The sequence below is a fragment of the Marinobacter sp. X15-166B genome (assembly GCF_001752365.1).
Lineage (GTDB): Bacteria > Pseudomonadota > Gammaproteobacteria > Pseudomonadales > Oleiphilaceae > Marinobacter.
This window is the reverse complement of sequence record NZ_MEIY01000001.1, coordinates 2153816-2206983: the sequence shown is the minus strand read 5'-3', so window position 1 is coordinate 2206983 and position 53168 is coordinate 2153816. Positions and strand designations below refer to the sequence as shown.

69 protein-coding genes and 1 tRNA gene (2 of these 70 running past the window's edge) are annotated in these 53168 nt (G+C 59.8%); 41 read left to right on the top strand and 29 right to left on the bottom strand.

Annotated elements, in window-relative coordinates; genetic code table 11:
• The 7 genes in view from BG841_RS10425 to BG841_RS10400 are tightly spaced (at most 21 nt apart) and all read right to left on the bottom strand, a layout consistent with a single transcriptional unit that may run on beyond the window.
• On the bottom strand, positions 1-138 hold the 5' end (the start) of the coding sequence (locus BG841_RS10425; protein ID WP_070057599.1) for a hypothetical protein. The gene continues 456 nt to the left of window position 1, outside the view; only the first 138 of its 594 coding nucleotides appear in the window; it begins with the start codon at positions 136-138; its stop codon lies off the left edge, out of view.
• Positions 138-596 (bottom strand): hypothetical protein, encoded by a 459-nt coding sequence (locus BG841_RS10420; RefSeq protein WP_070057598.1) that lies wholly within the window; start codon positions 594-596, stop codon positions 138-140. The genes BG841_RS10425 and BG841_RS10420 overlap by 1 nt, the downstream gene beginning before the upstream one ends.
• On the bottom strand, positions 593-910 hold the full coding sequence (locus BG841_RS10415) for a carbon storage regulator (protein ID WP_070057597.1): 318 nt from the start codon (positions 908-910) through the stop codon (positions 593-595). Before BG841_RS10415 ends, BG841_RS10420 begins: the two co-directional genes overlap by 4 nt.
• Positions 891-1193, bottom strand: coding sequence for a hypothetical protein (locus tag BG841_RS10410; RefSeq protein WP_070057596.1), 303 nt, complete (start codon positions 1191-1193; stop codon positions 891-893). The genes BG841_RS10415 and BG841_RS10410 overlap by 20 nt, the downstream gene beginning before the upstream one ends.
• On the bottom strand, positions 1190-1378 hold the full coding sequence (locus BG841_RS10405; protein ID WP_070057595.1) for a hypothetical protein: 189 nt from the start codon (positions 1376-1378) through the stop codon (positions 1190-1192). The genes BG841_RS10410 and BG841_RS10405 overlap by 4 nt, the downstream gene beginning before the upstream one ends.
• Positions 1375-1545 carry a hypothetical protein gene (locus BG841_RS17065; protein WP_158007608.1) on the bottom strand — a complete coding sequence of 57 codons (171 nt, stop codon included), beginning with the start codon at positions 1543-1545 and terminating at the stop codon, positions 1375-1377. Before BG841_RS17065 ends, BG841_RS10405 begins: the two co-directional genes overlap by 4 nt.
• Positions 1546-1566: 21 nt before the next feature.
• Positions 1567-1956: a helix-turn-helix domain-containing protein gene (locus tag BG841_RS10400; protein WP_070057594.1), complete on the bottom strand. Its 390-nt coding sequence runs from the start codon at positions 1954-1956 to the stop codon at positions 1567-1569.
• A gap of 299 nt (positions 1957-2255) precedes the next feature.
• Here BG841_RS10400 and BG841_RS10395 point away from each other — a divergent pair, with 299 nt between their 5' ends.
• The gene (locus tag BG841_RS10395) at positions 2256-2513 is read left to right on the top strand and encodes a type II toxin-antitoxin system RelE family toxin (RefSeq protein ID WP_070057593.1); all 258 of its coding nucleotides are present in this window, start codon (positions 2256-2258) and stop codon (positions 2511-2513) included.
• On the top strand, positions 2510-2893 hold the full coding sequence (locus BG841_RS10390; RefSeq protein ID WP_070057592.1) for a helix-turn-helix domain-containing protein: 384 nt from the start codon (positions 2510-2512) through the stop codon (positions 2891-2893). The genes BG841_RS10395 and BG841_RS10390 overlap by 4 nt, the downstream gene beginning before the upstream one ends.
• 59 nt (positions 2894-2952) lie before the next feature.
• Here the strand turns inward: BG841_RS10390 and BG841_RS10385 are convergent, their stop codons facing one another.
• The 3 genes from BG841_RS10385 to BG841_RS17400 form a co-directional block, all read right to left on the bottom strand.
• A complete protein-coding gene (locus BG841_RS10385) occupies positions 2953-3354 on the bottom strand; it encodes a hypothetical protein (RefSeq protein ID WP_070057591.1) in 402 nt (133 codons plus the stop codon).
• 278 nt (positions 3355-3632) lie between these two features.
• Positions 3633-4487 (bottom strand): hypothetical protein, encoded by an 855-nt coding sequence (locus BG841_RS10380; protein WP_070057590.1) that lies wholly within the window; start codon positions 4485-4487, stop codon positions 3633-3635.
• A gap of 131 nt (positions 4488-4618) precedes the next feature.
• Entirely contained in the window at positions 4619-5500 is an 882-nt protein-coding gene (locus BG841_RS17400; RefSeq protein WP_070057589.1) for a LexA family transcriptional regulator, read from the bottom strand.
• Here BG841_RS17400 and BG841_RS17710 point away from each other — a divergent pair.
• The 32 genes from BG841_RS17710 (at position 5499) to BG841_RS10220 (ending at position 33601) form a co-directional block, all read left to right on the top strand.
• Positions 5499-5900, top strand: a complete 402-nt coding sequence (locus BG841_RS17710) for a YdaS family helix-turn-helix protein (RefSeq protein ID WP_083260243.1) — start codon at positions 5499-5501, stop codon at positions 5898-5900. The two genes, BG841_RS17400 and BG841_RS17710, sit on opposite strands and share 2 nt — an antisense overlap.
• A gap of 382 nt (positions 5901-6282) precedes the next feature.
• Positions 6283-6702, top strand: a complete 420-nt coding sequence (locus BG841_RS10370; protein ID WP_198929181.1) for a hypothetical protein — start codon at positions 6283-6285, stop codon at positions 6700-6702.
• A gap of 131 nt (positions 6703-6833) precedes the next feature.
• Positions 6834-7634: a conserved phage C-terminal domain-containing protein gene (locus tag BG841_RS10365; RefSeq protein ID WP_070057587.1), complete on the top strand. Its 801-nt coding sequence runs from the start codon at positions 6834-6836 to the stop codon at positions 7632-7634.
• Positions 7609-8064 carry a hypothetical protein gene (locus BG841_RS10360; protein ID WP_070057586.1) on the top strand — a complete coding sequence of 152 codons (456 nt, stop codon included), beginning with the start codon at positions 7609-7611 and terminating at the stop codon, positions 8062-8064. Before BG841_RS10365 ends, BG841_RS10360 begins: the two co-directional genes overlap by 26 nt.
• Before the next feature lie 201 nt (positions 8065-8265).
• Positions 8266-8562 carry a hypothetical protein gene (locus BG841_RS10355; protein ID WP_141737082.1) on the top strand — a complete coding sequence of 99 codons (297 nt, stop codon included), beginning with the start codon at positions 8266-8268 and terminating at the stop codon, positions 8560-8562.
• A 518-nt stretch (positions 8563-9080) separates the two neighbouring features.
• Positions 9081-9281: a hypothetical protein gene (locus BG841_RS16880; RefSeq protein WP_141737081.1), complete on the top strand. Its 201-nt coding sequence runs from the start codon at positions 9081-9083 to the stop codon at positions 9279-9281.
• 65 nt (positions 9282-9346) lie between these two features.
• On the top strand, positions 9347-9664 hold the full coding sequence (locus tag BG841_RS10345) for a nuclease domain-containing protein (protein ID WP_070058784.1): 318 nt from the start codon (positions 9347-9349) through the stop codon (positions 9662-9664).
• Between the two features lie 163 nt (positions 9665-9827).
• Positions 9828-10178, top strand: a complete 351-nt coding sequence (locus tag BG841_RS10340) for a dATP/dGTP diphosphohydrolase domain-containing protein (RefSeq protein WP_074454398.1) — start codon at positions 9828-9830, stop codon at positions 10176-10178.
• On the top strand, positions 10178-10450 hold the full coding sequence (locus tag BG841_RS10335) for a hypothetical protein (protein WP_070057582.1): 273 nt from the start codon (positions 10178-10180) through the stop codon (positions 10448-10450). Before BG841_RS10340 ends, BG841_RS10335 begins: the two co-directional genes overlap by 1 nt.
• Positions 10450-10701: a hypothetical protein gene (locus tag BG841_RS10330; protein WP_070057581.1), complete on the top strand. Its 252-nt coding sequence runs from the start codon at positions 10450-10452 to the stop codon at positions 10699-10701. The genes BG841_RS10335 and BG841_RS10330 overlap by 1 nt, the downstream gene beginning before the upstream one ends.
• Positions 10698-11099 carry a hypothetical protein gene (locus BG841_RS10325; RefSeq protein ID WP_158007607.1) on the top strand — a complete coding sequence of 134 codons (402 nt, stop codon included), beginning with the start codon at positions 10698-10700 and terminating at the stop codon, positions 11097-11099. Before BG841_RS10330 ends, BG841_RS10325 begins: the two co-directional genes overlap by 4 nt.
• Before the next feature lie 280 nt (positions 11100-11379).
• Entirely contained in the window at positions 11380-11904 is a 525-nt protein-coding gene (locus BG841_RS10320; protein ID WP_083260242.1) for a DUF1441 family protein, read from the top strand.
• On the top strand, positions 11905-13995 hold the full coding sequence (locus BG841_RS10315) for a phage terminase large subunit family protein (protein ID WP_083260241.1): 2091 nt from the start codon (positions 11905-11907) through the stop codon (positions 13993-13995).
• Positions 13992-14324 carry a Mor transcription activator family protein gene (locus BG841_RS10310; protein ID WP_070057578.1) on the top strand — a complete coding sequence of 111 codons (333 nt, stop codon included), beginning with the start codon at positions 13992-13994 and terminating at the stop codon, positions 14322-14324. Before BG841_RS10315 ends, BG841_RS10310 begins: the two co-directional genes overlap by 4 nt.
• Before the next feature lie 30 nt (positions 14325-14354).
• Positions 14355-14585 carry a hypothetical protein gene (locus tag BG841_RS10305; RefSeq protein WP_070057577.1) on the top strand — a complete coding sequence of 77 codons (231 nt, stop codon included), beginning with the start codon at positions 14355-14357 and terminating at the stop codon, positions 14583-14585.
• Positions 14585-16111 carry a phage portal protein gene (locus tag BG841_RS10300; protein ID WP_070057576.1) on the top strand — a complete coding sequence of 509 codons (1527 nt, stop codon included), beginning with the start codon at positions 14585-14587 and terminating at the stop codon, positions 16109-16111. Before BG841_RS10305 ends, BG841_RS10300 begins: the two co-directional genes overlap by 1 nt.
• 82 nt (positions 16112-16193) lie before the next feature.
• Positions 16194-18212, top strand: coding sequence for a ClpP-like prohead protease/major capsid protein fusion protein (locus BG841_RS10295; protein ID WP_070057575.1), 2019 nt, complete (start codon positions 16194-16196; stop codon positions 18210-18212).
• Positions 18213-18224: 12 nt separating this feature from the next.
• Entirely contained in the window at positions 18225-18548 is a 324-nt protein-coding gene (locus tag BG841_RS10290) for a DUF2190 family protein (RefSeq protein WP_070057574.1), read from the top strand.
• A gap of 71 nt (positions 18549-18619) precedes the next feature.
• Positions 18620-19039 (top strand): glycoside hydrolase family protein, encoded by a 420-nt coding sequence (locus tag BG841_RS10285; protein ID WP_070057573.1) that lies wholly within the window; start codon positions 18620-18622, stop codon positions 19037-19039.
• Positions 19036-19317 (top strand): hypothetical protein, encoded by a 282-nt coding sequence (locus BG841_RS10280; RefSeq protein WP_070057572.1) that lies wholly within the window; start codon positions 19036-19038, stop codon positions 19315-19317. Before BG841_RS10285 ends, BG841_RS10280 begins: the two co-directional genes overlap by 4 nt.
• Complete coding sequence (locus BG841_RS10275; RefSeq protein ID WP_070057571.1) at positions 19314-19601, top strand: hypothetical protein; 288 nt, start codon at positions 19314-19316, stop codon at positions 19599-19601. Before BG841_RS10280 ends, BG841_RS10275 begins: the two co-directional genes overlap by 4 nt.
• The gene (locus BG841_RS10270; RefSeq protein ID WP_070057570.1) at positions 19598-20209 is read left to right on the top strand and encodes a phage tail protein; all 612 of its coding nucleotides are present in this window, start codon (positions 19598-19600) and stop codon (positions 20207-20209) included. The genes BG841_RS10275 and BG841_RS10270 overlap by 4 nt, the downstream gene beginning before the upstream one ends.
• Complete coding sequence (locus tag BG841_RS10265; protein WP_083260239.1) at positions 20206-20664, top strand: hypothetical protein; 459 nt, start codon at positions 20206-20208, stop codon at positions 20662-20664. Before BG841_RS10270 ends, BG841_RS10265 begins: the two co-directional genes overlap by 4 nt.
• Before the next feature lie 12 nt (positions 20665-20676).
• Positions 20677-21447: a hypothetical protein gene (locus tag BG841_RS10260; protein ID WP_070057569.1), complete on the top strand. Its 771-nt coding sequence runs from the start codon at positions 20677-20679 to the stop codon at positions 21445-21447.
• A gap of 17 nt (positions 21448-21464) precedes the next feature.
• Positions 21465-24647 carry a hypothetical protein gene (locus tag BG841_RS10255; protein ID WP_070057568.1) on the top strand — a complete coding sequence of 1061 codons (3183 nt, stop codon included), beginning with the start codon at positions 21465-21467 and terminating at the stop codon, positions 24645-24647.
• On the top strand, positions 24647-25042 hold the full coding sequence (locus tag BG841_RS10250) for a hypothetical protein (protein WP_070057567.1): 396 nt from the start codon (positions 24647-24649) through the stop codon (positions 25040-25042). The genes BG841_RS10255 and BG841_RS10250 overlap by 1 nt, the downstream gene beginning before the upstream one ends.
• Complete coding sequence (locus BG841_RS10245; RefSeq protein WP_070057566.1) at positions 25039-26517, top strand: hypothetical protein; 1479 nt, start codon at positions 25039-25041, stop codon at positions 26515-26517. The genes BG841_RS10250 and BG841_RS10245 overlap by 4 nt, the downstream gene beginning before the upstream one ends.
• A gap of 11 nt (positions 26518-26528) precedes the next feature.
• Positions 26529-28625: a hypothetical protein gene (locus tag BG841_RS10240; protein ID WP_070057565.1), complete on the top strand. Its 2097-nt coding sequence runs from the start codon at positions 26529-26531 to the stop codon at positions 28623-28625.
• Positions 28625-31276, top strand: coding sequence for a LamG-like jellyroll fold domain-containing protein (locus tag BG841_RS10235; protein ID WP_070057564.1), 2652 nt, complete (start codon positions 28625-28627; stop codon positions 31274-31276). Before BG841_RS10240 ends, BG841_RS10235 begins: the two co-directional genes overlap by 1 nt.
• Positions 31277-31279: 3 nt before the next feature.
• A complete protein-coding gene (locus tag BG841_RS10230) occupies positions 31280-33181 on the top strand; it encodes a hypothetical protein (protein WP_070057563.1) in 1902 nt (633 codons plus the stop codon).
• Entirely contained in the window at positions 33178-33381 is a 204-nt protein-coding gene (locus BG841_RS10225; protein ID WP_070057562.1) for a hypothetical protein, read from the top strand. The genes BG841_RS10230 and BG841_RS10225 overlap by 4 nt, the downstream gene beginning before the upstream one ends.
• Complete coding sequence (locus BG841_RS10220; RefSeq protein WP_070057561.1) at positions 33368-33601, top strand: hypothetical protein; 234 nt, start codon at positions 33368-33370, stop codon at positions 33599-33601. The genes BG841_RS10225 and BG841_RS10220 overlap by 14 nt, the downstream gene beginning before the upstream one ends.
• Positions 33602-33721: 120 nt before the next feature.
• Here BG841_RS10220 and BG841_RS17160 read toward each other — a convergent pair whose 3' ends face one another.
• The 5 genes from BG841_RS17160 to BG841_RS10195 form a co-directional block, all read right to left on the bottom strand.
• Complete coding sequence (locus BG841_RS17160) at positions 33722-34129, bottom strand: PH domain-containing protein (RefSeq protein WP_070057560.1); 408 nt, start codon at positions 34127-34129, stop codon at positions 33722-33724.
• 26 nt (positions 34130-34155) lie between these two features.
• Positions 34156-34632, bottom strand: a complete 477-nt coding sequence (locus BG841_RS10210; protein ID WP_070057559.1) for a DUF4124 domain-containing protein — start codon at positions 34630-34632, stop codon at positions 34156-34158.
• A 269-nt stretch (positions 34633-34901) separates the two neighbouring features.
• Positions 34902-35090 (bottom strand): hypothetical protein, encoded by a 189-nt coding sequence (locus tag BG841_RS10205; protein ID WP_070057558.1) that lies wholly within the window; start codon positions 35088-35090, stop codon positions 34902-34904.
• A 55-nt stretch (positions 35091-35145) separates the two neighbouring features.
• Positions 35146-35346 carry a hypothetical protein gene (locus tag BG841_RS10200; RefSeq protein ID WP_070057557.1) on the bottom strand — a complete coding sequence of 67 codons (201 nt, stop codon included), beginning with the start codon at positions 35344-35346 and terminating at the stop codon, positions 35146-35148.
• A gap of 52 nt (positions 35347-35398) precedes the next feature.
• Positions 35399-35785, bottom strand: a complete 387-nt coding sequence (locus BG841_RS10195; protein WP_070057556.1) for a hypothetical protein — start codon at positions 35783-35785, stop codon at positions 35399-35401.
• 203 nt (positions 35786-35988) lie between these two features.
• On the opposite strand from BG841_RS10195, the gene BG841_RS10190 reads away from it, so the two are divergent.
• Both BG841_RS10190 and BG841_RS10185 read left to right on the top strand, forming a co-directional pair.
• Positions 35989-36090: transfer RNA gene (locus BG841_RS10190), tRNA-Met, on the top strand.
• A gap of 108 nt (positions 36091-36198) precedes the next feature.
• Complete coding sequence (locus BG841_RS10185; RefSeq protein WP_070057555.1) at positions 36199-36657, top strand: PACE efflux transporter; 459 nt, start codon at positions 36199-36201, stop codon at positions 36655-36657.
• Positions 36658-36731: 74 nt separating this feature from the next.
• Here the strand turns inward: BG841_RS10185 and BG841_RS10180 are convergent, their stop codons facing one another.
• Both BG841_RS10180 and chrA read right to left on the bottom strand, forming a co-directional pair.
• On the bottom strand, positions 36732-37283 hold the full coding sequence (locus BG841_RS10180) for a hypothetical protein (protein WP_070057554.1): 552 nt from the start codon (positions 37281-37283) through the stop codon (positions 36732-36734).
• Positions 37284-37413: 130 nt separating this feature from the next.
• Positions 37414-38676 (bottom strand): chromate efflux transporter, encoded by a 1263-nt coding sequence (gene chrA, locus BG841_RS10175; RefSeq protein WP_083260238.1) that lies wholly within the window; start codon positions 38674-38676, stop codon positions 37414-37416.
• A gap of 154 nt (positions 38677-38830) precedes the next feature.
• On the opposite strand from chrA, the gene hmpA reads away from it, so the two are divergent.
• Positions 38831-40027, top strand: coding sequence for an NO-inducible flavohemoprotein (gene hmpA, locus BG841_RS10170; RefSeq protein WP_070057553.1), 1197 nt, complete (start codon positions 38831-38833; stop codon positions 40025-40027).
• A 45-nt stretch (positions 40028-40072) separates the two neighbouring features.
• On the opposite strand, the gene BG841_RS10165 is transcribed toward hmpA, so the two are convergent.
• Together BG841_RS10165 and BG841_RS10160 are read right to left on the bottom strand one after the other, a co-directional pair.
• Positions 40073-40837, bottom strand: coding sequence for a metallophosphoesterase (locus tag BG841_RS10165; protein ID WP_228141639.1), 765 nt, complete (start codon positions 40835-40837; stop codon positions 40073-40075).
• A 35-nt stretch (positions 40838-40872) separates the two neighbouring features.
• Positions 40873-41256, bottom strand: a complete 384-nt coding sequence (locus tag BG841_RS10160) for a VOC family protein (protein ID WP_070057552.1) — start codon at positions 41254-41256, stop codon at positions 40873-40875.
• 98 nt (positions 41257-41354) lie between these two features.
• Between BG841_RS10160 and BG841_RS10155 the strand changes: the two genes are divergently transcribed.
• Together BG841_RS10155 and lipA are read left to right on the top strand one after the other, a co-directional pair.
• Entirely contained in the window at positions 41355-42632 is a 1278-nt protein-coding gene (locus BG841_RS10155; RefSeq protein ID WP_070057551.1) for an O-acetylhomoserine aminocarboxypropyltransferase/cysteine synthase family protein, read from the top strand.
• Between the two features lie 144 nt (positions 42633-42776).
• Positions 42777-43814, top strand: a complete 1038-nt coding sequence (lipA, locus tag BG841_RS10150; RefSeq protein ID WP_070057550.1) for a lipoyl synthase — start codon at positions 42777-42779, stop codon at positions 43812-43814.
• A gap of 82 nt (positions 43815-43896) precedes the next feature.
• Here lipA and BG841_RS10145 read toward each other — a convergent pair whose 3' ends face one another.
• The gene (locus tag BG841_RS10145; RefSeq protein WP_070057549.1) at positions 43897-44328 is read right to left on the bottom strand and encodes a Spy/CpxP family protein refolding chaperone; all 432 of its coding nucleotides are present in this window, start codon (positions 44326-44328) and stop codon (positions 43897-43899) included.
• 216 nt (positions 44329-44544) lie between these two features.
• On the opposite strand from BG841_RS10145, the gene ylqF reads away from it, so the two are divergent.
• Positions 44545-45453 carry a ribosome biogenesis GTPase YlqF gene (gene ylqF / locus BG841_RS10140; protein WP_070057548.1) on the top strand — a complete coding sequence of 303 codons (909 nt, stop codon included), beginning with the start codon at positions 44545-44547 and terminating at the stop codon, positions 45451-45453.
• A 21-nt stretch (positions 45454-45474) separates the two neighbouring features.
• Here the strand turns inward: ylqF and BG841_RS10135 are convergent, their stop codons facing one another.
• On the bottom strand, positions 45475-45975 hold the full coding sequence (locus BG841_RS10135) for a DUF962 domain-containing protein (RefSeq protein ID WP_070057547.1): 501 nt from the start codon (positions 45973-45975) through the stop codon (positions 45475-45477).
• Between the two features lie 151 nt (positions 45976-46126).
• Here BG841_RS10135 and fabB point away from each other — a divergent pair, with 151 nt between their 5' ends.
• Positions 46127-47338, top strand: a complete 1212-nt coding sequence (gene fabB / locus BG841_RS10130; protein ID WP_070057546.1) for a beta-ketoacyl-ACP synthase I — start codon at positions 46127-46129, stop codon at positions 47336-47338.
• Between the two features lie 41 nt (positions 47339-47379).
• Here fabB and BG841_RS10125 read toward each other — a convergent pair whose 3' ends face one another.
• The 8 genes from BG841_RS10125 to rlmB form a co-directional block, all read right to left on the bottom strand.
• Positions 47380-48234, bottom strand: a complete 855-nt coding sequence (locus BG841_RS10125) for a sugar nucleotide-binding protein (protein WP_070057545.1) — start codon at positions 48232-48234, stop codon at positions 47380-47382.
• Positions 48235-48274: 40 nt separating this feature from the next.
• Positions 48275-49372, bottom strand: a complete 1098-nt coding sequence (gene alr / locus BG841_RS10120) for an alanine racemase (RefSeq protein WP_070057544.1) — start codon at positions 49370-49372, stop codon at positions 48275-48277.
• A complete protein-coding gene (gene dnaB, locus BG841_RS10115) occupies positions 49372-50769 on the bottom strand; it encodes a replicative DNA helicase (protein ID WP_070057543.1) in 1398 nt (465 codons plus the stop codon). The genes alr and dnaB overlap by 1 nt, the downstream gene beginning before the upstream one ends.
• A 143-nt stretch (positions 50770-50912) precedes the next feature.
• Positions 50913-51359, bottom strand: a complete 447-nt coding sequence (gene rplI, locus BG841_RS10110; protein WP_070057542.1) for a 50S ribosomal protein L9 — start codon at positions 51357-51359, stop codon at positions 50913-50915.
• Between the two features lie 20 nt (positions 51360-51379).
• Complete coding sequence (locus BG841_RS10105; RefSeq protein WP_070057541.1) at positions 51380-52246, bottom strand: DUF2232 domain-containing protein; 867 nt, start codon at positions 52244-52246, stop codon at positions 51380-51382.
• A gap of 31 nt (positions 52247-52277) precedes the next feature.
• Positions 52278-52508, bottom strand: coding sequence for a 30S ribosomal protein S18 (rpsR, locus tag BG841_RS10100; RefSeq protein WP_007348899.1), 231 nt, complete (start codon positions 52506-52508; stop codon positions 52278-52280).
• Between the two features lie 29 nt (positions 52509-52537).
• On the bottom strand, positions 52538-52975 hold the full coding sequence (gene rpsF / locus BG841_RS10095; RefSeq protein ID WP_070057540.1) for a 30S ribosomal protein S6: 438 nt from the start codon (positions 52973-52975) through the stop codon (positions 52538-52540).
• A 167-nt stretch (positions 52976-53142) separates the two neighbouring features.
• Positions 53143-53168, bottom strand: partial view of a 23S rRNA (guanosine(2251)-2'-O)-methyltransferase RlmB gene (gene rlmB, locus BG841_RS10090; protein WP_070057539.1) — the end only. 712 nt of this gene lie beyond the right edge of the window; 26 of the gene's 738 nt are visible here — the last part of the coding sequence; its start codon lies beyond the right edge, outside the window; it ends in the stop codon at positions 53143-53145.

Genomic DNA, 53168 nt, shown 5'->3' with positions numbered 1-53168 from the left:
CTGCGCCGTGGTGTACTGGTAACCGTCAGCCGGGCTCAGCAGGCCCTCCCAGGTGAAAAGATGGCTGGATGAAAACAGCCGTTGATCTCGCGCCCAGTTGCTGTGCTTTTTCGTCCTGCGTTTTTTAGGCTTGGCCATCACGCCACCTCGCCAATCCACAAGCTGGCGGCATCCACCAGCGTTTGCAGATCGCGCTTGCTGCCCACGGCGAACCGCTGACGGGCAAACACAAAGAAGCATTCGCTCGCCTCAACCACCAGGGAGCTGTCATCGGGTAGCAGCTGCTGCAGCTGGCTCAGCAGATCGGTGGGTCTGGGTGTCTCTGCCTCCGGCACCGGTTCGAGCTTCGCCTCGGCTCTCGGGTGCAGGCTCTGGGCAATCGTCGGCACTGACTCCAGAAGATCCCGGCCCTTCCCGGTCATCGACCACAATCCCGGGTTGCTTTTTACGATCAGCCCTTCGTTTTTCATGTTCCCCAGGGTTGCGGACAGGTGCTTGCGGTTATCAAACTCATCCGCCAGCAGCCCCAGCAGCTGCTCCGCTTTCAGTTCTCCGTGGACTCTCAGCGCCCGAAGAATCACCAGAGTCTGTTTCACGCCTGCACCTCTTCCAGTTTCCTGCGGTAGATCTCTTCCCGATCGATGGCAATTTCCGGCGCTGCATCGAACCCGATGCGAACACTTCCGCTAATTTCCATAACCACCACTTCGATCACCTCTTGCCCCGGCACTCTGATCTCCATAACATCGCCCACCTGGTACCTGCCCCGCCTTGGAGCTACCACCTCTTCTGGTCCGCTCACGTCAATCCGGGCATCTTCGCCAATCCAGAGAACGGACAGGGTAATCAGCCCAACCCCGGGCGCTTTAATCATCACCGTTTCGCCCCGCTTACGGGTTAGCACAAGCATTCTTGCTCTCCATGTTGAGCTCCATTTCACTTCTGATCTGCGCGAGCCGATCCACCAGCTGAGAAAGCCTTGCCGGATATTGCGGGTCGTCCCAGAACACGCTTTCTTGCCAATACTGGCGCTGGTGGCAGTCGTAGCTGGACACGATCACGCCCTTGGGGTCGAGGCGCAGGGCCAGGGTGTCACCAGTGCCCAGTTCGTTTATCTCATCCACCAGGCCGACGATTGACTTCAGCCCGACTGACCGCCAGTGCGCCTGACTTAGTTTTGCTACGATGCTCATGCCGCCTCCTGCTTGCCCAGCTCAGCCGCTGCCTCTGTGGCCTTAACTTCGCTGAACCCTGCAAAGTAGACCGGCGCTCCGTGACTGATGATTACCGATACGCCGCCCTGCGATGCGATCAACACCGGCGACTTGCGCGCCCTATCTGTCAGCTCTTTCAACTGCCCCAAACCGCTAACGCTCATGCCGACTGCTCCATGTTGGTGCGCTTTGCAACGTAGTCCGCCAAGCGCTGGGCGTTGGTGCGGGTTTCTATACCTGCAAGTTCAACAGACACCAGCTGGCGGGATTTAGTCGCGCCGATGATTGGGCGCTTGTTTCCATTGAAGGTAAGACGTTCGATGGTGCTCATTGCCCCTGCTCCTTTATTCGATTAAGCGTAAAAGCTGGCAGAACCGTCTCTGCCAATGCGTACGGCGCTGGCGGTCGGTCTTGAAGGTATGCGTGAGCGAACGGTCGGCATCAGGGACGCCAGCGACATACTGAATACAGCGATCAACACTGCAGACCGGACCTGGAGAATGCCGTGCATCCAGCCCTGGCTAATCAGGTCCAGGCGGCTGCGAGCGTGAAACTGGTCTTTCAGTTCGTTGAGGTGCCACTCGACCGTGTCAGCAGAGATACCCATCACCCGGGCAATCTCTTTGGAGCTTTTGCCGCGTGCGGCCAGCTTGAGAACCAACCCTCTGCGGGCTGGCAGTGTTGACGTGTCCGCCAGCTCAACTTCCAGGCGGGGAAATGAAATTCTTGTTTTGCGTCCCATGATTTCGACTCCGTGTGCGTTAATCATGGCCAAACAATAGCAATGGCTATACTGCTAGTCAATAGCTTTTGCTATTGTTTGTTTAAACCTTTTTGCGGACCCACGCAAATTGGTCGGTACGGTGCCCTGCAGAGAGGAAACACCACCGGCTCTTGGATAGTCGTTGAGCCCGGCTCTTTGGGTGGCTGTCTATAGAGTTGTGCGGTGGAGGCTCCCCAAGGCCCTGGAGAGCGGAAACGCCATGAGAATGGCCTTGCTACAAGTTGACGATCAGTAAACCCAGCTAGTAAACTACACCCATGCATAAACTGACCTACAAGAAATCAGCCCTGAAGGCGATCCTGAAGATGCCCAAAGCGCAGGCGCAAAAGCTGCAGAGGGAGCTGGAAGCGATGGCCAGGAGCCCGTACACCTATCAAGGTGACTGGAAGCCTATGAAGGGCGAACCGTATTGGCGTTTGCGGCAAGGTAGCTACCGGGCCATTTGCAGCATTGATGATGGCGAGCTGGTGGTTTTGGTGCTGAAGGTTGGTTCAAGAGGAGATGTTTACAAATGAACGTACAAATTATTGAACGCGAGGGAAAGCCGGAGTATGCCGTGCTGCCCTACGACGAATACCTGAACCTATTGGCGCTGGCGGAAGATGTGCGGGACGCAGCGGATGCCAGCGCAGCCATGCAGGAACTGGTCAGCGGTGAGGATGAGGCGATACCAAGTGATGTGGCTGCCCGCCTTATAGCGGGAGACGATCACCCACTTAAAGTCTGGCGTGAATACCGTGGCCTGACTCAAGAGGCTCTGGGCAACTCCGCCAATGTTGGCAAGTCTTACATCAGTCAGATTGAAGCCGGCAGCAAGTCAGGCTCAGCCAAGGTGCTAAGAGCGCTGGCGGAAGCGCTGCAGGTGGATATGGATGATTTGATGGTGGAGGCGTGATGCTGGCGGATTGTTGCGAATAATAATAAAAAGCCTGTGAAGGCCAATAGCAAGCAAGGCTAAGCATTCGACTCGGGCGCAGCCTCAATAATTTTGGTTATTCTTGAGATCTCCGAGTCGCTACGAACCTCCTGAAGAACAACCAGCTTCTCATTGATTAACCTTCGCTCTTCCTCGGAAATATTTTGTTTATTTATTTGGCGTCTAAGCCTTTTTTCCATTTTGTCATACGCTCGATTCATTTTTATTAGAGGCCAGTCCTTAGCTAAGAAAAGGTAGCAAGCGTGGATCAGGTATCCTGAGAGAGCGGAAACAATCGGGACAGCAGAAATCGCCAGATCCCGATATGTGTGATCCCCAATCAGCTGGAGCGCCTGGATCAGGACAACCCCGAGCGCCCCGCCACCCGAGCCTTCAACAAACCTATTTCCGACCTGAACACTTTGAACTTGATTGCTCAATGCCCCTCAGCCTTTTTATTTTTCTTTGATTGAGATGCTATATCCGTCAGAAGCTTATCGAGTTCTTGGTCTCGCGAAACTCTAATTTGTCGACGATAGACACGACCATCAGATGCTGTGAATGTTATCTGAACACGGTCATCCATAACCGAATCCGTAATCAGGCGAGTTATAGCGCGAGAAACCACGAACAAAGCCGGGAGCATAGCCAAAAAAGCTAAGGTCACGATTAGATTTGTCTGCATACTTACTATCTCGCTTGGTGCAGCGCACCCGCCTCATTTGAGGGACTTATGATAGACCTTCTGGATTACATAGCTGGTTATTGGGTCTCGCCCTCGAGCCTCTTTAACCACCTTTTCTAGCTTCACCTTATACTTTTGCCCAAATAGAGTCGGGCTCTCTTGACTATGGATCAACTCCAAAAAAAGGTCATCCTTGATTTTAACATTATGGGCCTGTCCGAGGTATTCGATTCGCCACTGATTGGATTTATCAGCGTGAGCTGTCAGGAACTTAACTTGGGCCTCAACATCTTCACTGTTCTTCCTTTCTGCATACAACGCCCCTGGAGCTTTATAGTTGGAGGCTCCATTTTTTGACTCTTGAAGAAGCACTTTTCCATTCTTGTCCTTGATCTTGAAAGTTTCCGTCCCTTCTTTCCGAGTCGGGTTGTAAATTAGATCCTGCACAGCAGCCCTAACTGCTTTGGACGCAAGGAGCTGATCAACTTCTTTAGAGCACTCAACCTCTTCGCCATCAACATGTAGAACAACAGTCTCCGAACCTTCCAGCTCTTCAACAAGATCAATTTTCCGGCCCCGCAGCTTCTTTAAGATTTCAAGCAAGGATCCTGCGGCCACCGTCCCTCCAGCAAGCCCTATGTATGGAAGCACATCCTTATACTGCGCCGCAACTTGGGCAATTTCTACGAGGTATTCAAATGAGCCGGGCTCGAAACCTGTAACTTTAATCTCTATCGGAGAGTCAATTCCATTAATGAGCTTGTTGGACACCTGAACCAGTTCCCCAAGACCTTTGAGGCTTGTAGCCAGCTCTGAAATCTCTATCTCGTGCTGTTCATGCGCCTTTCCATCGTAACTAATGGAAAGATTTACCGTCCGCGCGGCCATTTACTACTCCTTTTTGTTGGATTTCCACTGTCTTATTGACCCGCACCCTGTTTCGTACCAATTTGAGAGAGCAGTACTGAAGTTTCGGCGCAAAATTGCCCGCAGCGATGCTATACGGCCGTTCCTACCACTTACCTCAACACCGACCACCAGAACACCCGCCCTATCACCCTCACTTGCTGCGCCATTTCCTCGGCGGTTAGCTCTTCAACGGGGTGCTCGCTGCTGTTCTGGCTGACGATCTTGATTCCGCCACCGGGTCTGCGGTGCAGGTACTTCACCCGCAGCATGCCTTCGTGGTCCATGGCGTAGATTTCGCCGTCTTTGATGCCCTTGTCAGCGGTGTTTACGCCAACACAGGTGCCGTCCGGCATGACTGGCTCCATGGAATTGCCCTTCACGAACGCGCAGGCGGCGTATTCCGGCAGAACCCCTGCCCTTGACAGGGTGGACTTGGCAAACCGCAGTTTGGGGCCGATACGCTCTTCTACCTGAGTCTGGCCCGCCCCCGCTGCCAGCTCGACTTCCATAAATAAGGGCACTTCCACCTCGTCTTCATCAAGCGGGGTTTTGCTGTCCCAGACGTCCATGTGCCCGGCAAACTGCAGCTCATGCGGGATATCGACAGGCGCACCTTCCATCTGCTCAGCAATTTTCCTTATGCGCGGATCGAGTCTCTCGTAGTCGGACGACCCTTTAACCCTGCTCACAAGGTCGAGAAGGTCCTTTGCCAACTTCTCGGGGTTATGATCAAGATATCCATCATGGAGCCTGAGCTTGCGCTCAATCTCGCGCGCGACCTTCTCCCCGATGTTCCTGTGCCCATTTAACCACTGCCAAACGGAAGCAGGAGATCGCCCTATCGCTCGCGCGAAATCAGCTTGATTCCCGCCATATTTTTCATCGATCAACGCCCTAAGGGCTTTAGCTCTATCCATAGCAGGAGTATAGCGCCTGCTAGTATCGCATTGGCTATTGACGTAATCGATAGCAAAAGCTACATTCTTGACCATGAAACTCACAACGTTCCTTAGTCAGCTGCCACCAGGTGGGCGATCCGACTTTGCAAAGCATATCGGCGCCTCTCCCGCATACCTCTACCAAATGGTAAGGGGGATTCGCCCTATTCCGCCAACGCGGGCTCTAGCTATCTGCGAGGCAACTAACTGGAAGGTCACCCCTCACGAACTACGCCCCGACATTTACCCGAACCCGTCTGATGGCCTCCCCACTGACCGGCTGGCTGACTTGATCGCCAGTGGTGTCATTAAGCCAAATCCGGCAGACGAGGGTACCCGGACTTCTGGTAGTGGTTATTTATACAGTGATGAGTGCAAAGAACGGCGCGAGAAAGAACGACGGGAGGCAGAAAGGCGCAAACAGGAGCGGCGCAAAGCTGAGAGGCGCAGCTGAAGTTAATTGAACGCCCGCCAGCCGCCGGCGGTAGTAGGCGGACACCTGTGCTGACTGAGGGTGAAGTATGCAGCTGGCGATGGGCGCCGGTCAGAGAATCAGCAGCAACACGGCCCGAAGCATCCACACGGTTTGATCGAACCGTACTCCTTGGCAGCCCTGGGTGACGTGGCGAGTGACTGGCGTAACCAGTCAGTACCTGAGATGAGCTTGGTACCCCGAAGGACTGCCCATGGTCACGCGGGGCTAAGCAGTGAGAAGCATGCAGCGGCCCTGAGCAACGGCCAGGCTCATCTCAGATGCTGGACAAGTCGGGATGGCGGAAAACTGGCCCGACACATTAAGCAGAATCGTGACATGTCACGGTTAGTGGTTTTGCAGAATGGAGCAGGAAATGCCGAAGCAGTGGGAGGTAATTCTTCCTTGGCCAGAAAAGGAGCTCAGCCCGAACTCTCGGGCTCACTGGGCTAAAAAATCCAGAGTCGCCAAGCGCTACCGCTACGCCTGCAGGATCAAAACGCTGCAGGCGATCCGTGCGGGCGGCTGGGATGTTCCGGCGTTGCGGGATCAAGTGGCCGATGGCGGACAGATTCACGTGTTTATCGACTTTTACCCACCCGACCGCCGCCATCGTGACGACGATAACACGACGGGCAGTTTCAAAAGCGGACGTGATGGGCTGGCGGATGCACTACAGATTGATGACAGACATTTTCGAACTCATCCGATCTTTCGACGTGATGAGCCAGTAAAGGGCGGAATGGTGAGAGTGGTAGTAACGACAAGCGGGCCAGAGGCCTAAAACGAAGAAACCCGCCTCAAGCGGTGCGGCAACACCATCGGCGGGTAACCAAACAACGAGGCAATTATGACCGAATTGAAGTTAAGCATCAACAACGTAAAGGGCCCGAGCACGGGCCCGGAGGCAGTGCAATGAGCATGATGCTGATGGCCCAGGCATTCGGTGTGCAGGTGGGAAACGCCGCACGCAAGCTGGTGCTGCTCAAGCTGGCGGACAATGCGAACGACCAGGGCGAGTGCTGGCCGTCTTACCAGTACATAGCTGACCAGTGCGAGATCAGCCGCCGCAGCGCCATGATGCACATCGATGCTCTGTGTGCTGCCGGGTTAGTCCAAAAACGCACCCGCAAGGGACCGAAGGGGAATTCAACGAATTTCTATGTCGTGACGCTGGGTGGTGAAACTAATGCACCCCCTGGTGAAAATTCTGCACTAGGTGGTGAAAAATCTGCACCAGCTGGTGAAACCGTTGCACCACCCCCTGGTGAAAATTCTGCACCCGGAATCAGTCACTCTTTTGAACCAGTCAGTGAATCAGTCAATGAACCTAACCCCTCTGTCGAGCTGGTGCCCGACGTTGCGGTTAAGGCGATTGAGTATCTGAACGAGAAAGCGGGCCGCAACTTCAAGCCCGTCCAAAGCAGCACCAGGCTGATCAACGGCAGGATCGCCGAGGGCCATACGCTGGACGACATCAAAGCGGTGGTTGATCGCAAGTGTGCGGAGTGGCTGGGCGACGCCAAGCGCGAGCAGTATCTACGCCCTGCCACCCTGTTCAATGCCGAAAAGTTTAACAACTACGTTGGCCAACTCAATACCCCCTTACCAACAATCAGTGGTGACAGAAATGACTCATATCGGACAGGTTCTCGAGCTGGTGGTGCCCTCGACAGGCAACTCACGGACTTTGAATACGCGCGGAGAAACTTCTGATGACTCTGGCTTCACTGACGAGCAGATCGAGAAGACTACTGCGTTCTTCGCTCGCATTGTCACGATCTACGGGCGCTCACGTGCAAAAACCTTGTGGGGCGACTCCGCTGACCAGTTCAGGCTCATGCGGCGAGAGTGGGCTGGCGTCATTGGCAGCATATCGCTCGATCAGGCTGAGGTTATCTTCGCCAGACTTAAAGATCGCCTGGCCACCGGTGACCCTGAATACAAGTGGCCCGACGTGCCCAAGATCATTGGCCTGGCCAAATCACCACAAACCAACCCGGCACACAAAGAGTTTGCCAAGGCCCTTCCAGAGCCCGAGTGGCGTAAAGAGCAGCGCCGGCAAGTCGGACTGCTTGCCAGCCAAACAGCAATGGCCGTCATGCGAGGCAAGGCCAGCTTCATTGAGGACCGGCGTGGACAATAAATATCAGCGCACTAGCTACTGCAAGCACTGCCTGAAGGGCGTCCCAAAGCAACTGGGAATCCACATGGGCGAGTTCGAGATGGTGCTCTGCAAGCGCCCTGCCCTTGCACTAGAGCCAATGGAGACGGAGCGCCCCCATCGCGACACCTGGTATCAACCAGCGGCCCGAAAGCCAGCCCCTTATACATTCGGGGGTGCGGCATGAGGGTACCACCGAATAACACCAATCTGGGCCGGGTACTGCGAGCCATGCAGGGCGGCCGGTGGATGACTGCGGGTGAGATTCGCAGGAAGGCAGGTATGCACCCCGACGCCGAGGTTACCGCTCGCGTCCGGGAGCTGCGCGACACCGAATCGCTGGGCTGCGTGGTTCCGCCAGCCCGGACATTTAAGAGTGCGTCCGGCAAGGTCGTGCATCGCTACCAGCTGGCGGATATTCCCAGCTGGATGCGGGAGGCGCTGGAGCGGGAGCGCAAAGATCAGGGGACGATGGCTTGACCAGCTACACGCCAGCACCAATGGCCCACACCCAGCACCTGGACCCCGGGCACCGCTACGGCTGCAACAGCAACAAGGTCGGTACGACGGTTGATTACCGGATGCAGGACGGATGGACAGACGACGGGCGTCGCATTATGCGCCCCCTCACAACCGAGTGGCTACCAATTGCGTGCGGCCACTCATACCGAGCCAGCGATCCGGCCTGCGCGGGCTGCCACCGGCGGGCTGAGTCGGGGTCTGGCGCGTGAAGCGGTCCGGGCCCCCGCTCAAGCAGCAAAAGAAACCGCTGGGGGTATGCGGGGAGTGCAATGGTCGCGGGCTGGTCAGGCCGATGTTTTATGAGCTGCCCTGCGACCACTGCCTGGCTTCGGGGATTGTAGACAAGGAAACCGGCGCCACCCTGCCGGCTGAGGAACTGATTCTTCAGTTGCAGCTGAGACTTAGAGAGGCCCGGGAGAGTAACCGGAATCTGCAAGAGCAGGTAAACCTTCTAAAAGCACAAGACGCCCGCGGATATGGCTACATGGGAAAGCGGTACCACGGAGATTGAAGTGACGAAACGCGAAAAGGATGAACTGCGGGAAAAGATCAAGCGCGACACCGCCGAATTTGAAAAGGCAGGCGGAGAGATCCGCGTACTGCCAGACAATCTGGGCTCTGGAAAGCTGCCCACTTGGGCTAACTATACGAACGTCGCGATGGAGGGTATCAAGTGAAGCGATCCAGTCTTGCACGAAAAACCCCATTCAAAGCTGGCGGGCCATTGAAGTCAAAAGCCCCGATGAGGGCGACACGCCCAAAGTCCAGCCGCATTCGCCAGAGCGCCCGGGGTATGGAGTGCCAGGTGCGGGTACCGGGAGTGTGCAACCGCGACCCGGATACTGTGGTGCTGGCACACCTGAACGGTGCCGGCGTGGGTATGAAAAACCCTGACTGGCAGGCGGCGTATGCGTGCAGCGCGTGCCACTCATGGCTTGATGGTGGCTACACGCAGACGGTCACGCGGCATTACCGCGACCTGCTGCACCTTGAGGGCGTCATCAGGTCGCAGCCGTTAATGGTCGATGAGGGGCTGATCGTTATCAAGGGGGCCGCATGATTCATTTGATTGCCAGCTCAGCGCTATGGGTAGTCGTCGGGGCCCGGATCGCCCAGTCAACGGGAGATCTGGCGGACGTGATGCTGACGTGCGGACTCGCCGTGACGGCTCTCGGAAACATACTGCTATCAAGGGGGCTGTGATGGGTTTCGACGAGACTCGCATGGACATCATTGGACAGAACGGCAACGACGGCGACCATTACGAAGATGGCGTGAAGTACGACGCAGAAAAGCCGGAGTTTGATCTGATTCCACCGCTGATGGAACTGGAGGTCGCAAAAGTGCTGACTGTCGGCGCTCAGAAGTACAGCCCGGACAACTGGCGCAGAGTGCCCGATCTACGCCGTCGCTACATTTCAGCCGCCCGACGACACATCAATGCGTTGCAGCAGGGCATTACATACGACGATGAGACAGGCCTGCATCACGCCGCCCATGCAGTGTGCTGCCTGATGTTTCTGGGCGAGGTAGAGCTGGAGGCGGGCGGCGTCGAGTCTGCCCCGTTCGCCTAATGATCCAGCTAACCGCCATCGTGAAAGGCACCGCCAGTACCGTGCTTACTGGCCGCACACTGGACGAGGCCGCGGAGAGTTGCCGCGATCGGTTCGGCAACCGGTTCGAGGGGTTCGCACCCATGCCGCTGGAGGTCGAGGCCGGCATTCGCTGGATTGAATACCGGGAGAGGCGCACCACTCGGGTAGACCTAGAGGCGTGGCTGTCAGGTCTGGACGAGGCGGACGAGAGGGCCGCCCGGGACATCTTCAACAGCAAGCGGAGCAGATGATGGCAGCTGACCAGCACCCAAACCCCGAGCGCTACTGGACGCACCGCCGCCGCGGGTACTACTACGGCATGGCTTGGGCGTTTGGGCAGACGCCTATCTGGTTGCTGGTAGCGGTATTGAACCCCGCCGCCCTTGAGGCACTGGGGCCGGTCATCGGTTGGTCATACGGAATCAGCGGCACGCTGATAGTCAGCTACTACGGCGGCAATATGGCGCAGGAAGTAGCGAAAGCTCGATGGGGGAGGCAATGATACTAAAGGCACTGACAGGGAGGGCCCTGCCCTACGTGGCTGGCGCCACCGCATTGCTGGTGATTGCGATGGCCGGTTCGATCTGCCTGCTGCTAATCGATCGTGACAGAACCAGCCAGCGGTTGGGTGAGCTCAGCCAGGTAAACCTACAGCACGCCGAAACCATCAGAGAGAACGCGGCAGAGTACGCCGACCTGCAGGCCGAACTGGACCGCCGGGACGCCCTCGCCACTCGCGCCCAGGTGGCGCAACAACATGCGGAGAGAAAGGCCGATGAAATCACCGAACGCTTACGGCTTGCGCTGCAAGCTGATGGCTGCGCTAACGCTCGCCACCCTCTCGCTGTTGGCGACAGCTTGCGCGCCTACTCAACCAGTAATAACGAGAACGGCGACTGAGTATGTATACCCTCCGCCAGCCCGCCTTCAGCATACGCCTGTCCCAGTATACGCCGGGGATTTCTGGGGCGACGTGTCGGCCCACTGCGTTCGTGTCCACTCGGCGCTCGAGCGGTGCAACACCGACAAAGAGCTGCTGCGCGAGTGGGCTGCCGACGCCAAGGCCTCGCGAAATAAAAAACGCGCGGGTCCTCCTGGGAGATAGAACGGTACGGGGGCGCGGAACCGCGGGTTTCGAGAGTTTTTCTGTGCCCTATGGGTTGTTGTTGGGGTCTGGTCTGTGACGAAAGTAGCGCAGCTGTCAAAAGCTCAGCAATTGCGCCGACTAAACAAGCGCGAGTTGGCGGAGTTCTTCGACGTTTCGGTCCAGTCGGTTGACGCCTGGTGCCGTAGAAACTGCCCGGTTGTCGAGCGCGGTGCGCCTGGCCGCCCCTGGGTGTTTGACGCGGTAGAGGTTGCCCGATGGCGCTTCGGGGCCGGCACAGAACCGGAGGGTGTGGATCCGGACGAGATGCTGCCCTCTGACCGAAAGGCCTGGTACGAGTCCGAGACCAAGCGGCGCGCGCTGCAGGTTATGGACCGTGAACTGATCCCCACCGAGGAAGTCGAGCGAGTCGTGGCCACCGCGTTCAGCGCTATCGCGCAGGGTCTGCGCAGCCTGCCGGACAACATCGAGCGGCGCACCGGGTGCAGCCCGGATATTGTTGAGGCCATCGACCTCGCCCTCGATGCCGAGATGGAAGCGCTGGCGGACAAATTAACCGAACTGGGCTCACTGGAGCCGGCGACAGAGGAAACGAATTAAGTGGGCAGTTTTGGCACGGCTTTGCCGATCATCACCAGTGCCGCGGAGGCCTTCAGGCCCCCGAAACGGGTGTCGGTTTCGGATGGTGCCGCTTCGTCGCTGCGGATTGTCCAGCCCGGCGGGTATACCGGCTATTGGTCCGCCGCCGAAACGCCCTACATGGTCGAGCCCATGGACACCCTGGCCAGCCGCAAACACGAAGCGGTGATATTCGTCGGCCCTGCCCGATCCGGCAAAACCATGGGGTTGCTGGATGCCTGGGTTACCTACGCGGTCACCTGCGACCCCGGCGATATGCTCGTCGTGCAGATGACCCAGGACAAGGCCCGCGATTACTCGAAAACCAGGATCGACCGGGCCATCCGTAACAGCCCGAAAATGTCCGATCTGATGAGCGCACGCGGTCACGACGACAACACCCACGACAAACTTTTCCGGCATGGCATGTGGTTGAAAATCGGCTGGCCGTCTGCCTCGCAGCTGTCCGGTAGTGATTATCGTTATGTGGCCCTGACGGACTACGACCGCATGCCCGACAACGTGGACGGCGAAGGCTCCGCCTATGCCTTGGGATTAAAGCGGACCACCACCTACCTGTCACGCGGCATGTGCATGGTGGAGTCGTCACCCGGCAAGCCGATCACTGACCCGAATTTCAGGCTGGAAACCGAGCACGAAGCCCCGCCCGCCGGCGGCATCCTGGGAATTTACAACCGTGGCGACCGCCGCCGCTATTACTGGCCCTGCGGGCACTGTGGCGAGTTTTTCCAAGTGAAACCCGGGCTGGAGTTGTTCGCCAGCCTGCCCAGCGAAAACGACCTATTAAAAACCGTCCGCTCTGCCGACTTGAACGCCCTGGCCGTCGAGCACGCGGTGGTGTTCTGCCCCCACTGCGGCAGCGGCTCCGACGCCCGCGAAAAACACCGCATGCTGGTGGCCGGCGACTGGTTGCGCGACGGCCAGGAGATCAGCAAGAGCGGCCTGAAATCCGACGGCGGTATCCAGTCAAACATCGCCAGTTTCTGGCTGGGCGGGGCCGCCGCGGCCTATCAGTCATGGGAAAACCTGCTTCTGCGCTACCTGCAGGCCCTGCGCAGCTACTCCACCGCCGGCGACGAGGAATCACTGCGCGTCACCATCAACACCGACCAGGCTATGCCCTATTTGCCCATGGCGGTGCGTGAAGAGACCGGACGCGGCGAGCTGGCGGACATGGCCGAAGATTTCCCGCGCTACGTGGTGCCGGAGCAGGCCCGCTTTCTGGTTGCCAGCGCTGACGTGCAAGGCGGTCAGAGCGCCCGCTTCGTCGTCCAGGTTCACGCCTTCGGGCCACAGATGGAGCAGTGGCTGGTGGACCGTTTCGACATCACCGAGAGCGCCCGCACCGGCGTGGGTGGCGAGATGGCCCCCATCGATCCGGCCAGCTACCCGGAAGACTGGGACGTGCTCACCGAGCGGGTGCTGGGTTCCACCTATCGGACCACCCAGGACCGCCAAGAGCTCCGCGTGCGGCTGCTGGTGTGCGACTCCGGCGGAGAGGACGGCGTGACCGAGAACGCGAAACGCTGGTGGCGCCGTCTTCGCCGGCAGGGCCTGGGCGACAAGGCGAGGCTATACAAGGGCGGCAGCGCCCCGTCCGCGGCGATATTGCGCCGCACCCGCATTGGTGACGAGTCCCGCAAAGACGTTCACCAGCTGCTCTGCAATCCGAACCTGTTGAAAGACGCCGTTTACAACGCCAGCCGCCGGGCCACCAGCGGCCCCGCCCGCCTGCACTTTCCCACCTGGCTGGGCGCGGCGTTCTGGGACGAGATGCGCGCCGAGGTGCGCGAGGCTAACGGAAAGTGGCGGAAGGTACGCCGCCGGAACGAAGCCATCGACTTGTGCGCCATGATCTGGGCGGGCGCCCTGCACCTGGGTGCGGATCGGATCAACTGGGATGCCCCGACGCAGCCCTGGGCCAGACCGATCGAGCATAACTCCGAACGAGAAAGCACTGACGAACGACGGGCGAGAAAGCCCGGTACTAGAGCACGAAGGGCGCCCAAGCCCCGAGCCATTGGGAAATCTGAATGGAGTGGACGGCTATGATTAGCGACCTCAACCGCGACACTGATACCGCCGTGGAGTTGCACCGCATATTGACGGCCGCAATTATCCGGGGATTCTCGCTGACGGAATCAGCAGCCGCGGCGCTGGCGGACCAGTTAGCCGCCGAGGTTCGCCGGGAGGCCGGCGGCGGCCACGTCTACATACCGGGGCCGAATCTGAGCGTCAGGAACCGGGCCATTCGCGCCGCGTTCAGGGGCAACAACCTGGACGAACTGGCGAGAAAGTACAGCCTGAGCCGCCGCCAAGTGGAGCGCATTGTGCAAAACAACGACACCGCCCCGGTAAAAATGTCGGTCGGGGCGCGATAGTGTGAAACCCTCCGTTGATAGGTGCCGAATATGACGACCCCAACCGCCACAGAAATGCTTGCCAAATATCTTGCCGCTGAGGCCGCCGTGCTGCAGGGCCGGGAATTCCAGTTTGAAGGCCGGCGGGTATCGATGTCAGACTTGCCCGACATCATCCGGGGCCGGAAAGAGTGGGAGCAGCGAGTAAACGCCGAGCGCAGCCGCGCGTCACGGGCTCCGACCATTGGCGGCCTGGGCTTCTCCGTCGCGAGGCTGGACTGATGGCCGACCCAGTAACCCCCACCCTCCCTGATCGCCTTGTCAATTGGCTGAGCCCCGAAAAGGGCATCAGGCGCATGAATGCCCGCCGGATCCAGGCCTATTACGAAGCCGCAAAGCCGTCGCGCACGCGAAAATTCCGCCGCGATTCTGGCGGCCCCAACGTGCAAGTATTCCAGGGCGCGGTTGCCATCCGCAATCAGGTGCGCCACTTGGAGCAAAACCACGACATCACCCGCGGTATTTTGCGCACCCTGACCACCAACATCGTCGGCCCCAAGGGCATTGGCATCGAGCCCCAGCCCCGCAGCAGCGACGGCAAGGTTCACAAGGATTACGCCAAGGCCCTGCTGGACGCATGGCGCGAGTGGCAGATGAAACCCGAGGTGACCGGTCAATACCACTGGGCCCGGGTCCAGCGGTTACTGGCAAACACATGGATCAGGGATGGCGAAAGTTTCGCGCAGATGCTCACCGGCCCGGTGCCGGCGCTTACCCACGGGTCAAGCGTGCCGTTTTCGCTGGAGATGTTCGAGCCGGACATGGTGCCGTTTTTTAACGACACGAGGCTGGGGGTCCGTCAGGGCATAGAGCTGAGTGCATGGGGCAGGCCTCGCGCCTACTGGGTTCACAAAAACCACCCCACCGACGGCATCGTCATGCTGTCCAGCAGTCGGGACGACATGAAGCGGATCACCGCCGATAAAGTCCTGCACATTGCATCGACCGACCGTATCGGCCAGGTGCGTGGCGTGTCCGAATTCGCCAGTGTGATCACTCGCCTGGAGGATATAAAGGATTACGAGGAATCGGAGCGCGTCGCCGCCAAGATCTCCGCCCTGCTGACCGCCTACGTCAAGCGCGGCAATCCTGAGATGCTCGATCCTGACACATTGCCCAGGGACATCGAGGGCAACATCGAGCCCCGCGAGATCAGCATGCAGCCCGGGACGATAATCGACACCCTGGAGATCGGCGAAGAGATCGGTATGATCGACTCGAAACGCCCGAACCCCAACCTGATCACATTCCGTCAGGGCCAGCTAAAGGCGCTCGCCGCCGGCGTGGGTGCTACCTACAGCAGCGTAGCCCGTGACTACAACGGCACATTCTCGTCGCAGCGACAGGAACTGGTCGAGCAGTGGGTGAATTACGCCACTCTGACCGACGAGTTCGTCGGCAACATGGTCCAGCCCATCTGGGAGGGTTTCGTGAGGGCTGCCGATCTGTCCGGTGTGGTCCCGATCCCGCGCGGCATGAGCCCCGAATCCGCCAACGATGCGCTGTTTATTGGCCAGTCCATGCCGTGGATCGATCCGCTTAAAGAAGCGAAGGCCTGGACGGAGTTGGTACGTGCGGGCTTTGCCTCGGAGGCCGAGGTTATGCGCAAGCGTGGCGTAAACCCGCTGGACGTGCTTGATCAGATCGATAAATTCCGCCAGGACGCTAAGGCCCGCGGCCTGGTGTTCGACTCTGACGCGGCATGGAAGACGATCAGCGAGAATATGCACGCGGACGACGACGATTAATGCAGATCGCGACATGTCCCCGGTAAAAATGTCGCGTCCCATCTGAGAACCTGACAGCATCCAAAAATCTAGGGATGCCGTCATGTCCACCAAGCACAACCCGTTTTCAATCAAGGCCCGCGCCGACAATGCCGTCGAGATATTTATTTATGGCGACATTGGCGACAGCTGGGACGACGAAAGCACAACAGCCGCCACGTTCGTCAAGGATCTGGCGGCGCTCGATGCCGACGCTATCACTCTGCGCATAAACTCTCCCGGCGGGTCGGTTTCTGACGGCCTGGCCATATATAACGCCCTCAAGCGCCACCCCGCCACCGTCACCACTGAGATCGACGGCATTGCCGCCAGTATCTCCAGCCTGATCGCCATGGCCGGCGACGTTGTGAACATGGCCAGCAATGCCCTGTTCATGATCCATGCGCCCTGGGGCTTCAGTATGGGCAACGCCGCCGACATGCGCGAGATGGCCGACGTTATGGACAAGCACGCTCAGGCCATGGCCGCCGCCTATGCCGAGGGAACAGGCAAGGATCCCGAAGAGTTTATGGCGCTGATGGAAGACGGGAAAGATCACTGGTTTACAGCCGCTGAAGCTGAAGCCGCCGGCTACGTCAACCAGGTAACCGAAGCCCTACCCATCGCGGCCAGCATCGAAAAAGTTTTCGATCTGTCCCGCTTTCCGAGATTCGCCAAACAAACCCAAACCGCGGTAACCGCCGCACGTAAACCAGAGGAACCAGCTATGCCTGATCCCGTAAACCAGCCGGCGGTTGAGCCGCAGGCCAAAGCCCAAACCGAGGACGAGATCCGCGCCCGTCTGCAGCAGGAAGAGACCGCGCGCCGTGCCGGAATCAACGCCAAGTTTGACATGTTCAAAGGTCGCGACGATCTGGACGAGCTAAAAGCCGCCTGTCTCGATGATTTCAGCATTACTGCCGAGAAGGCCGGCGAAAAGATCCTGGCCAAGCTGGCGGAAGACGCCGCCCCCATTCAGGGCCGCGTGACCGTGGTCGAGGATGAGCGCGACGTAAAACGCGCCGCGGCGGTCGAGGCCATCGTGGCCCGGGCCGGTATTGCCGGGGTCAAAGCCGACCGCAACAACCCATACCGCGGGTATAAGTTGCTCGACATCGCCAAGGATTCGCTGGAGGCGTCCGGGTCCCGCACCCGCGGCCTGGATCAGATGGAAATTGTGGCCAACGCATTCACCCAGGGCACCAGCGATTTCCCGGTGATTCTGGAAGACGCCATGCACAAAACCCTCCAAACCGCCTACGCCTCCGCCTCTGATACCTGGTCGCGTTTCTGCGCCACCGGTTCAGTAAGCGATTTCCGCGCGCACAGCCGTTACCGCGTGGGCAGTCTGGGCAACCTGGACGCCCTGAACGAGCACGGCGAGTTCAAGCAAAAAGCCATCCCCGACGGTGAAAAGGCCAGCATTCAGGCCGACACCGTGGGCAACATCATCGCGCTGACCCGCAAGGCCATCGTAAACGACGACCTGGGCGCCTTCATCGGGCTGTCCAATATGCTGGGCCGGGCGGCCGCTCGCACCATCGAGGCCGCCGTTTATGCCCTGCTGGCGGAAAATGGCGGGAAAGGCCCGACCATGGACGACGGAAAGAGCCTGTTCCATGCGGATCACAACAACATCGGCACCGGCGCCGCGCTGTCCGTGGAAAGCCTGGAGGCCCTGCGCGTGCTGATGGCCAGCCAGAAAGACATCGGCGACCACGATTTCCTCGACCTGCGCCCGGCGAACCTGCTGGTCCCGATGGGGCTGGGCGGCACGGCGCGCGTGATCAATAGCGCCGAGTACGACCCCGACACCAGCGGCAAGATTCAAAAGCCCAACATGGTGCGCGGTCTGTTCTCCGACGTGATCGACACCCCACGCCTGGCCGGTACCGGTTATTACGCCTTCGCATCCCCTGACGAGGCGCCGGTAATCGAGGTTGCTTTCCTCGATGGCAACCAGGAGCCCTACCTGGAGATGCAGCAGGGCTTCGACGTAGACGGCACCAAGTACAAAGTCCGCCACGATTTTGGTGTGGCCGCCCTGGACTACCGTGGCGCCGCTTTTAACGCTGGCAAATAAGAGGATCAGACCATGGCCAACAATTTCATCCAACCGGGTCAGGTGCTGACCCTCACCGCCCCGGCCGGCGGTGTCGTTTCCGGTGGCGGGTACCTCGTCGGTGATCTGTTCGCGGTGGCCTTGCACAAGGCCGAGGCGGGCGATGCTTTCGAGGGCCAGCTTACCGGTGTATGGAGCCTGCCGAAAACCTCGGCGCAGGCGTGGACCGAAGGCGCAAAAATCTACTGGGACGGCAGCAAAGCCACGACCGTTTCCACGGATAACACGCTCATCGGTCACGCTGCCGCAGCGGCGGTCAACCCATCAGGCACCGGGCTGGTGCGGCTCAGCGCCTAATACGTGGTTTTTCCCAGCGCCTTGCTTCGGCAGGGCGTTGGACAAAGACCACCAATCACGAGGGGGATCCGGTGAATCGAGCACTGCTGAAAGACCAACTGGCCCGCCATGAGGGCCTGAAATATAAGCCCTATCTCGACACGGTGGGCAAGCTTACGGTCGGCTACGGACGCAACCTGGATGACATCGGAATCCGCCAGGACGAGGCCGAGCTGATGCTGAAAAACGACATCGACGAGGTGGAGCGCTACCTGGTCACGGTCGCCGAATACCGGGGGCTGGACCCGGTGCGCCAGACCGTAATCGCGAATATGTGTTTTAACCTCGGATTTAACGGCCTGATGGGGTTCCGCCGCATGTGGCGCGCCATTGGACGCAGGGATTACGCCGCCGCTGCACGCGAGATGCTTGATTCAAAATGGGCGGCTCAGGTCGGGAACAGATCCGTCGAACTGGCCAGCATCATGCAGTCGGGCAAGGTGTATTCATGAGCGGAGAACAAGCAACAGAAAGCCCAAGCGGCTGGTACGTGGACAAGAGGCTGCCCGCCGTAATATTCGTAACATTACTGGGCCTAGCTTGGACTGCCGCCAAGGATCAGGCCCGCCAGGACGAGCGGATCTCTCTGAATGAAACTTCAATCCAGAGCATCCGGCAGGCACAAGCCCGTGACCAGCTGCGCACCGAAAAGCAGCTGGACGACATGAAAACCGACCTGCGGCTGATAAGCGGCAAGCTGGACCGGCTTATAGAGAGCATAAACCGATGATCGATGTTGCAAGACTGACCGCTGAGAGCTGTATGGAGGCATTCGGCGAGCCGATCCAGTACAACGGCGCCGACCATCGGGCCATCCCCTCTATGGAGGTTGTCGAGCTGCCCGGATACGACCAAGTGGTCGAGACCCGTATGACCATCAGCGTGCTGGTGGGTGAGTATCCGCCCATCAAGCCCGGCGCCCTGGTCCATGTCGGTGGTAAGGATTACCGGGTGGACTATCAGCTGCCTGGCCGCGAGGACGAGCGCGTAATGATAAAACTGGTGCTGAGATGAGCCTAACGATAGACCGCCGCCAGTTCAGCCAGGCCCGCAAGTTCTTACAGGGCACGGTCCGCGCGGCCGAGCGGGCGCAGTTTCGCGCCGTGAACCGGGTGGCCTCGAAATACCGCACCGCGGCCAGCAAGGCCGTGCGCGAACAGGTGCGCTTGCCCGCCGCCTACGTTAACCAGAATCTGACCATCACCCAGAAAGCCACCGCCAAAAACCCCGAGGCGGTGATCTCCGGGCGCAAGCGCCCCACCCGCTTAGCTCGGTACGGGTCCAAGCAAATGGCCCGAGCTGCAGCCGGGGCCCGTGGTGACGGTGTTCGCGCTATCGCCCCGGGAAGAAAGCAGGCGGGGGTCTCTGTAGCAGTCCGGCGGGCTGGCGGGCGCAAAAAAATGCGCAAAGCGTTCATGGTTCCGCTGCAGGGGTCCGGCCAGATGGGGGTGTTCGTTCGGACTGGCCCCGGCCGCAAGGACATCAAGCACCTGTATGGCCCATCAGTCGATCAAGTGTTCCGGGGTGTGCGGGATGATTTGCGGCCAGATATACGTCGAAATCTGGTGACGGAGTACAAAAGCCAGTTGGCCTACGCCAACCAGCAGGAGAACAAACGATGATCGCACGGGGTACCGAGATTTCCGACCGGGTAATCCAGGCGCTGGAGGCGATCACCATGGCCGGTGGGTTCCACACCGACGCCGGACTGAGGGTAACCCGGGGACGGGCCGAGCTGCTGCAGGTCGAACAGACCGATCTGCCAATGATTGCTGTCAGCACATCGTCCAGCGCTAACGCCGCCGTTAAACCGCGCACCGTTCGCAAAACCCGCGAACTCGAAATCATCGGCCTGGTGGATGCGGCTGATCGAGACTACGAACCAGAGCTGGACGGGTTGGACGAGGACATCGCGCTCGCCCTGTCCGGACTGACCGGCATCGATGAGCTGCCGGGGACCATGAATATAGAGATCTCCGGCGGGGAATATCAACCCCCCGCTGGTGGGTCAAACATCGCCGGTGTCCTGCACACGGTAACCGTCAGTTACGTTCTGACAACAAAACCCCAGCCATAAGAGGATTTCACCATGGCATTACAGTCTACAACCCGCGGTTACCAGGGCCGTGGCCGTTTCATTCTCCGCCCCATCGGCGGAGGTCGCCCGTTCGAGCTTGGCAACGTGACTGGGTTCAGTGAGTCAATCGAGATCGACCGGCAATCCCGCCAGGACTACACCACCGCCGCCGGTGGCGAGCTGGACGTAACCGAGCGCGTCACCTCGTTTACGTTCGAGGCCACCTGTAACGACGTCACCCCGCAGAACCTCGCGGCCGCATTTCTGGCCAACGCGGATCTGGTCGGAGAGCAGGCCGTCAACGACGAGGTGGTGAGCGCGTGGTCAGGAGCCCGAGTGGGCCTCCGCTACATTCCCGACCCCGACCAAGCCATCACCGTCGCGACCGACGCGGAGACCCCGGTTTCTTTGGTCGAGGGCGACGATTACGACCGGACCCCTCACGGCATCCGCATCAAGGACGAGCCGGTCAACATCACATTTGCCGATGAGAACGAAGAGAAGCAGCTAAAGGTTTCTTATCAGCGGAATCCCCAGTACCTGATCCAGGCGCTGACTGCCGCGCAGCAGCTGTACGAACTGCGCTGGGAAGGTCTGAACGCGGTGGATGGTGGCAACCCGATGCACGCGACCTATTTCCGCATCAAGCTGTCGCCGACGTCCGGGTTCCAGCGCCATGGCGGCGATGATTTCGCCGAGCTCACCCTCGCCGGTACCGTGTTGGCGGACGAGACCCGCACCGGCGCCGGTCTGAGTAAGTTCCAAGAAATGGCGATGATCTAAACGGAGGCGGATAAGGCATGGCCGGAGGAAACGACGAGCGCGTCAATCTTTTGATTTCTGCAGCGGTCGATGGGCTCAAAAGCGTTGAGGGCCTGATCAGCGATCTGCAGGAGTTGGAAAAGTCCGGCCGTGTCGAATTGCCCGATAACTCCGCCGCTCTGCGTGACGGCCTGGGGAAAACCTCAGAAGAGATGCAGGGGCTGGCGGAGCGCCTAACCGACCTGCGCGAGCAGCAGGGGCTGGTGACCCAGTTCGCCGAGCTCAAACGCGAAACCAAGGAACTGGCCGATCAACAGCAGGCCGCCCGCGCCCGCGCCACCGAGCTGGGCAAGGCATTATCCGAAACAGAGGCCCCCACCCGCGCCCAGACCCTGGAGTTCGAGCGTGCCAAGAAAGCGGCCGCCGCTACCAGCTCCGCCTGGGTCGAAAACAACCGCAACTTGAACGACTTGCGCGGGGCACTGGAGGGTGCCGGCATCAGCACCAAGGATCTGGCCAGTGAACAGGTCCGCATCAATAAAGAGATCGAAGGTGTTAATGGCCAGGCGTCCGAGATGGCCGCCGAGCTGCGCAACGTCAAACAATCCGCCGAAGACGTCAGCAGGGGCACCGACCAAGCCGCCGACAGCACTGAAAAACTCGGCAAAGAGTCCGAAAAGTCCGCCGGCCTGCTGGGCAAGCTGGGCTCTGGCCTAAAAGTCGTGGCCACCGCCGCGGCCGGCATTGTGGCGGGCGTGGGTGCATCCGCGGCCACCCTGACCATATTTTCAAAAAGCCAGGCCGCTGTCGCTGACGAGCTCACCAATACGAAAAACGAAATCGACGTCAACCGCGAGGCCCTGCAAGCGTGGCAGATCGCCGGCGACCGGGTGGGCATATCCGGCAACGGCGTGGCCAAAATGCTGGGCAGCGTAACCGAGCGCCTGGGCCGCCTGTCCGCCACCGGTTCTGGCCGAGCGGCCCAGGTGTTCGACGCCCTGAACATGGACATCGAAGAGTTCAGCCGCCTGGCCCCGGACCAGCAGATGATAAAGCTGGCGGCCGCAGTTGAAACACTGCCCAAAGGCGATCAGGTCGGGCTGCTGAAAACCCTGGGCGCTGACGCCGCAAAAATGCAGCCGCTGCTGGAGAACAACGCCGCTGGGCTGCGGGCCATTGCTGAAGAGGCGTCGCAGGCAGGCGCGATCTACTCCGAAAAGGAACTGGACAGGCTCAACAAGGCCAACGACGTTTATAACGCGATCAATACCAAAATCCTCGGCCTGACCCGTCGAATCGGCGCTGAGCTGGCCCCGGCCGTTGGTGAAGCCACTAATCGGGTTATGGAGTTGTTCGACCAGTCCGGATCTGGTGACAAGCTGATCCAGATGTTCAGTGACCTAGTTAAATGGGGCGAAGATCTCGCAACCAGCCTACTCAGTAACACCGAGTCGATATCTGCTGGATTTACCGGCGTTTGGAATACGGTTAAATCGGTTAGCAGTGGCGTGATGGCCGTGTTTAACGGGTTGCGAACAGTTGTTGCAACATTCGTTACCTTCCTTTCTGTCAGCTTCTCAAACCTGATGAGCGCGGCCCAGGGCTTGACGTGGGCACTCAACCAGATAGGGGTAGTCAGTAACGAGGCATACAACAATATAAAGGCCAAGGCAGAAGCGGCTCGAGCTACCACTGCCGCATTAGCTGAAGAAACAGTTGAGTACGGTCGCAAAACCCTGGAAGCGGGCAAAGGCGTGGTTACTGCCTTCATCCCTGCCGAGCAGCAGTTAAAGAAAGTCGAAGAACAAGCCCGAAAGTCGGGTGATGCCATTTTAGGCCTGGCGGAAGATGCCAAAGAGGCAGGAAAAGAGACTGAAATCGCCACCAACAACGCGGAAGCGCTCGCTAATGCTTACAAAGACCTGGGCGTTACCAGTCAGGCCCAACTGGAAGAGACCACCAGAAAAGCCAAAGCCGCGTTTGAACAAATTACCCAAAGCGGTACCGCTACCCAGCGCGAGATAAAGGAAGCATTCCAGGCCTACGCCACCTCCGTGATCAATTCCGGCGACTCCGCCGCCGTTAAGGCCCTGGAGGTAACCGCCGCAAACCTAAGCCTGCGCGATGCGCTGCTCGAAGTTAAAGGACAAGCGGAAGAGGCTGGCGACATGCTGTCCGACAAGGCGGACAAGGCCGCGGACAGCACCCGACGGCTGGCCGAAGAAACCCAGAGGCTGGCAGAGGAAGTTGACGAGCTTAAAGACGCTGAGGAAGAGGCTGCAGAAGAGGCCCAAAAATTCCGAGAGGCACTAGGTAACGCCTTCGGCAAAGCCCTGTCCGCCGCTCGGGAGTCCGTCACCCAGCTGAGCGCTGCCGCCCGCAACCTGTTTGAAGAGAAGATCGGCAGCAATGCTTTTGTGGATGAAAGCGTCAGCGCAACCGAGGCCCTGGAGCAAGCCCGTCAGCGGACCGAAGAGCTCGCCGCCGCCCGGCGCAACCTCATGAATAGCAGCCTGGCGTCATGGTTCGCCGACACCGCGCTGGCGGCCTCGCAGGTGAAAAAGGAGTTCTACGAGCAGGCCGTGGCCATGGAGCAACTGGCCGGCCGAGTAAACGATGGTAGTTATTCGCTCGACCAGCTCAACCGCATTGCCGCCACCGCTGCCAATAAATTCAACCTGCTGGACAGCCAGCGCCTGGCGGGTCTGCAGGGGGCCATCGATCAAGCCCGTTCAAAAATGGAGAGCCTGAACGCCAGCGCCGAGTCCACCCTGAGCTCGCTGGAACAGCGGCTGGCGGACATTCAGGGCGACACCGAACGGGCGCAACAGATCCAATACGAAGCCGAGCGGGGCCGCCTCCAGAAAGAGCTGGAGGCCGCCCGCCAGGCCGGCGCCGACGCCGCCGCGGCCGACTATTACAAGGCCCTGCAGCAGCTGGAAAAAATCAACGAGATAGAGCAGCGCAACCGACGCGAGGCCGAGAACGAGCGCGAGAAAGCCGCCGCAGACCGGGCCCGCCAGCAACAGCAAGCCGAGCGGGAGCGGCAGCAGTTTGAGCGCCAGCGCAGCACCACCACCAACAACCAGAACAGCCAGGCCAGCGCCCCTCGCCAGACTATCGTCCTGCAGGCCCCCGGAGGTCGTCAGACCGAAGTGCTGACCGACGACGAGCAGGGCCTGCTAACGATACTGGAGCAAGCCGGGTTAAGGAGTATTTGATGGGCCTCGAAATCAGCATCACCAACGGGGTGACCGTTATCGACCTGCCGCCTGACTTGGACTGGCGCGACGAGTTCGACTGGACACCGGTCGAGCACAGCACCGATTACAGCCTGGCGGGTAACCTGGTGGTCCAGGAGGGTGAGCGCCAGGACGGGCGCCCCATCACCCTGTACGGCGGCCGCGAGGTGTGGGTGGAGCGCTCCACAGTCGAGGCCCTGTATGACCTGGCCAAAACCCCGGGTCAGCTTATGACGCTGGCGCTATGGGGTCGGAGCTTTTCTGTAATGTTTCGACGCCCGGCTATAGAAGCCAGGCCTATCCGCCGACTGGCCAACCCCGGCAGCGAACACTACTACGCCATCACCGTGAATTTAATGGAGATCACCCCGTGACTATTACCAGCGACCAGATCGTTCTCGCAGAATCCGAGGCCATGGCCGACACCGACGACGGCGGCGGGCGCATGAGTGGCCGCCTGGTCGTCAGCGGCCAGATCAACAACACCTTTCCCGATATATCGCGAGTGGATCGGGTCTATGGCCGCGTGAACCTCCGCAAACTTTACCTATTCATCAACGCCGCCAACCAGGACACGCTGCTGGGCGCCCACACGGTGCTGAGCCAGCTGCCCGCCGACCCCAACGTTCACGCCCTGCTATTCACCACCGGCAGCCACACCGACCGGCGCACGGACGCCCAGGACCGGATCGAGAGCTACGTGGTCGCCAGCAGCGAGGCGCCGTTCTGGATCTGGGGGCGTCAGCTGGAGGGCCAGCGCGCCATTCAGGCGCTCGCGTTCCCGCACAACCAGCGCGACCCGGAACCCGGCCAGATCTTTGTGCTGAACAGCGGCAACGATAACGAATACGTGCGGGTCACCGGCGTGGACATCGAAGATCAGGTGTTTGTTCAGGACCGCGGTAGCAGCTTTCACCGCTACACCCTGAAAGCCTACACCATCGAACTGGCGCAGCCGCTGCAGGCCGAGATCACCGGCAGCGACCCCGACCCCACCGGCAACCGGAACCCCGACACCAAAATCCTGCAAACGCAGGTGGCCGATGCTGCCCGGTACATGGGGGCATCCCCGCTAGCGCTTCCGGCGCAGTCGGGCGACCGCACCATCACGGTGAAAAGCGCTTATTCGCCCCTGGTGCCCAGCGCCCAGTCCGAGAACGCCATCACCGACCGAGCGGCCGGTGCCCAGGCGGCGATCATCCGGCCCACCAGCGCCGGTACTGTGACCATCAGCAACATCACGGGAGTGACGACCGACGGCAACGGCGCCGGCATTTACTACACCGGCCGCGCCATTGTGCCCGGGACGCTGAAAATCACCGGCAGCAACGGCACCTACATCGACCGCGGCGGGCGGCTGGAGCACGTGAGCGGCAACACCCGGCTGGACGAGGACGAGTCCGTCGTCGATTACCTGAACGGCGAGATCCGCGCGGTCTACACCGGTGGCAGCGTCAACTACTCCACCACCCTGGAGTTTACCCCCGGCACCGCCGTCAACCAGCAGACCAAGCAGGCGAAGCTGGAGGTCAATCAACAGACCCGCTCGCTGACGTGGGTGTACCAGACCGAGCCCGCCGCCATCGCCGCCACCCTGACCGTGGAATACCGCGCGCAGGGCAGCTGGTACCTGTTGCGTGAGGTCGGCGACGGGACGCTGGCGGGCGACGGTACCGGCACCCTCGATTTCGCCACCGGCACCGCATCGTTCACCCTCGCGGCGCTGCCCGATGCGGGTACGGACATCATCATCGCCTGGGGCGAAAAGCAGGGGTCGGTCATCGAAGCGGGCGCCACAATCACCGACACCCCCACCATCCGTTTTGAGGTCGGCGAACTCGCCGCATAAGGGATCACAGCATGAGCATGGGAACAGCAACCTATCACTACGCCAGCGCCTCGATTAAGCGCAGCCTGTCCCCGGGCAGCGTGGTCGTTAACTGGAACACTGGCGGCCAGCCGTACACGTTGACCGACGACGGCGCGGGCAACCTGACGGGCGACGGCAGCGGCACGGTGAGCTATTCAACGGGGCTGATCTTCATCAACCCCAACCCGGCCCCGACGCCCAGCGACGGCGATTACACCATCGATTACCAGGACTGGCAGGGCACCAACAAGGTCGCCGACTCATTCACCCTGAGCGAGCCCGGCAGCACCGACTACACCCCCAGCGCGGCCATGCGCGAGGGGTCGGTGAGCATCCAGATCACTCTGCAGCGGATCACCGAAAAGTGGATTCACCTGAGCGGCTCCGGCAAGTCGGACACAATCAACCACGAGGCCATCGAGGTCACACTGACCGACGACGGCGCGGGCAACCTGCGGCGCAGTAAGGGCGGCGCGTCGCTGGGTACGGTGAACTACGCCACCGGCGCCATCAGTCTCGACCCCCGCCAAGGCTACGTCTACAAGGTTTACAGGGAAAAATCCCGGTTCGGCAGCGGCAACTACTGGCAGAACGACACCGGCACCGCCACCGAGACCTACGCCGACACCAGCGCCAGCATCACCTGGGCCGACCCGGGCGATCCGGTGGAGGTGCGCAGCACGACGCGCCCCATCCCCGGGCTGACCATCGACCTGACCCCGACCAGCAACCGGCACATCGTGCCCAACAGCGTGATTTTCGAGTTGGGCGGCACCGAGTACCGAGACCAGAACGGCGCGATCATCAAGGACTGGTCACCGGTCACCAACGGCGGCACCGCGGTCGGCAGCATCGACTACGCCACCGGCCTGGTGACTCTGGAGGATTACCCGGCCAGCACCCCCACCAGCACCCCGGTCACGCTGGTGTCGTGCCTGACGACCTTGGGCCAGGCCCCGGCCAATCAGACGATATTCCGCACCGCGGGCGCGCCGCTGCGCGAGGGCAGTCTGATCGTCAACGCCACCGACATCACCGGCGCCCAGCTGATCCTGAACGCCGACACCGCGGGCAACCTGAGCGGGGCCGAGGGGGTAACCGGTTTCGTGGATACCCAGACCGGCCTGGTAACCATCGAGTGGGGCGGCGAGCCGATCATCCCCGGCACCGTGCGGTATAGCGCGGTCAGTTACTCGTTTCTGCCGCTGGACGCTTCGCTGGTGGGCCTCGATGCGACCCGCTTACCCAGCGACGGACGGGTGCCGCAGTTTAACCTGGGCGACGTGATCGTCGTCAGCAACACCCAGCAGCAGGAAGTGGTCACCGCCACCCCCGGCCAGGTGATCGACTTCGGGCGCGTCAATCAGGCCGAGGTGTGGGCGGAGGGGGCCAACGGCAACCGGCTGGCGGCGGATCAGTACACCCTGGACACCGACGCCGGTACCCTGACCCTCGCCGACCCGCTGAGCCTGGTGGACGACGAGGCCAACGCCGTGACCGAACCGCTGACCGTGTACAACCGCGTCGAGGACATGGGGCTGGCCACCGACGTGCAGATCGGCGGGCAGATCAGCCTGAACATTCCGCTGTCCCAGGACTACACCGCAGGCGACACCATCGCCAGCGCCGCACTTCTTTACGGCGACCTCAGAGCGCGAGCACACAACACATTCCACCAGCAGGCCTGGAGCGGGGTCTGGTCTGACGAACTGATCGGCAACGACACCACTGCCAAATACAATCTGGTCAGCCACCCCATCGAGGTCACCAACCAGGGGGCGATACAGGAACGCTGGGCCATCCGCTTCACCAGCTCCAGCGGCTTTGAGGTGATCGGCGAAACCGTGGGTGTGGTCGCCACCGGCAACACCGCCACCGACCTGGCACCCACCAACCTGGCCACCGGTGCGCCCTATTTCACCGTCCGCAAAGAGGGCTGGGGCAGCGGCTGGGTCAGTGGCAATACCCTGCGGTTTAACACTGACGGCGGCCAGGCGCCGTTCTGGGTCGCCCGCACCATCGTTGCAGGCCGAGCGGTGGAGGAAGAAGACCAATTCGCTACACAGAACAGGGGGGATGCAGACTGATGGAAGGCAAAGGAACAGCGCAAAGTCCATACCTTATAGCAACCGCTGAAGACCTGATTGCGATGGTAAATGACCCTCACGCTATATACGAACTGGCCGCTGACATCACCCTTCCAGGGCCTTGGGCACCGCTTCGTTTTTATGGGAAGTTAGACGGCAAGGGGCATACGATAAGCAACCTGGAAGTTGTCGCCACCGATGGCGCCGACCATTATGGCTTTTTTTCCCAGTTATTATCCTATGCGGAGGTCAGAAACCTTAACCTAATCACCAACGAGTCCGGCGTCCGAGGTAGCAGCAGCAAATATGGGGGCGTCTTGGCGGGCCTCGTTGATGGGTCGGCTGTAGTTGAACGCGTTTGCGCCATTGGTGTTGCTAACCACGGAGGCTCCCGGGGCGCCGGCCTACTGGGTTATGTGACCAATCTGGGCATTTTTCGTGAGACCGCAACGTTTGTCGTTGTTCCGAGCGGGTCATGGGGGACAGCCGTCATTTCAAACGGCTCCGGATCTGGGGCTTTCTACCGAAACTCTGGGGTTTGGAGTAGCGAATACTCCACCCGGGCATCCGCTGGACCTAGCTTCGTCGGTGTGAACCTGACTGTCGCCCAAGCCGCTGACCCGGCGAATTATCCCGAATATTTTGATTTTGATAACTATTGGGAAATTGTGGACGGTCTGCCACGTGTTAAAAAAATGAAGGAGACGGGAGACATCGTATCGCCCCAAACCGCCCTGGTCTCCGGCATCGTTCAGATCGACGGCACCCCCGCTGAGCGCGAGGTTCGCGCTTATGGCTACGACCCGACTATTCACGACATCGACGGCGCCACCATCAATCTGAGCAAAAGCCTGGGCCACGCCACCAGCGACCCGCAGACCGGCGAGTATTCGATCGATCTGCTGGGCGGGTATGGCGACGAGGTGTTTGTGGTCGCATTCGACGATTATGGGATGCCATTTACCCCTGATATGGCCGTGAATGTAGGTGACCGTGTGCATCCGAGCACCCCGAACGGCCACGTCTGGGAGACCACCGGAGCGGGCAACCTGCCTGCAGAGGAGCCCGTCTGGATCGTGGACACCGAGACCAGTCAGCCCTACGGTACCGCCGCCATGATTGCGCGGCCATTCTATCGCCCGATGGTGCATGGGCCAGTGGCGCCGGAAGTTACCGTAACCGTGGCCGGTGACCCGCATTGGGGCAAGGTTACACTTCTGATGAGAATGGACGGGCCGACCCTTGAGGACATCTCGGAAAATCCAGCAGTAATAACACCGCGTAAAGGCGCCTCGATCTCACCCAGCGGGGGCGTTTTTGGGGGATCTGTTCACTTGGACGGCAGTAATGGCACGCGGGTGGAAACGGACCGAATCCCTGATATTGGTTCCGGTCCGTTTACACTTGAAGCGTTTATGAAGGTTGAGGGCGCCCAAACGGGCCGCATCGTATCGGCTCAATCGCAATCGAACCCTAACCCGATTCTGGTGCTCAGGGTGAATTCTGACCAGTCCCTGCTTTTATACATGCGGAGCGCCGCAGGTGGCGACGATGAGTTGCTGTACTCGCCTGCGGGTGTTGTGGACGTTACCGGCCAGTCCTGGCACCACGTAGCGGCGACCCGGGATGCCCAAGGCGTGGCGAAGATCTGGTTGGACGGCTCAGAAGTCGCCAGTATGCAAAGCGCAGTGGACACAAGTGGAACCGCGCCCTGGTGGATTGGGGCTTTTCATGATACGTCCGAGGTTTTCAAGGGCTACATCGATGAGGTAAGGATTACCGAGGGCGTGGCTCGCTATACCGAGTATTTCACCCCACCGACAGAGCCGTCCCCGAACTTTGCGCCGGTTAGTAATGTATGGACGCCTGCGGAGCTTATCCTGGCCGATGATATAGGGGCCATGTACGACGTAAGCGACTTGTCTACCCTGTTCCAAGACGTCAACGGAACCATGCCGGTGACGAGTAGCGGACAGCGGGTTGCGCTAATGAGAGACCTGTCCGGCCAAAACAACCACGCTCTGCAAAACGACGAAGCCAGCCGCCCCGTGTACCAGACCGACGGCACGCGGCACTGGCTAGAAGCGAACGGCGAACATTACATGGTTATAGCTGGTTCAAAGAGTGGCATGCGGTTTTTGCATGACGGAACCGCCATGACAACCATGATGTCCGTGTGGGTAGATCCCACCGGAAGTGCCGGCACGACTCATGGCCTTCTGGGCGCAAACCAGGGAACCAGTGCGCACAGAGGAATGTATTACGCGGCCGTCAACGACAGCCCATCAACCAACAGTTTTACGTTCAGCTATTTCGCGGCGAAATCCCAGTCTCATAGTTCCCGGTATGCGGATTACCATCACTCGGCGGAGGTTGACCCACTGGAGGCGTCCCTGCTTGAACTAACGGTGAACACTGCCCGAGAGCCGGACGTTTCTCACGAGATCAATGGTGTAAACACCGGCACATACAATCTTGCCCTGGAGGCGTACACGGGGGATGCGACGTTCGATTACGAGCTGTTTTCTCTCGGCGGCGGAACCTACTTGATGGAGGGTCGTTTTTACGGCGCGCTGATAATTGACAGACTACTGACCCCCGAGGAAACGCTGGAGGCCCGCCAGTTTTTCATGGAAAAGGCGAGTGGCTAACCGATGACCTACGCCCCCGAAGCCGACCCGCTGGCGGTTGTCCTCGATCTGGGGACACCGTACAGCCCAGTAACCGACCCGCTGGCGCTGGACTTTGACCTGGCCGCAGCGGGCACCGGCTTCGTTTACCGCAAGCCGCCGCTGGCGGTCGGTCACCGGTACCTGAGCGCCCAGGCTCGCCCGCAGCTGGCGGAGGGGCGACTGCTGCCGCATGCCGACGGGTTACCCAGGGACGGGCGGGGGCGCCAGTTCGGCAGCACCCAGGCCCACGGCCTCGCCCTGCCCGCCGATGCCAAGCCCTGGGGGCCAGTACCACCGAAGGACGCACGGGGTCGGCAATTCAGTGGCCACACCGCCACCCCCCTCGACCTGACCGCCGAGCGGGCGCAATGGGGCGAGTACACCGCGCAGGACGATGCCAGCGATTACGGCGCCCATGCCTGGGACAAGCTGCCCGCCCGGGACACCGGCGAGGTGCAGGGCTTCAACGTGCCCCCGGCCCACGACGTGGCCAGCCCGCACACGGCCAGCGACAGCATACTGAACTGGCAGCCGCCACCCCCGGAGAAGGTGGAGCTCCAGCAGACCGAGACCCTGAACCTGCACCGCTCACCCTACACCCCGCCCGGGGCGCTGGTGGTGGATTTCGAGCTGGTGCCCAAGGCGATACTGGTAGCGCCGATCATCCCGACCCGCAGTGTGGACAGCCAGCCGGACATACCGGCTTGGTCGCTGAAGGACGCGCTCGACGGTCTCACTGTCCACCCCTGGGACAGAAAACCGCGCATCGGCACCGAGGTCGAATTCCCCAGCGCCATTGAGCCCGATGCGCCCCTGGGCGAGCCGCCCGAGGAACCCGAGAACAAAAGGACGTACATCATTATGAACGCCAGCAGCCTGATTGAAGTCAGCACCAACACCCCGCTGGATTTCAAGGATTTGCGGATCAGCCTGGACGCCGACAGCTTTGTCTGGTCGATGAGCTGCACCATTATGAACCGCGCCAGCATGAACCAGATCCGCCCGACCGCTGACGGCCCCGCCGAGGTGGACGCGACCGTTAACGGGCATACGTGGCGCTTCATCGTCGAGAGCTACCGGCTAGACCGGACGTTTGCCCGCGAAACGTATCAGATCAGCGGCGTATCCCGCGCCCAGCTGCTGGCGGCCCCCTACGCCCCCAAGCGGACCGGACGAGTGACCAGCCAGAGCACCGCCACCCAGGTCATGACCGACCAGTTGCAGTACACCGGATTTTCCATCGTCCGCCAGCAGGGGCTGAGCGATTACGTCATCCCATCAGGGGCGTGGGGCTGGAACGACAAGACCGCCATGGAAGTGGTCGCGGAACTGGCCCGCGCCCAGGGGGCCATCGTGGTACCCGACCAGGACACCGACGAGCTGCACATCAAACACCGGTACAAACAGCTAGGCCCCTGGGATTACGACGCCCAGCCCATCGAGTTTATCGACGCGATACTGCAGGACACGCTGGTCATCAGCTACGCCAGCCAGTGGGAGCCCCAGCCTGAATACAACGCGGTGTTTGTATCCGGCATTACCGATGGCGTGGCCGTGGACGTGGTGCGCCGCGACACTGCGGGCGACAAAGCCGCCCCCGATATATTCGACGATCTGAACGTGGAGGCCACCCAGTGCCGCGAGCGGGGTATGACCGCCATCGCCGCAGGCGGCGACCAGGAGATCGTCACCATTGAAACCGTGCTGCCCACCAGTGGCAGCCCCGGACTGATCGAACCTGCTATGGTGATCGAGTACCGCGACACGCAGGAGCCCGCCAACACCTGGCGCGGCAACGTGCTCAGTGTCAGTGTGGGTGTCAGCAAACCCGGCACCGGCCGAGTGATCCAAACGATAAAGGTAGAGAGGCATCATTACCAATGAGCAAGCAAGAGCGCACCGAACGCTGCACCCCAGCCGAGCGGGCCTTTCTGGACGCCTTGATAGAAGGCATGAACTTGGCCATTCCGGAGAGCTGCTTCGTTTGCCCGGTCTGCGAGTATGACGGACTGAGCCCGAAAACCGACGCGCTGAAAACCACGCTTGAAAATCTCGAATTGGAGCTGAAAGATGGCAACCGTTAACCCCTGGGCTCGATTCCAGAAGCTGCTACCCCGCGCGGGGCGTTACACCGTGACCATCGATCAGGTCAACACCGACGGCACCAGTTCGGCAACCCGCCGCGATGGGCAATTGGTACGATTAAAAGGCGGGCTGGTGGAGGCAGGTAAAAAAGCGTGGGTCGAGGGTGAACAGATCATCGGGGAAGCCCCTGACCTGCCGACCACGACGCAGTATGTTTGAGTGATGCTGTGAGAGCACCGAGGTCTCTATTCTTGGGGAGCAGCTCTCTCACTGCAGTCACACCATTGGGCAGGTGTCGCGTTCGCCTGGGCATTACTGCCGGCTCTGGCCTGGTTTCAGTCAGGCCGATATCGAGTTTTCGATTTCACGCTTAACGCTCATGGGATCATCGATGCCTTTGAAATTAAGATCGCTGATCCCCCGACCGGTGACGCGGACAGTCCCGAATCCGAAAACCCTGCCTAATATTCCTTGGTCGATCTGAACCGTTTCAATTGCGGAAAGCTTAATTTCATCCGTCTTACGGCTGATAATTCCTCGCTTGAGAATAACTCGTTTATTAGTTACCCCCTGCTCCATGTTCTTTAATACCAGCCCTTTATATACTGCATAGATCAGCGTGATTCCAAAGGTGAAGAAACCTAGAACTGCCCAAATAATTACGGGGACCCAGGCAAACCAGTGCAGCCCGAATATCTGCTCTATTTTCTCATCACGGGACAATGATTCTGTGATAAACGCCGACATTTACTTTTCCCTGTTTTAACTATTTATTATTCACTTAGGATGCGATTTCGTTCTTCTCGAAGCCTGTTTATTTCGCGGTCGGCACCATCGATTTCTGTTTGATACCTCTGACGCATAACGTCCGCCTCGCTTGCCAGTGAGCCCTCCCAAATGGCACCCGCTAAATTGTTGTTTGCTCGTGCTCGTTGCCGTTGGTAATCGATCAGAGCGTTATCCATGTTTCGCTGCGCCCTCGTCTTCTGCTTTTCCAACCGATCGATGTCCCGGTCTATTCTTTCAACCTGCTGTTTTTTCTCTCGGTGCCGTAAGAAGTCTTGCACCCCGTCCCCGGCCATCGACGCCCCGCCCTGAGTGGTCGGCGCTTTTATCTCAATCTTTTTCGCGTCATTTCCGCAAGGCTGATCCGAAAATACGGTCTGACCGTTAACCTTGCACTGATATACCGCGCTATAACTATAGGCCGGTGCGGTTATTGCGAATAAAAACAACATCCTTTTGAGCATGCCCCCTCCTTTGGCGGTCAACCATAGCCAATACGCAAAGAAACATCTGTTAAGAATTGTGAAAATGTGAGCAATCCCACCAAATTCTTCAAGTCATAGAATGTGACCTAGCCCGAACTAACGTTTCGGATACTGCTGTAATATACAGTGCGTAACTTGTTGATTGCGCTAGGCTGCGTCGCCCGCGCTAGATGCACCCTTTCTTAAACCAACCCACTGATTTTAAGGGATTTTTTTGCGACGAGGGGGTCACATTGACATAGTGGCGCTTAATCAGCCTGTTGCTCGGAGGCCAGGGCCAGCGCGTACCGTATGCCCTCGCTGGCGTTCCGCTTCTCTCCGCCCAGCTGGCGGGCTATCTCCCAGCTGGCGTCATCGATGTAGACGTTTCGGCGCTTGCCGCCTTCCATTTCTTTGGGCCTATGGCTCGGGCGCTTGGCAGATTTTTCGTTACTCATGCTTACTCCGATATGTTGCTGGCCGGCCCCACACTCCGGGCCGGCGCTGACTTGTTTACCCGTCTTGCTTGCTTATCAGGTCAGTGCGGGCCGCCTCAACCGCCTCGCGCCACTGATCCGCCGTAATACCCCACTGCTTCATGTCGATTTCATCGGGCTCGACGTTGGTTAGCTCCTCGATAGTGTTCATGTCGTAACAGGCCACTGCGAATGCACGGGTGGTATCGTCTTCGATTTTGCCAATCATGTCTGTCATGGTAATTCTCCGTGTTGCTTCTTCTTGTAAGCGCCTATCCCAAGCGCGGGGTTTAAATAATCGGGGTCAACTCTGTGCCTACAAACTCGTTTCGGGCGATATCAAAATAGATTTTATCCTCGATCAGCCGGCGCGCCGCACTGTTTGAAATTTTCTTGCCGTTCAGGTGGGCGATTGAGATGTTGCCGGTTCCGTAAAAATCGATGTCCAGTCCGAAAACAGCAGCCAGGCTTTCAATGTTTACGTAGATGCGCGCCTTGCCGAAATCTGCACCCCAAACGCTCAGCCCCAGGCTTTCCAGCTTCTGTTGCATGTTGTTTTTCAGCTCGCTGTACGCGGCTTTCAGGGCCAGGGAGAAAGCAATCATGTAGTCACCAACAATCGCGACGGTGGCCTTTGCAACTTTGTGTGCGTTTTTGAAGAGTTTGGACTTGTTCATGGCTGCGTTCCTTCTGCGTGTCTCGACTTGATGAATACTATTATACACACATAACTATGGGTGGCAATACTTTTGTGCGTATAAGTTCTGCTTGGCGTGACCGAGATCACAGAGATGAGGTTTTCTGGGGATGGCTGGAAATCACGCTGTGGGCATATTGTGGGCACCCTGTGGGCACCGTTAAGCACGTATAGACATTTGTGGGCGAGAGCGTACAATCCAGCGCTATGTAAATCAGTACCTTACGTTAGCTGGCAGCACTCATAATGCTGGGGTCGGCGGTTCGACTCCGCCCCTTGCTACCAGATTTCAAAGGTTACGATTCGCGTCGTAACCTTTTTTTTGCTTGCACTTCTGGGAACGACCCCACTGAATCCGGGCAGCGGGTCGGCCGGAGGTTTCGGAGATTCGCCATGCGCACCCCCAAAGACAGAATCCGCCAGGCTGTTGCGTTTGAAGCTATCGGCTTAGTGCTGGTTATTCCTCTGGGCACGTTGATGTTCCAATACCCCTTGGGGGAATTCGGCATGCTCAGCGTAATAGGCACCTCCATAGCCACCGGCTGGAACTATGCCTACAACCTGCTGTTCGACCGCGTTTTGAAAGCGCGCACCGGCTCCACAAAAAAATCCTTGCGCGCGCGCGTGGTGCACGCCCTCTGCTTTGAACTGGGACTGATGCTCGTGTTTTTGCCGATCGTGGCCTGGTGGCTGAATATCGGGCTGCTTGAGGCGCTGCTGGTCGACGTGGCGTTTGTGGTGTTTTATCTGGTGTACACCTTTGTATTTACCTGGTGTTACGACACGGTCTTCCCGGACGACGACCTCCCCCGTGACGCTATGACGGCAGACCCCCGCTCAACCACGTCATAGGGGCACCATGCCGGGAGCCAAAAAAACCTGCCGTCATACCATTGAGGGCAGGTTTTTACCGTAAGCAGTGGCGATCAGAAGAACAGAGTCGCACCCGCGAACAGACCAAAATCGCCATCCTGGATATCAACTTCGCCGGTCAGGCTCAGGTTGTCCTGCAGGCGGTAACGGCCATGGCCGGTCAAGCCCAGATAATCGAAATCACCGGTGACCAAACGGGCGCTGGCGCCCACTTCAATTTGCTCATCCAGCTGATGACGAATGCCGCCCCGGATAGCCGGTGCCGTGTCGTTGGCACTCCAGGAATTGAACTCCACCTTCTGATACTCGAGGCTCAACCCACCCCATACATCGGTGCTTGCGTCCAGCGCGTGCCGGTACCCGCCACCCAGATGCCAGTGGGTGTAATCGACGTCATCGGACAGCATGCGCAGACCGCCAAACGCGAAGATGTGTTCATCAATCGCGTAGGAGCCCCGAAGATCGAAGCCTGCCAGCGTCTGGCTGCCATCCGTACTCAGTATGCCCAAGCCACCCTCTGCATAGGTGTAGTTCAACTCCGCCGCGGCCGACCCCGAAATCAGCACACCCGCAACCAACAACCCCTTAATTCCCTTTTTGATCATTACCGCCTCGCTATGTAAATGAAGATCAGTTTCAACTTCACCTGCGGATGCTAACCGCCAGATATTTATTTGCAACTTCAATTGGTTACTACGAGCAGGCGCCAGCTAACCGCCCCACACAGCAAGCCATCTACATATACGCGGTGGCCATGGACGCCAGCACACACCACAACACCGCCCATAACGGTGAGCGTCGCCACACCGTCAGCATGACGAAAGCAATAATGGCGATGGCCAACTCAGTCGCCGAGGTGACGCCTGAGGTGAAAATCGGGTCATAGAGGGCGGCCAGCAACAACCCCACCACTGCCGCGTTGACACCGGCGATGGCCTGCACGGCGCGGGGACTGCGGCACAGGTTCTGCCACAGTGGCAGCGCCGCAGCGACCAGCAAAAACCCGGGCAAAAACATGAACCCAAGGGCGACGATCGCACCCGGCCATCCGCCGTGCGGGGCAGGCATAAGCGCGCCCAAGTACGCGGCGAAAGCAAACATGGGCCCCGGAATCGCCTGCGCGGCCCCGTAGCCGGCAAGAAACTGCTCATCGGTCACCCAACCGCTGGTCACCACCGATTCTTCAAGTAACGGCAATACCACGTGACCGCCGCCAAACACCAGCGCACCGGCCTGATAGAACGCACCGGCGAGGGAACCCAACCCCCCATTCACCGGTCCCCAGGAAAACACCACCAGCAGCCCTGCGAAGACCGCCAGCAGCCCAATGCCCAAGCGTCTGCCGTAGGGCAGCGGCACTTCCGAACTGCCCGGCCCGGGCTGCTCCCGGCACCAGATCAGCCCAGCCACTGCACCCCCGAGTACCACCAACACCTGGGACCAGACTGCTCCCAGCAACAACACCACCACCGCAGCCGCTGCTGCGAGGGTGCGGCGCCGGGCATCGGGGCACAGCTTGTTGAACATTCCAAGTACCGCGTCCGCCACCACTGCACAGGCCACCAGCTTCAATCCGTGGATAGCGGCCTGCGCTCCCCGCCCGGCCAAGAGCGGCAGTGCCGCGGCAAAACCAATCAGCAACAGCGCCGAGGGCAAGGTGAAGGCCACAAACGCCGCCACGGCCCCCCGCCAGCCGGCTCGCAGCAAGCCCAGGGTAAAACCCAACTGACTGCTGGCGGGCCCGGGCAGAAACTGACAAATCGCCAACAGCTGGGCAAATTGGCTGTCACTCAGCCACCCCCGCTTGTCCACCAGTTCCTTGTGAAAATACCCCAGGTGGGCCACCGGCCCACCAAAGGAGGTCAGCCCCAATTTCAGAAACACCCACAACACCTCGGCAACGGTCCCTCCGGGTGGCCGGGACGCCGGGGGCGGATTGTCCCGTTCCAGGGGCGCTGGCAGGTCACCCGGCTTGCGGTCGCTTGTTCGATGCCACATTCGTCATGCTCGCCTGCAGCCTAAAGACTGCGCAGTAAAGGGGTCCAAGATGCTGCCCCGGAAATTGATCTTAATCAAGAATTGCCCCCTTGACCGATATTTATTCCAGCCTGTAAATTAAACATTCATTTCACATACCACTTAAGGCGAGCCCATGCTTTCTGAACAAACCATTGCCACCGTCAAGTCGACGGTGCCGCTGCTGGCGGAACACGGCCAGGTTATTACTCAAGTGTTTTATAGAAAGCTGTTTGCGAACAACCCTGACCTGCAGCATATCTTTAACATGGCTAATCAACGGGACGGAGCCGGCGGCCAGTCTTCCGCGCTAGCGGATGCTGTGATCGCGTACGCCAACCATATTGACCAGATTGACGTCCTGGTACCCGCCGTCATGCGAATCGCCAGCAAGCACGCCAGCATAGGCATCGAGCCTGAACACTACCCGATTGTCGGCGAGAATCTGCTCGCCGCGATCCAGGAGGTGTTGCAGTTGCCGGATGACCACGACGCACTAAGCGCCTGGGGAGAAGCCTACGGCCTTCTGGCACAGATTTTTATCGATACAGAAGAAGGCCTGTACAGCGAAAAAGAAACACAGCCGGGCGGCTGGCGCGGCTTTCGCTCCTTCACCATTGACAAAATTGTCGAGGAAACGCCGGAAGTTAAATCGTTTTACTTCAAACCAACCGATGGTCGCGCCATTTGCGGGTATTCCGGCGGCCAGTACCTGGGTATCAAGCTGACTGGAACCGGTGACCGCTACGACGAGATCCGCCAGTACTCGCTGTCCTCCTGGGGCACCGAAGATTACTACCGGATTTCGGTCAAAGCTGAAGCGCACGGGGCCGCGTCGCAACAACTGCATCAATCCGCAGTCGGCGATACGGTGGCGTTAAGCGCCCCCCAGGGGCAGTTTGTGCTCAATAACAACGCGCCAAAGCACGTGTTCGTCTCCGGGGGCGTTGGCATCACCCCCCTGTACAGCATGCTGAACGAAGCGTTGGAGTCCGGCATTCCCGCCGACAAGCTCCAGTTTATAGATTGCTGCCGCAGCGCCGAGCACCAGATTTTCCGGGCGGAGCTGGCAGAGCTGCAGGAGTCAACCGGGGTGGACATTCGCCGCGCCTTCGAGTTTGGTGGTGGTGGCGACTGGAGCGGCTACCTGACCGCCGACATTCTCGATCAATGGTTGACCGACAAAACGGCGCACGTCTACTTCTGCGGCCCGATGGTGTTTATGGGTGCCCTGAAAAACATCCTCAACCGCATCGGGTTCGACGACGAACAGCTCCATTTTGAGGTGTTCGGTCCCACCGCCGAACTGCCGTGTGACCAGTTGTCAGCCTGACCCGCTGCCCCCGCTGCGCGCACGGCCCATGCACGCAGCGAGGCTTCAGATCTCGATTGTCCAGTCGGCGGTAAACAGGGGTGGGTCATACTCGCCCGGATAGCCGCCCGGATTGGCGACGATCCGCGTACCGCCGACAGTCAGGTCAACCGGTTCATGCACGTGTCCGTGTACCCATACATCCATACGCCCCATCAGTGCCCGCAGGTTCGACGCAAAGGCCGGTGAGAGTGCATCGTGATGGTATTTTGGTGGAATACACTCCGGTAGCGGGGCATGGTGGCTGATGACCACCCGGGGCCCGGTGTGCGGCTCCTTGAGCGCAGCTCTCAGCCAGTGCAGTGCCTGACCATGCAGCACCCGGCTCGCGGCAACGGTAAAGGTCTCCCCGCGGGGCTGTTCAATGATGCGAAAATCCGGCATGAACGCCACCGCCCGCTGCTCGGTCAGCCAGGGGTCGTCATGGGGTTGGCCGGTGTACAGGGCAAAGTCCGTCCATAGGGTGGTGCCATAAAACCGCACCCCGTCGAGGGTCACGGTGTCGTTATCGAGCAGGTGAATGCCCCATCGCTCAGCGGCGGTGCGCAGCTCACCCCGCATCTCGGGCATACTGGTGCCGTAAAACTCGTGGTTGCCGGGTACGTAAATAATGGTTTGCCCGGCGAACCGCTCCGCTGCCCAGGCCAGCCCTTCCGCTTTGCGGTGAATGTCGCCGGCCAGAATCACCACATCCGCGGCCACCGCCGGCAATTCACGCCCCCCCTGAAAACACTCCACATGCAGATCCGACAGTATTCTCAGGCGCACCATGCTCCCCCTGGCAACCCCGGCCAATGGACGTGTGACTATCCGCGTGTCCGGTCGTTCTGAGGCGCAGGGCTCTCCGACCAGACCGCCAGCTCGTTGCCGCTGGGTTCGACAAAGTGGAAGCGGCAGCCACCGGGAAATTCAAACAGCGGGCGGCTTACCACGCCCCCATGGCGCTCGATCCGGGCCTGGGTTGCTGCAATGTCGGCGCTGTAGAATACCAACAACGCGCCTCCGGTCGCGGGGGTCGACGCCAACGCTGCCCGGTAAAACCCGCCGTCCAGCCCCGCCCCCGAAAAGGCTGTGTACGCCTCACCGTAATCAACAAACCGCCAACCAAACACAGCGGTAAAAAACCGTTTGGTGGCGGCGAGGTCTTTGGCGGGAAACTCGACATAGTTTAACGTTTCACGGGTAATCATAAGCCCCACCCTGCTTTTCTTGCGCTAATTTATGACATACTGCAGGCCTCAACAAAAAGTACAACCGACCACCTGAAGCATAGAAGGAATTACTTGTTATGAAACTGGAAACTCTCGCTCTGCATGCTGGTTACAGTGGCGACCCCACCACCAAAGCGGCGGCGGTGCCCGTATACCAGACCACGTCATACACCTTTGATGACACCCAGCACGGTGCGGACCTGTTCGACCTCAAGGTCCCCGGCAACATTTACACCCGCATCACCAACCCCACCAACGCCATTCTGGAAGAGCGCATTGCCCAGCTCGAAGGCGGTATAGGTGCGCTGGCGGTTGCCTCCGGCATGGCCGCCATCACCTATGCCCTGCAGACCATTTGCAGCGTTGGTACCAACATCGTCAGCACCGGTGAGCTGTATGGCGGAACCTACAACCTGTTTGCCCACGCGCTGCCGAACCAGGGCATCGAGTGCCGCTTCGCGCCGTTTGACGACTTCGACGCGATTGAACGCGCCATTGACGACAACACCCGGGCGCTGTTCTGCGAATCCATTGGCAACCCGGCGGGGAACGTGGTCGACATTCAGCGCTGGGCCGAGATCGCTCACCGTCACGGCGTGCCGCTGATCGTGGACAACACCGTGGCCACACCCTTTTTGTGCCGACCGTTTGACCATGGTGCCGACATCGTGGTGCACTCACTGACCAAATACATCGGTGGCCATGGCACCAGCATCGCCGGCGCCATTGTGGATTCAGGCAAATTTGACTGGACCGCCAACAAAGCGCGCTTCCCGGTGATGAGCGAACCCGACCCTTCCTACCACGGGGTGGTCTTCACCGAAGCCCTGGGTGAGGCCGCCTTTATTGGCCGCTGCCGGGTAGCGCCGCTGCGCAATACCGGTGCGGCCCTGTCGCCCTTCAATGCCTTTCTGATCATGCAAGGTCTGGAAACCCTGGGGCTGCGGATGGAACGCCACTGCGAAAACGCCTTGCAAGTGGCCGAGTTTCTGGAACAGCACCCCAACGTGGAGTGGGTCAATTACGCCGGCCTGAGCAACAGCCCCCACCATGCCACCTGCCAGAAAATCTGTGGCGGCCGCGCCTCCGGTATTCTGAGTTTTGGCATCACGGGTGGTCGCGACAACGGCGCCAAATTCATTGACGCCCTGCAAATGATCTACCGGCTGGTCAACATCGGCGATGCCAAGTCCCTGGCCTGCCACCCGGCCTCCACCACCCATCGTCAGCTGAACGCGGAGGAGCTTAAAAACGCCGGAGCCAGTGAAGACCTGGTGCGCCTGTCCATCGGCATCGAACACATCGACGACATACTCGCCGACGTCTCCCAGGCGCTGGACGCTGCCTGCGCCTGAGTGCTGTGAATACGGCCGTTGCCGGGGGCACTTCCCGCAGCGGCCGTGTTTGTGCGTACTCCCCTTGTCACCACGCCCTCAGAGCATTACCCTTTAACCTTGCCCGATGTACTATACCCAGCCATCAACAAGAGTCCGGTTGTCATGAGTGACGGCGCCAAAGCCCGCATTGCCAGTGGTTCCAAGTTCCGCAACGAGCACGGTTTTTCAGCCATCAAGGATGGCATCAAAAAAAACAGTCACGCGGACACCCCGGTCGATCGCAAGCCCAAGTGGCTGCGCGCGCGCATGCCCGGCGGCAAGCGGTTTGAGGCCGTGCGCGAGAATGTGCAGCAGCACCGGCTCAGCACCGTGTGCCAGGAATCCCACTGCCCCAACATCGGCGAGTGCTGGAATAACGGCACCGCGACCATCATGGTCATGGGCTCGGTGTGCACCCGCGCGTGCAAATTCTGCGCCGTGGATACCGGCAACCCCAATGGCTGGCTGGATCGGGACGAGCCCGAAAACACGGCCAAATCGGTGGAGCTGATGGGCCTGCGCTACATAGTGCTGACCTCGGTCGATCGGGATGACTTGCCCGACGGCGGGGCCGCCCATTACGCCGCCTGTGTCGCCGCCATTAAACGGCGCACTCCGGAGGTGGCGGTGGAAGCACTGACGCCGGATTTCGACGCGGTGATGACGGACGTTGAAAAAGTGGTGGATTCCGGCCTCGATGTATTTGCCCAGAATATCGAAACCGTGGAGCGCCTCACCCATTACGTGCGCGATCCCCGCGCTGGCTACGAAAAAACCCTGAGCGTGCTGGCCCATGCCAAAGCCCACCGCCCGGAGGTGCTGACCAAAACCAGCCTGATGCTCGGACTCGGTGAAACCGATGAAGAAATTCTGGCCACCATGGACGACCTGCGCCGTATCGGGGTGGATATACTGACCCTCGGCCAGTACCTGCGCCCCACCCCCAACCACCTGCCGGTAGAACGCTACGTAACCCCGGAAGAGTTCAATCGCTACCGTGATCTGGGACTGGCAAAAGGCTTTATGGAAGTGCCCTCCGGCCCCATGGTGCGCTCCAGCTACCGCGCCGACCGGGTGTTCGAGAAGAACAACCTCGGCCTGTCCGTGCCGGAAGTGCCCACCAGCAACGCCGTCCAGATCCCGGTCAAGGTACTGGACTGAGCACAGCGCCAATTAGCAATACCGCCTGACTGACCCCGGGCGGTATTGTTTTATCCGGCTCTGGTGTCGGCGCAGAGCCTGCTTATTGCGACATCATTTCACGCTGCTGTTGCATTTTGCGCTGCCTTGCCTGCATCTGCTCAGCCAGGGTTGCACGCTGTTCGGCGGTGAACACACTGTCCACTTTCGCCTGCATCAGCGTGGACAGGGCGGAGATCTCACCGGTCAGGTCGCCCAGTTTTTCCGCATCGGCCCGGATCGCACGTTCGTTATATTGGGGTTTGATCTGGCTGAGCAGGTCTTGCTGCAGTTGCCGCACCTGGTCCTGCAGCTGGTGAATCTCGTGCTGCATGTCAGTCACGATGGCGCGAATATCCTGTTGCTGGTGATCATTCAGGCCGACCAGTTCAGCCAGTCGGTCGATCTGATCCTGCTGACGGGGCGACTCAGCCAACGCTGGCGTCAGCATTCCCATTGTTATCAAGGTGACCAGTACTGTGGCGACGAACTTCATAGCGGCTCTCCTGCTGGGATTGGCGGATGGGTTTCTCGATGCCGGTGATCACCCTAAACCAATCGGAAAACGCCAGCACCCCGTAATGATTACGTTTTAACCATTTTCCCGGGACGACCGCCCCGCCCCCGCGCCAGTCGCGGCGCGCATGAAATGTGAAAGTTTGGTCATTCCCCTTCATAATGTCGCCTTCCACGCATTACCGGAGGTTCAAGCATGGCAATTAACTGGTTTCCCGGCCACATGCACAAGGCCCGCAAAGAGATCAAAAAAATAATGCCGCAGATGGACCTCATCATTGAGGTGGTCGACGCCCGTCTGCCGTTCAGCAGTGAAAATCCGCTGGTGCCGTCCCTCCGGGGGGACACACCGGTGATCAAAGTGCTCAACAAACGGGATCTGGCCGACCCCGAGACGACGGCCCGCTGGGTGCACTATTTTGAGCAGGAACGGGGGGTGCGGCCAGTCACCCTGACCCACAACCAGCGCAGTGAAGCGCTGGACATTCTGCGGCTGGCCACCGAGATGTGTGCCGAACACGACCGGGGCTTGCGGGCGCTGCGGGTCATGATTCTGGGAATCCCCAACGTGGGCAAGTCAACGCTGATCAACACCCTGGCGGGACGGGTTATCGCCAAGACCGGCAACGAACCCGCGGTCACCCGCAGCCAGCAGGTGATCAAACTGCCCCACAACGTGCTGCTTTACGATACGCCGGGGTTTCTGTGGCCCAAGCTGGCACCGGAAGCCTGCGGTTACCGGTTGGCAGTCAGCGGTGCCATACGGAGCGCGGTCATCGAATACGAGGATGTCGCCTTGTTCGCCGCCGACTACCTGCTGGCGGCCTATCCGGCACAGGTGTGTGAGCGCTATGGGCTGACCGACCGGCCCAAGGATGGCCTGGCACTGATGGATGCCATCGCGGCCCGCCGCCGCTTCTTCGCCCGGGGTGGCGTACCGGATTTGCACAAGGTAGCGGAGGTTTTGCTGAATGAGTTGCGTTCGGGACAACTGGGGGCGATCTCCCTGGAAACTCCGGAGATGGTCGCGCAGGAAGCCAGCGAACATGCCGCTCAGCAGGAGCGGGAGGCGGCCAAAAAAGCCGACCGGAAACAGGACCGCTAGGCGCCCCGGCGCCAGTGACCGCTAATCGCTGATGCGGGGATTCCGGCCTGCCGGGAGCCCCAGCTTGCGGGCCAGCTCGAGACTGACAAAGATGGGGCCGATCAGCAAGAACACCAGATCTTCAACAAAGGAGGGTTTCTTGCCTTCCACTTTATGGCCGTATACCTGCAATGCCCAGGCGACCAGCCAGATCGCGATACTGATCCACAGCAAGGAACCGCCGGCCTTCTGCACCGCAACGATGGCCCCCACCGATACCGCGAACCACCCCATCATAAGCACCAGCACCCCCGGGGACAGTTTGAGGTACACCAGCCCGGCAAGCGCCCCTGCGAGGGTCGCCCCATTCGCCCAGTAGGCCCAGGCACCGCTGAATCCCAGCCAGGCGCCAACCGGAAGGAGCCACAGCAACCCCAGGGTGGACACAAAGATGGCGGGCACACACAGGATGTGTATCCACTGATTGAGCGGATGTTGGTGACTGCTGCCGTAATCCGCCAGAAAACGCGACAACGAACGCACGGATTTTCTCCTTTTATCGTCCCTTATGCCCCAACCCCGTACAAAGGTCAAATGTCACTGCGGCGCAAAACGTCGTACACTGGAATCTGTCATTAAGTCAGCTGCCCGCCTGTGTCCACCCGGGTGCGGGGCAGGCATCAAGGAGATAAATATGAAACGGGTCGTGGTCACCGGAATGGGGGTTATCTCCTGCCTGGGCAACTCCGTCGAAGCCGTCACCGCCAGTTTGAAAGAGGGCAAGTCCGGCATTCGTTTTAACGAGATTTACAAGGACAAAGGCTTCCGCAGCCAGGTGGCCGGTTCTGTAGATGTAGACACCAGCGTAATTGAACGCAAGGTGCGCCGGTTCATGGGTCAGTCAGCCATGTACAGCTATCTGGCGATGCAGCAGGCGGTGGAGTCGGCGCAACTGACGGACGAACTGGTGTCCAGTGACCGCACCGGACTGATTGCCGGCTCCGGCGGTGCCTCGAGCGCCAGCCAGGCCGAAGCCATGGATCTGATGCGCGAGCGAGGCGTCAAGCGTATTGGCCCGTACATGGTGCCCCGTATCATGACCAGCACGGTGTCCGCCTGTCTGGCCACGGCGTTTAAAATTCGCGGCGTAAACTACTCCATGTCGTCCGCCTGCGCTACCAGCGCTCACTGCATCGGTCACGCCATGGAACAAATCCAGTCGGGCAAGCAGGACATAGTGTTTGCCGGCGGCGGCGAAGAGGAAGACTGGAGCCTGACCATGTTGTTTGACGCCATGGGTGCGTTGTCGACCAAATACAACGACGCTCCGGCAACCGCGTCACGACCGTTCAACAGCACTCGGGATGGTTTTGTTATTGCCGGTGGCGGCGGCATGCTGGTTCTGGAAGAACTGGAGCACGCCCGCAAGCGCGGCGCGCCGATCATTGCCGAGATCACCGGCTACGGTGCCACCTCGGACGGCTACGACATGGTGGCCCCGTCCGGCGAGGGCGCGCTGCGCTGCATGCAGCAGGCCCTGGCGACCACCCGGGGGCCGGTCGACTATATCAACGCCCACGGTACCAGCACCCCCGTCGGCGATGTCACCGAAATGAAGGCCGTCCGCAAGGCCTTTGGTGATGCCATCCCGGCGATTTCCTCGACAAAAGCCCTGTCCGGGCACTCTCTCGGTGCCGCCGGGGTCCACGAGGCCATCTATTCGTTGCTGATGCTGCAGCATGACTTTATCGCCGGCACGATCAATCTCGACAATGTCGATGAAGAAATTGCCGACATGCCTATCGTGGGTCCGGCAAGCCGGTCACAGCAGCTCAACACGGTAATGTCCAACAGCTTCGGCTTTGGTGGCACCAACGCGTCGCTGGTTTTTGAACGGCTGGAATAAGCACGCCGCCCGTCTGCGACCGGACGGGCGCCCTACTCCCGCTAACGCGGATGTTTCGCCGTGATCAGGGCGAGTTCATCCGCCAGCGCGGTTCGCCACGGCATCTGCTTGACGCCAAAGGTATTGCGTATTTTGGTGCACCCCAGCGTGGCGTTCTGCAACTCCAGGCTGGCCCAGGCCGGCGCCTCATCAACCACCCGCACCGTTTTGGGCATTTCCGGCATCGCCAGAATGGCCAAACCCAGCTCGTACTGGGAAATCTCCTCGGCCCCGGCATACTGATAGGTCCCCCACACCTCGGCACCACACCCAAGCTGCTGCACAATCGCCACAATGACCCGGGCCAGATCCCGGTGGGCCACAGGCTGCCCCAGGTTACGGCTCGACAGCTCAACCACGGTATTGCTCCCGGCGCTCAGCTGCAACTTGCGGAGAAAACGACCCAGGCCCCAGCCGGTGCGCAGCAAGATATGGCGCGGCACCAGAGCACGCACCGCCTGCTCACACTCCCACTGCCAATTGCCAAGCTGACCGAAGGGCTGCCCCGGGTTCGAGGCGAGATAAGCGCTCTGTTTACGGCCGTCAAACACATAACTGGAGGACAATTGCAGCAACGCCATGCCCCGTTCCCGGGCGTGCTCGGCAAACGCCACCGGCAGGGTAAAGGCGGCGTGGCGAATGCCTTCCGGGTCGGCCTCCGCCTCCTCCGGGTCCGTCAGCCAGAGGGCATTCACGATCAGATCGGTATCTTCCGGAACCCAGTCGGCCAGCGCCGAAAAATCGGCCTGGGCCGGTTCACTGATCAATAACGACCGGACCTGAACGGAGGCTTTCCTGAGTTGTTCCAGCAGAACCCGACCTAAGGGACCATAATCATGGGCGACAAGAACGTTCACAAGCTATCGGTTGCTCCATGTGATTATATTGAAGTGAAATTCAATCGGTGCCGGCCGGATGTTCGGCGGTGCTATACACCCTGGGAACCCGCCTGGTCAGCCCGGTGAGCAGCTCGTACCCGATGGTGCCGGCGTGTTTGGCGACCTCGTCCACACTGACCTGCTTGCCCCAGAGTTCGACTGTGTCACCGGGGGCCGGTTGCGGCACGCCGGTCAGATCGACCGCCAGCATGTCCATCGACACCCGACCAATCAGGGTCACTCGATGCCCGTTCACACTGGCAGGGGTGCCGGTACCGGCGTGACGCGGGTAGCCATCACCATACCCTGCGGCAACGATCCCCATGGTCACCTGACCGGGTGCGCGCCAGGTTTCCCCGTAACCCACCGGCTCACCCGGTTTTAACGTGCGCACTGCGATCAAGCGGGATTCAAAACTCATGGCGGGTTTCAACCCCAGTGACTGCGCACTCCGGTCAACAAACGGCGATGCCCCGTACAGCATGATGCCCGGCCGCGTCCAGTCGAACAAGGGCTGGCCGGCGCGGAAATGCGCCGCAGAGTTGGCCACACTGCGCAACTTGTCCGGCCAGGGCCGCACGGCCTCGACGAAGCAACGGGTCTGCGCCTCGGTTTTGTTGCTGCCGGCTTGATCCGCACTGGCAAAATGGCTCATGAACCCGCGCACCGACACCCCGCCTGTCTGCAAGCGCTGCACCAGCGCCGGCAACTCCTCCGGGCGAAACCCCAAGCGGTTCATTCCGGTGTTCACTTTGATCCATACCTGCGGCCGGGTCTGTTCAGCAAGCAGCCAGTCGGCCTGATACCCGCTGTGCAACACCGGTTCGAAGCCTTGGCGACCGCACAGCGCCATATCAGCGGCTTCATGCACGCCCTGCAGCAACACCACGGGGTGGACCGAGCCAGCGGCGCGGATCGCCAGCGCCTCTTCCAGACACGCCACTGCAAAACAGCCGACGTCCGCTTCCAGGGCCGCCGCCACCGCCCCGATGCCGTGCCCGTAACCGTTGGCCTTGACCACCGCCATGGCACGGGCGCTACCCGCCTGCGCGGCGGCTATCCGGTAGTTGTGGACAATCGCGCCCAGATCCACTCTGGCAAAAGTGGGCCGTGGCATCAGTACTCGTCCTCATAGTCCCCGTGGGCCAGATCCTCGAACTTGGTGAACTTGCCGACAAACGCCAGGCGCACGGTGCCGATGGGACCGTTACGCTGTTTGCCGATGATGATTTCCGCGATGCCCTTGTCCGGCGTGTCTTCGTTGTACACCTCGTCGCGGTATACAAACATGATCACGTCCGCATCCTGCTCAATCGCCCCGGATTCCCGCAAATCCGAGTTGACCGGGCGCTTGTTGGGGCGCTGCTCCAGACTGCGGTTCAGCTGGGACAGGGCAACCACCGGGCAGTTGAGCTCTTTCGCCAGGCCTTTGAGCGACCTGGAAATCTCAGAGATCTCAGCGGTCCGCCCCTCGTTCATACCCGGGACCCGCATCAGCTGCAGGTAGTCCACCATGATCAGACTCAGTTTACCGCCGTTCTCACGGGCTACCCGCCGCGCCCGGGACCGCATTTCCGTGGGACTCAGCCCCGCGCTGTCATCAATATACAGCGGTTTGTCCTTCAACAGAGACACCGCCGAGGTTAACCGCGGCCAATCGTCTTCTTCGAGACGGCCACTGCGCATGCGCGTCTGGTCGATGCGCCCCAGCGACGACAGCATCCGCATGACGATCGAGTCTGCGGGCATCTCCATACTGAACACCAGTATTGGTTCGCCGGAGCTCAGCAGGGCGTTCTCGACAATGTTCATCGCCAGCGTGGTCTTACCCATGGAGGGGCGCCCGGCGAGGATGATTAAATCCGCAGGCTGCATACCCGAAGTGCGCTCATCCAGATCATTGAAGCCGGTGGTCAACCCGGTGATGGCATCGCCCGATTCAAACAGCTCTTCGATCCGGCTCAGCGCCTGGGTCAGAATCGGGTTGATTGCTTGTGGCCCACTGCCCTGCTGGGTGCGCGACTCGGCGATGTTGAACACGTTGCGCTCGGCCTCGTCGAGAATCTCATCGCTGCTGCGGCCCTGGGGATTGAATGCGGCTTCCGCAATACCGCCGGACACGCTGATCAGCTGTCGCAGCACCGACCGCTCTCGAACAATCGCAGCGTAGGCACCAATGTTGGCTGCGCCGGGGGTTTTCTCGGCCAGCTCCGCCAGATAGCTCAGCCCTCCGGCGTCTTCGATGTCCCCGGCCCGCTCCAGGTATTCGGCCAGGGTGACCACATCCAGGGGCTCACTCTCACTGGCCAGACGCTCCGCCGCCCCGAATATCAACTGGTGATCCTGGCGGTAAAAGTCGTCGGCGGAAATCACCTCCGACACTTCGTCGAAACGACGGTTGTCCAGCATCAGCCCACCCAGAACAGCCTGCTCGGCTTCCAGTGAATGGGGCGGAATTTTTACCCGGCTGGTTTCGAGATCGGTCGATGTGGGTTTGAGATTAAAATTGGCCATGCAAGCGTCTTCGTTCAGGTCGTACGATGGTGTTCAGAAGTATTCAAGCATATCAGAAAGCAACGAGCCCGGAAGCCGCTTTCGCGGTCCGGGCTCGCTTTACTGCCAGAGCATTGCCGGGCTAACACCGGCGCTGCCACTGCTTACTCGGCGACGATCGTCAGTGTCACGTTGACCGTCACGTCAGAGTGCAGCTGAAGCTCAATCTCGTACTCGCCAACCGAACGCAGCGGGCCTTCGGGGAGACGAACTTCGTGCCGTTCCAGCTCGGTACCGGCAGCGGTCACCGCCTCAGCAATGTCACGCACACCGATCGAGCCGAACAGGCGGCCTTCTTCACCGGCTTTGGACGTGATCGTGAACGATGCACCTTCCAGAGCTTCGGCACGTGCCTGGGCGGAAGCCAGCTTGTCGGCGGCCGCTTTTTCCAACTCCGCGCGACGCTCTTCAAACGCCTGCAGGTTTTCTTTGGTTGCTGCAACAGCTTTGCCGTAGGGCAGCAGGTAGTTCCGGCCGTAACCGGACTTTACATTGACCTTGTCGCCCAGAGAGCCAAGGTTCACAACTTTTTCGAGCAGAATAACTTCCATCTCGTTAACCTCTTCGTGCTTTATTCAGCTGAATCCCCAGGCTTCATACGCCCACGAATGTTAAGCCAGCTATCCACATACGCCAGAACCAACAACAGAAACATAAGACTTGGGCCCAGCAGCAGCAATGCGATGTAAAACAACACCAGCCATTGCACGCCCATGTTTTTACGACCAATCACACCATGCACCAGAGCAACAGCCGCTACCAGCAAAGGCAGCCCTCCGGCCCAGACCAACAACACCGGGCTCAACCCCAGATAGGGTCCCACCAACGTGGTCGCCACACACAAGGTGGCAATCGGCACGGACAACCGGAGCGCATGAAACTCTCTCCGGAATCCGCCGGGGTTATCGATCCCGGCCTGCCAGGACCGGGCCAGCATGGTCATCGCCATTCCCGTCACCAGGAAGGAGCCAGCCATGGTGGCCTCCATGGTTTGCCGGATCACTACCTCCAGCGAGCTGCCCATACTGCGGGCCAGGTCGGCGTTGTATTGTTCGTAAAACTGCACCCCTGCATTCACCAGTTGATCCAGCAATCCGGGGTACAACGCAGGCAGCATGAATCCCGCCACTATGGCCAGAACACTCCCGCTGACGAGAGTTTTCTCCCAGGAGGATGTTGTTCTGAGCACCGCCGCCATCACCATGGTCATCAGCAGCACCGCCAGCGCGGTGGGGTCTTGCCCGACCCACGCCCAGCCGATGGCCGGCAGCAGTGCCCACAGGCCGATATTCAGCCCTTGCCTGATCCCCAAGCGGAGGATCACCAGACCGGTCACTGCGGCGCCAATCCAGAACAGCAGCGGTAGCGCTATCGAAGCCGCCGCGACCCCGCCTGCCTGCAGGGGACCGCGCATTACAAACCGGGCAAGTGCACGCATGGTCCCAAATCCTATCGTTTTATTCTGTTACTCAGTTATCGTGGCTGTCCGAGTACGGCAGCAGTGCCAGGAAACGCGCGCGTTTGATCGCGGTTGCCAACTGACGCTGATAACGTGCTTTGGTGCCGGTAATGCGGCTAGGCACGATTTTACCTGTTTCGGTTACATAACCTTTCAGGGTGTCCAGATCTTTGTAATCGATCTCTTTCACACCTTCTGCCGTGAACCGGCAGAACTTACGACGTCTGAAAAAACGAGCCATAAACTAACTCCTCACTTCCGGTAATGGTTTTACTCTTGTTCGCCCTGACTGTCGTCAGCCTGACTGGCTTCCCCGGCAGGACGGGGGCTGTCAGATTCTGCTGAACGACGCGGACGATCATCTCCGCCGGAACGACGGTCCTCACGGGACTCCGCGGCTTTCATTGGAGACAGATCGGTAACGGCTTCATCACGACGGAGAATCAGGTCGCGGATGATGGCATCGTTAAAGCGGAAGTTGTGGGTCAGCTCGTCCATGGCGGCTTGTGAACACTCAACGTTCATCAGCACGTAGTGAGCCTTGTGAATCTTGTTGATCGGGTATGCCAGATGACGACGGCCCCAATCTTCCAAGCGGTGTACCTGACCGCCATCTTCAGTGATGACTCCGGTATAACGCTCGATCATCGCGGGCACCTGCTCGCTCTGATCCGGGTGTACCATAAATACGATTTCGTAGTGACGCATGAGTTCTCCCTACGGTTTAAACAGCTTTCAACCGGCCCTCGGCCCGTTAAAAGCAAGGAGTAGGCAACCGGAGCTGCCAGCTTTTGCTGCGTTCCTGGGTAAAACAGAACACAATACCATACCACCCCTAAAAAAAGGGGTGGCACATTCTATGTAGTTGCCTGCGGCTATGCAAGTCTTTGTCGCAAGGCTT

Excerpts from the sequence above, each read along its gene's own strand:
- BG841_RS10335 (WP_070057582.1), top strand. The coding sequence starts at position 10,178 with ATGATCCAGCTAACCGCCATCGTGAAAGGCACCGCCAGTACCGTGCTT.
- BG841_RS10155 (WP_070057551.1), top strand. The coding sequence starts at position 41,355 with ATGAAACTGGAAACTCTCGCTCTGCATGCTGGTTACAGTGGCGACCCC.
- BG841_RS10275 (WP_070057571.1), top strand. The coding sequence starts at position 19,314 with ATGATCGATGTTGCAAGACTGACCGCTGAGAGCTGTATGGAGGCATTC.
- BG841_RS10325 (WP_158007607.1), top strand. The coding sequence starts at position 10,698 with ATGATACTAAAGGCACTGACAGGGAGGGCCCTGCCCTACGTGGCTGGC.
- BG841_RS10370 (WP_198929181.1), top strand. The coding sequence starts at position 6,283 with ATGGAGCAGGAAATGCCGAAGCAGTGGGAGGTAATTCTTCCTTGGCCA.
- BG841_RS10185 (WP_070057555.1), top strand. The coding sequence starts at position 36,199 with ATGCGCACCCCCAAAGACAGAATCCGCCAGGCTGTTGCGTTTGAAGCT.
- BG841_RS10180 (WP_070057554.1), bottom strand. The coding sequence starts at position 37,283 with ATGATCAAAAAGGGAATTAAGGGGTTGTTGGTTGCGGGTGTGCTGATT.
- ylqF (WP_070057548.1), top strand. The coding sequence starts at position 44,545 with ATGGCAATTAACTGGTTTCCCGGCCACATGCACAAGGCCCGCAAAGAG.
- BG841_RS10205 (WP_070057558.1), bottom strand. The coding sequence starts at position 35,090 with ATGAGTAACGAAAAATCTGCCAAGCGCCCGAGCCATAGGCCCAAAGAA.
- BG841_RS10260 (WP_070057569.1), top strand. The coding sequence starts at position 20,677 with ATGGCATTACAGTCTACAACCCGCGGTTACCAGGGCCGTGGCCGTTTC.
- BG841_RS10225 (WP_070057562.1), top strand. The coding sequence starts at position 33,178 with ATGAGCAAGCAAGAGCGCACCGAACGCTGCACCCCAGCCGAGCGGGCC.
- hmpA (WP_070057553.1), top strand. The coding sequence starts at position 38,831 with ATGCTTTCTGAACAAACCATTGCCACCGTCAAGTCGACGGTGCCGCTG.
- BG841_RS17400 (WP_070057589.1), bottom strand. The coding sequence starts at position 5,500 with ATGGTCAAGAATGTAGCTTTTGCTATCGATTACGTCAATAGCCAATGC.
- BG841_RS10340 (WP_074454398.1), top strand. The coding sequence starts at position 9,828 with ATGGACATCATTGGACAGAACGGCAACGACGGCGACCATTACGAAGAT.
- BG841_RS10255 (WP_070057568.1), top strand. The coding sequence starts at position 21,465 with ATGGCCGGAGGAAACGACGAGCGCGTCAATCTTTTGATTTCTGCAGCG.
- chrA (WP_083260238.1), bottom strand. The coding sequence starts at position 38,676 with ATGTGGCATCGAACAAGCGACCGCAAGCCGGGTGACCTGCCAGCGCCC.
- BG841_RS10290 (WP_070057574.1), top strand. The coding sequence starts at position 18,225 with ATGGCCAACAATTTCATCCAACCGGGTCAGGTGCTGACCCTCACCGCC.
- BG841_RS10310 (WP_070057578.1), top strand. The coding sequence starts at position 13,992 with ATGATTAGCGACCTCAACCGCGACACTGATACCGCCGTGGAGTTGCAC.
- BG841_RS10145 (WP_070057549.1), bottom strand. The coding sequence starts at position 44,328 with ATGAAGTTCGTCGCCACAGTACTGGTCACCTTGATAACAATGGGAATG.
- BG841_RS10200 (WP_070057557.1), bottom strand. The coding sequence starts at position 35,346 with ATGACAGACATGATTGGCAAAATCGAAGACGATACCACCCGTGCATTC.
- BG841_RS17710 (WP_083260243.1), top strand. The coding sequence starts at position 5,499 with ATGAAACTCACAACGTTCCTTAGTCAGCTGCCACCAGGTGGGCGATCC.
- BG841_RS10235 (WP_070057564.1), top strand. The coding sequence starts at position 28,625 with ATGGAAGGCAAAGGAACAGCGCAAAGTCCATACCTTATAGCAACCGCT.
- BG841_RS17160 (WP_070057560.1), bottom strand. The coding sequence starts at position 34,129 with ATGTCGGCGTTTATCACAGAATCATTGTCCCGTGATGAGAAAATAGAG.
- BG841_RS10355 (WP_141737082.1), top strand. The coding sequence starts at position 8,266 with ATGAGGGTACCACCGAATAACACCAATCTGGGCCGGGTACTGCGAGCC.
- lipA (WP_070057550.1), top strand. The coding sequence starts at position 42,777 with ATGAGTGACGGCGCCAAAGCCCGCATTGCCAGTGGTTCCAAGTTCCGC.
- BG841_RS10410 (WP_070057596.1), bottom strand. The coding sequence starts at position 1,193 with ATGAGCATCGTAGCAAAACTAAGTCAGGCGCACTGGCGGTCAGTCGGG.
- BG841_RS10240 (WP_070057565.1), top strand. The coding sequence starts at position 26,529 with ATGAGCATGGGAACAGCAACCTATCACTACGCCAGCGCCTCGATTAAG.
- BG841_RS16880 (WP_141737081.1), top strand. The coding sequence starts at position 9,081 with ATGGCTACATGGGAAAGCGGTACCACGGAGATTGAAGTGACGAAACGC.
- dnaB (WP_070057543.1), bottom strand. The coding sequence starts at position 50,769 with ATGGCCAATTTTAATCTCAAACCCACATCGACCGATCTCGAAACCAGC.
- BG841_RS10160 (WP_070057552.1), bottom strand. The coding sequence starts at position 41,256 with ATGATTACCCGTGAAACGTTAAACTATGTCGAGTTTCCCGCCAAAGAC.
- BG841_RS10380 (WP_070057590.1), bottom strand. The coding sequence starts at position 4,487 with ATGGCCGCGCGGACGGTAAATCTTTCCATTAGTTACGATGGAAAGGCG.
- BG841_RS10280 (WP_070057572.1), top strand. The coding sequence starts at position 19,036 with ATGAGCGGAGAACAAGCAACAGAAAGCCCAAGCGGCTGGTACGTGGAC.
- BG841_RS10390 (WP_070057592.1), top strand. The coding sequence starts at position 2,510 with ATGAACGTACAAATTATTGAACGCGAGGGAAAGCCGGAGTATGCCGTG.
- BG841_RS10305 (WP_070057577.1), top strand. The coding sequence starts at position 14,355 with ATGACGACCCCAACCGCCACAGAAATGCTTGCCAAATATCTTGCCGCT.
- BG841_RS10265 (WP_083260239.1), top strand. The coding sequence starts at position 20,206 with ATGATCGCACGGGGTACCGAGATTTCCGACCGGGTAATCCAGGCGCTG.
- BG841_RS10270 (WP_070057570.1), top strand. The coding sequence starts at position 19,598 with ATGAGCCTAACGATAGACCGCCGCCAGTTCAGCCAGGCCCGCAAGTTC.
- BG841_RS10415 (WP_070057597.1), bottom strand. The coding sequence starts at position 910 with ATGCTTGTGCTAACCCGTAAGCGGGGCGAAACGGTGATGATTAAAGCG.
- BG841_RS10365 (WP_070057587.1), top strand. The coding sequence starts at position 6,834 with ATGAGCATGATGCTGATGGCCCAGGCATTCGGTGTGCAGGTGGGAAAC.
- BG841_RS10195 (WP_070057556.1), bottom strand. The coding sequence starts at position 35,785 with ATGAACAAGTCCAAACTCTTCAAAAACGCACACAAAGTTGCAAAGGCC.
- rpsF (WP_070057540.1), bottom strand. The coding sequence starts at position 52,975 with ATGCGTCACTACGAAATCGTATTTATGGTACACCCGGATCAGAGCGAG.
- BG841_RS10220 (WP_070057561.1), top strand. The coding sequence starts at position 33,368 with ATGGCAACCGTTAACCCCTGGGCTCGATTCCAGAAGCTGCTACCCCGC.
- BG841_RS10400 (WP_070057594.1), bottom strand. The coding sequence starts at position 1,956 with ATGGGACGCAAAACAAGAATTTCATTTCCCCGCCTGGAAGTTGAGCTG.
- BG841_RS10345 (WP_070058784.1), top strand. The coding sequence starts at position 9,347 with ATGAGGGCGACACGCCCAAAGTCCAGCCGCATTCGCCAGAGCGCCCGG.
- alr (WP_070057544.1), bottom strand. The coding sequence starts at position 49,372 with ATGCCACGGCCCACTTTTGCCAGAGTGGATCTGGGCGCGATTGTCCAC.
- rpsR (WP_007348899.1), bottom strand. The coding sequence starts at position 52,508 with ATGGCTCGTTTTTTCAGACGTCGTAAGTTCTGCCGGTTCACGGCAGAA.
- BG841_RS17065 (WP_158007608.1), bottom strand. The coding sequence starts at position 1,545 with ATGAGCACCATCGAACGTCTTACCTTCAATGGAAACAAGCGCCCAATC.
- rplI (WP_070057542.1), bottom strand. The coding sequence starts at position 51,359 with ATGGAAGTTATTCTGCTCGAAAAAGTTGTGAACCTTGGCTCTCTGGGC.
- BG841_RS10405 (WP_070057595.1), bottom strand. The coding sequence starts at position 1,378 with ATGAGCGTTAGCGGTTTGGGGCAGTTGAAAGAGCTGACAGATAGGGCG.
- fabB (WP_070057546.1), top strand. The coding sequence starts at position 46,127 with ATGAAACGGGTCGTGGTCACCGGAATGGGGGTTATCTCCTGCCTGGGC.
- BG841_RS10250 (WP_070057567.1), top strand. The coding sequence starts at position 24,647 with ATGGGCCTCGAAATCAGCATCACCAACGGGGTGACCGTTATCGACCTG.
- BG841_RS10230 (WP_070057563.1), top strand. The coding sequence starts at position 31,280 with ATGACCTACGCCCCCGAAGCCGACCCGCTGGCGGTTGTCCTCGATCTG.
- BG841_RS10330 (WP_070057581.1), top strand. The coding sequence starts at position 10,450 with ATGGCAGCTGACCAGCACCCAAACCCCGAGCGCTACTGGACGCACCGC.
- BG841_RS10210 (WP_070057559.1), bottom strand. The coding sequence starts at position 34,632 with ATGCTCAAAAGGATGTTGTTTTTATTCGCAATAACCGCACCGGCCTAT.
- BG841_RS10165 (WP_228141639.1), bottom strand. The coding sequence starts at position 40,837 with ATGGTGCGCCTGAGAATACTGTCGGATCTGCATGTGGAGTGTTTTCAG.
- BG841_RS10295 (WP_070057575.1), top strand. The coding sequence starts at position 16,194 with ATGTCCACCAAGCACAACCCGTTTTCAATCAAGGCCCGCGCCGACAAT.
- BG841_RS10300 (WP_070057576.1), top strand. The coding sequence starts at position 14,585 with ATGGCCGACCCAGTAACCCCCACCCTCCCTGATCGCCTTGTCAATTGG.
- BG841_RS10395 (WP_070057593.1), top strand. The coding sequence starts at position 2,256 with ATGCATAAACTGACCTACAAGAAATCAGCCCTGAAGGCGATCCTGAAG.
- BG841_RS10105 (WP_070057541.1), bottom strand. The coding sequence starts at position 52,246 with ATGCGTGCACTTGCCCGGTTTGTAATGCGCGGTCCCCTGCAGGCAGGC.